General features: G+C 61.9%; 57 protein-coding genes and 1 pseudogene (1 of these 58 only partly in view). 35 read left to right on the top strand and 23 right to left on the bottom strand.

The window, feature by feature from the left end:
• From Q7S58_RS04785 to Q7S58_RS04760, 6 genes are all read left to right on the top strand, one after another.
• Nucleotides 1–407 carry the 3' portion of a molybdenum cofactor biosynthesis protein MoaE gene (locus Q7S58_RS04785; RefSeq protein ID WP_304821384.1) on the top strand. 301 nt of this gene lie to the left of the window's left edge, so the window shows 407 of its 708 coding nt (coding positions 302–708); its start codon lies beyond the left edge, outside the window; it ends in the stop codon at nt 405–407.
• Between the two features lie 57 nt (nt 408–464).
• Nucleotides 465–1406 (top strand): 4-hydroxy-3-methylbut-2-enyl diphosphate reductase, encoded by a 942-nt coding sequence (gene ispH, locus Q7S58_RS04780; protein ID WP_304821382.1) that lies wholly within the window; start codon nt 465–467, stop codon nt 1404–1406.
• A gap of 281 nt (nt 1407–1687) precedes the next feature.
• Entirely contained in the window at nt 1688–2938 is a 1251-nt protein-coding gene (locus tag Q7S58_RS04775) for a hypothetical protein (RefSeq protein ID WP_304821380.1), read from the top strand.
• A 307-nt stretch (nt 2939–3245) separates the two neighbouring features.
• Complete coding sequence (locus Q7S58_RS04770) at nt 3246–4106, top strand: lipopolysaccharide assembly protein LapB (RefSeq protein ID WP_304821379.1); 861 nt, start codon at nt 3246–3248, stop codon at nt 4104–4106.
• Nucleotides 4107–4182: 76 nt separating this feature from the next.
• Nucleotides 4183–4821 (top strand): deoxynucleoside kinase, encoded by a 639-nt coding sequence (locus tag Q7S58_RS04765; RefSeq protein ID WP_304821377.1) that lies wholly within the window; start codon nt 4183–4185, stop codon nt 4819–4821.
• A gap of 96 nt (nt 4822–4917) precedes the next feature.
• On the top strand, nt 4918–5379 hold the full coding sequence (locus tag Q7S58_RS04760; RefSeq protein ID WP_304821375.1) for a pyridoxamine 5'-phosphate oxidase family protein: 462 nt from the start codon (nt 4918–4920) through the stop codon (nt 5377–5379).
• A 435-nt stretch (nt 5380–5814) separates the two neighbouring features.
• Here Q7S58_RS04760 and Q7S58_RS04755 read toward each other — a convergent pair whose 3' ends face one another.
• Nucleotides 5815–7479 carry a DHA2 family efflux MFS transporter permease subunit gene (locus tag Q7S58_RS04755; RefSeq protein WP_304821373.1) on the bottom strand — a complete coding sequence of 555 codons (1665 nt, stop codon included), beginning with the start codon at nt 7477–7479 and terminating at the stop codon, nt 5815–5817.
• A gap of 127 nt (nt 7480–7606) precedes the next feature.
• On the opposite strand from Q7S58_RS04755, the gene Q7S58_RS04750 reads away from it, so the two are divergent.
• The 5 genes from Q7S58_RS04750 to Q7S58_RS04730 are packed head-to-tail and all read left to right on the top strand — an operon-like array spanning nt 7607 to nt 12255.
• A complete protein-coding gene (locus Q7S58_RS04750) occupies nt 7607–9121 on the top strand; it encodes a Ppx/GppA phosphatase family protein (protein WP_304821371.1) in 1515 nt (504 codons plus the stop codon).
• A complete protein-coding gene (locus Q7S58_RS04745; RefSeq protein ID WP_304821369.1) occupies nt 9058–9900 on the top strand; it encodes a thymidylate kinase in 843 nt (280 codons plus the stop codon). Before Q7S58_RS04750 ends, Q7S58_RS04745 begins: the two co-directional genes overlap by 64 nt.
• Nucleotides 9875–10645: a thymidylate kinase gene (locus Q7S58_RS04740; protein ID WP_304821367.1), complete on the top strand. Its 771-nt coding sequence runs from the start codon at nt 9875–9877 to the stop codon at nt 10643–10645. Before Q7S58_RS04745 ends, Q7S58_RS04740 begins: the two co-directional genes overlap by 26 nt.
• Nucleotides 10646–10648: 3 nt before the next feature.
• On the top strand, nt 10649–11755 hold the full coding sequence (locus Q7S58_RS04735; RefSeq protein WP_304821365.1) for a CHAD domain-containing protein: 1107 nt from the start codon (nt 10649–10651) through the stop codon (nt 11753–11755).
• Nucleotides 11755–12255: a histidine phosphatase family protein gene (locus Q7S58_RS04730; protein ID WP_304821363.1), complete on the top strand. Its 501-nt coding sequence runs from the start codon at nt 11755–11757 to the stop codon at nt 12253–12255. The genes Q7S58_RS04735 and Q7S58_RS04730 overlap by 1 nt, the downstream gene beginning before the upstream one ends.
• Nucleotides 12256–12260: 5 nt before the next feature.
• On the opposite strand, the gene Q7S58_RS04725 is transcribed toward Q7S58_RS04730, so the two are convergent.
• Nucleotides 12261–12929: a hypothetical protein gene (locus tag Q7S58_RS04725; protein WP_304821361.1), complete on the bottom strand. Its 669-nt coding sequence runs from the start codon at nt 12927–12929 to the stop codon at nt 12261–12263.
• Nucleotides 12930–13187: 258 nt separating this feature from the next.
• Here Q7S58_RS04725 and Q7S58_RS04720 point away from each other — a divergent pair, with 258 nt between their 5' ends.
• Nucleotides 13188–14813 (top strand): amidohydrolase family protein, encoded by a 1626-nt coding sequence (locus Q7S58_RS04720; RefSeq protein WP_304821359.1) that lies wholly within the window; start codon nt 13188–13190, stop codon nt 14811–14813.
• 197 nt (nt 14814–15010) lie between these two features.
• On the opposite strand, the gene Q7S58_RS04715 is transcribed toward Q7S58_RS04720, so the two are convergent.
• Entirely contained in the window at nt 15011–17071 is a 2061-nt protein-coding gene (locus tag Q7S58_RS04715; RefSeq protein WP_304821357.1) for a transglycosylase SLT domain-containing protein, read from the bottom strand.
• 140 nt (nt 17072–17211) lie between these two features.
• Here Q7S58_RS04715 and Q7S58_RS04710 point away from each other — a divergent pair, with 140 nt between their 5' ends.
• Together Q7S58_RS04710 and Q7S58_RS04705 are read left to right on the top strand one after the other, a co-directional pair.
• A complete protein-coding gene (locus Q7S58_RS04710; RefSeq protein WP_304821355.1) occupies nt 17212–17727 on the top strand; it encodes an alpha-isopropylmalate synthase regulatory domain-containing protein in 516 nt (171 codons plus the stop codon).
• A 2-nt stretch (nt 17728–17729) separates the two neighbouring features.
• Complete coding sequence (locus Q7S58_RS04705; protein ID WP_304821353.1) at nt 17730–18146, top strand: thiol-disulfide oxidoreductase DCC family protein; 417 nt, start codon at nt 17730–17732, stop codon at nt 18144–18146.
• 199 nt (nt 18147–18345) lie between these two features.
• Here Q7S58_RS04705 and Q7S58_RS04700 read toward each other — a convergent pair whose 3' ends face one another.
• Nucleotides 18346–18681 (bottom strand): hypothetical protein, encoded by a 336-nt coding sequence (locus tag Q7S58_RS04700; protein ID WP_304821350.1) that lies wholly within the window; start codon nt 18679–18681, stop codon nt 18346–18348.
• 106 nt (nt 18682–18787) lie between these two features.
• On the opposite strand from Q7S58_RS04700, the gene Q7S58_RS04695 reads away from it, so the two are divergent.
• The 4 genes from Q7S58_RS04695 (at nt 18788) to Q7S58_RS04680 (ending at nt 21596) form a co-directional block, all read left to right on the top strand.
• On the top strand, nt 18788–19138 hold the full coding sequence (locus Q7S58_RS04695) for a helix-turn-helix transcriptional regulator (RefSeq protein WP_304821348.1): 351 nt from the start codon (nt 18788–18790) through the stop codon (nt 19136–19138).
• A 45-nt stretch (nt 19139–19183) separates the two neighbouring features.
• A complete protein-coding gene (locus Q7S58_RS04690) occupies nt 19184–20002 on the top strand; it encodes an arsenite methyltransferase (protein ID WP_304821346.1) in 819 nt (272 codons plus the stop codon).
• Nucleotides 20003–20265: 263 nt separating this feature from the next.
• Complete coding sequence (locus tag Q7S58_RS04685; RefSeq protein ID WP_304821344.1) at nt 20266–20874, top strand: glutathione S-transferase family protein; 609 nt, start codon at nt 20266–20268, stop codon at nt 20872–20874.
• 53 nt (nt 20875–20927) lie between these two features.
• Nucleotides 20928–21596, top strand: a complete 669-nt coding sequence (locus tag Q7S58_RS04680) for a hypothetical protein (RefSeq protein ID WP_304821342.1) — start codon at nt 20928–20930, stop codon at nt 21594–21596.
• A gap of 118 nt (nt 21597–21714) precedes the next feature.
• Here Q7S58_RS04680 and Q7S58_RS04675 read toward each other — a convergent pair whose 3' ends face one another.
• Nucleotides 21715–23193, bottom strand: coding sequence for an APC family permease (locus Q7S58_RS04675; protein WP_304821340.1), 1479 nt, complete (start codon nt 23191–23193; stop codon nt 21715–21717).
• Nucleotides 23194–23921: 728 nt separating this feature from the next.
• On the opposite strand from Q7S58_RS04675, the gene Q7S58_RS04670 reads away from it, so the two are divergent.
• Together Q7S58_RS04670 and Q7S58_RS04665 are read left to right on the top strand one after the other, a co-directional pair.
• On the top strand, nt 23922–24152 hold the full coding sequence (locus Q7S58_RS04670) for a hypothetical protein (protein ID WP_304821338.1): 231 nt from the start codon (nt 23922–23924) through the stop codon (nt 24150–24152).
• A gap of 32 nt (nt 24153–24184) precedes the next feature.
• Nucleotides 24185–24730: a RidA family protein gene (locus Q7S58_RS04665; RefSeq protein ID WP_304821336.1), complete on the top strand. Its 546-nt coding sequence runs from the start codon at nt 24185–24187 to the stop codon at nt 24728–24730.
• A gap of 292 nt (nt 24731–25022) precedes the next feature.
• Here the strand turns inward: Q7S58_RS04665 and Q7S58_RS04660 are convergent, their stop codons facing one another.
• The 7 genes from Q7S58_RS04660 to nuoE are packed head-to-tail and all read right to left on the bottom strand — an operon-like array spanning nt 25023 to nt 32504.
• Nucleotides 25023–26519, bottom strand: coding sequence for an NADH-quinone oxidoreductase subunit N (locus Q7S58_RS04660; RefSeq protein ID WP_304821334.1), 1497 nt, complete (start codon nt 26517–26519; stop codon nt 25023–25025).
• The gene (locus Q7S58_RS04655; RefSeq protein ID WP_304821332.1) at nt 26516–28099 is read right to left on the bottom strand and encodes an NADH-quinone oxidoreductase subunit M; all 1584 of its coding nucleotides are present in this window, start codon (nt 28097–28099) and stop codon (nt 26516–26518) included. The genes Q7S58_RS04660 and Q7S58_RS04655 overlap by 4 nt, the downstream gene beginning before the upstream one ends.
• Nucleotides 28099–30030, bottom strand: coding sequence for an NADH-quinone oxidoreductase subunit L (gene nuoL, locus Q7S58_RS04650; RefSeq protein ID WP_304821330.1), 1932 nt, complete (start codon nt 30028–30030; stop codon nt 28099–28101). Before nuoL ends, Q7S58_RS04655 begins: the two co-directional genes overlap by 1 nt.
• An 18-nt stretch (nt 30031–30048) precedes the next feature.
• Nucleotides 30049–30351 (bottom strand): NADH-quinone oxidoreductase subunit NuoK, encoded by a 303-nt coding sequence (nuoK, locus tag Q7S58_RS04645; protein WP_304821328.1) that lies wholly within the window; start codon nt 30349–30351, stop codon nt 30049–30051.
• On the bottom strand, nt 30348–30902 hold the full coding sequence (locus Q7S58_RS04640; protein ID WP_304821326.1) for an NADH-quinone oxidoreductase subunit J: 555 nt from the start codon (nt 30900–30902) through the stop codon (nt 30348–30350). Before Q7S58_RS04640 ends, nuoK begins: the two co-directional genes overlap by 4 nt.
• Nucleotides 30902–32017 carry a complex I subunit 1 family protein gene (locus tag Q7S58_RS04635; protein WP_304821324.1) on the bottom strand — a complete coding sequence of 372 codons (1116 nt, stop codon included), beginning with the start codon at nt 32015–32017 and terminating at the stop codon, nt 30902–30904. The genes Q7S58_RS04640 and Q7S58_RS04635 overlap by 1 nt, the downstream gene beginning before the upstream one ends.
• Nucleotides 32007–32504 carry an NAD(P)H-dependent oxidoreductase subunit E gene (nuoE, locus tag Q7S58_RS04630; protein ID WP_304821322.1) on the bottom strand — a complete coding sequence of 166 codons (498 nt, stop codon included), beginning with the start codon at nt 32502–32504 and terminating at the stop codon, nt 32007–32009. Before nuoE ends, Q7S58_RS04635 begins: the two co-directional genes overlap by 11 nt.
• Nucleotides 32505–32719: 215 nt before the next feature.
• Here nuoE and rsmD point away from each other — a divergent pair, with 215 nt between their 5' ends.
• From rsmD to Q7S58_RS04590, 8 genes are all read left to right on the top strand, one after another.
• Nucleotides 32720–33304: a 16S rRNA (guanine(966)-N(2))-methyltransferase RsmD gene (gene rsmD / locus Q7S58_RS04625; RefSeq protein WP_304821320.1), complete on the top strand. Its 585-nt coding sequence runs from the start codon at nt 32720–32722 to the stop codon at nt 33302–33304.
• Nucleotides 33305–33317: 13 nt separating this feature from the next.
• Nucleotides 33318–33833, top strand: coding sequence for a pantetheine-phosphate adenylyltransferase (coaD, locus tag Q7S58_RS04620; protein ID WP_304821318.1), 516 nt, complete (start codon nt 33318–33320; stop codon nt 33831–33833).
• A gap of 116 nt (nt 33834–33949) precedes the next feature.
• Complete coding sequence (locus tag Q7S58_RS04615) at nt 33950–35149, top strand: pyridoxal phosphate-dependent aminotransferase (RefSeq protein ID WP_304821316.1); 1200 nt, start codon at nt 33950–33952, stop codon at nt 35147–35149.
• A 36-nt stretch (nt 35150–35185) separates the two neighbouring features.
• Nucleotides 35186–37120 carry an alkaline phosphatase family protein gene (locus tag Q7S58_RS04610; protein WP_304821314.1) on the top strand — a complete coding sequence of 645 codons (1935 nt, stop codon included), beginning with the start codon at nt 35186–35188 and terminating at the stop codon, nt 37118–37120.
• A 27-nt stretch (nt 37121–37147) separates the two neighbouring features.
• Entirely contained in the window at nt 37148–37777 is a 630-nt protein-coding gene (locus Q7S58_RS04605; protein WP_304821312.1) for a glutathione S-transferase family protein, read from the top strand.
• A gap of 124 nt (nt 37778–37901) precedes the next feature.
• Complete coding sequence (gene sppA, locus Q7S58_RS04600; protein ID WP_304821311.1) at nt 37902–39653, top strand: signal peptide peptidase SppA; 1752 nt, start codon at nt 37902–37904, stop codon at nt 39651–39653.
• Between the two features lie 87 nt (nt 39654–39740).
• A complete protein-coding gene (locus tag Q7S58_RS04595) occupies nt 39741–39965 on the top strand; it encodes a zinc ribbon domain-containing protein (RefSeq protein WP_304821309.1) in 225 nt (74 codons plus the stop codon).
• A gap of 91 nt (nt 39966–40056) precedes the next feature.
• Nucleotides 40057–40899 (top strand): alpha/beta fold hydrolase, encoded by an 843-nt coding sequence (locus tag Q7S58_RS04590; RefSeq protein ID WP_304821307.1) that lies wholly within the window; start codon nt 40057–40059, stop codon nt 40897–40899.
• A 23-nt stretch (nt 40900–40922) separates the two neighbouring features.
• Here Q7S58_RS04590 and Q7S58_RS04585 read toward each other — a convergent pair whose 3' ends face one another.
• The 4 genes from Q7S58_RS04585 to Q7S58_RS04570 form a co-directional block, all read right to left on the bottom strand.
• Nucleotides 40923–41186 (bottom strand): hypothetical protein, encoded by a 264-nt coding sequence (locus Q7S58_RS04585; RefSeq protein ID WP_304821306.1) that lies wholly within the window; start codon nt 41184–41186, stop codon nt 40923–40925.
• Between the two features lie 95 nt (nt 41187–41281).
• Entirely contained in the window at nt 41282–42523 is a 1242-nt protein-coding gene (locus tag Q7S58_RS04580; protein ID WP_304821303.1) for a CaiB/BaiF CoA-transferase family protein, read from the bottom strand.
• Nucleotides 42524–42665: 142 nt separating this feature from the next.
• Entirely contained in the window at nt 42666–43145 is a 480-nt protein-coding gene (locus Q7S58_RS04575) for a Fur family transcriptional regulator (RefSeq protein WP_304821301.1), read from the bottom strand.
• Between the two features lie 32 nt (nt 43146–43177).
• Nucleotides 43178–43471: a hypothetical protein gene (locus Q7S58_RS04570; RefSeq protein WP_304821299.1), complete on the bottom strand. Its 294-nt coding sequence runs from the start codon at nt 43469–43471 to the stop codon at nt 43178–43180.
• Nucleotides 43472–43555: 84 nt separating this feature from the next.
• Here Q7S58_RS04570 and Q7S58_RS04565 point away from each other — a divergent pair, with 84 nt between their 5' ends.
• Complete coding sequence (locus Q7S58_RS04565; RefSeq protein WP_304821298.1) at nt 43556–44392, top strand: universal stress protein; 837 nt, start codon at nt 43556–43558, stop codon at nt 44390–44392.
• Nucleotides 44393–44427: 35 nt separating this feature from the next.
• On the opposite strand, the gene Q7S58_RS04560 is transcribed toward Q7S58_RS04565, so the two are convergent.
• Nucleotides 44428–44643: a hypothetical protein gene (locus Q7S58_RS04560; RefSeq protein ID WP_304821296.1), complete on the bottom strand. Its 216-nt coding sequence runs from the start codon at nt 44641–44643 to the stop codon at nt 44428–44430.
• A gap of 133 nt (nt 44644–44776) precedes the next feature.
• Here Q7S58_RS04560 and miaB point away from each other — a divergent pair, with 133 nt between their 5' ends.
• Nucleotides 44777–46117 (top strand): tRNA (N6-isopentenyl adenosine(37)-C2)-methylthiotransferase MiaB, encoded by a 1341-nt coding sequence (miaB, locus tag Q7S58_RS04555; RefSeq protein WP_304821294.1) that lies wholly within the window; start codon nt 44777–44779, stop codon nt 46115–46117.
• On the opposite strand, the gene Q7S58_RS04550 is transcribed toward miaB, so the two are convergent.
• Nucleotides 46114–47313 (bottom strand): acyl-CoA dehydrogenase family protein, encoded by a 1200-nt coding sequence (locus tag Q7S58_RS04550; RefSeq protein WP_304821292.1) that lies wholly within the window; start codon nt 47311–47313, stop codon nt 46114–46116. The genes miaB and Q7S58_RS04550 overlap by 4 nt on opposite strands.
• 181 nt (nt 47314–47494) lie before the next feature.
• Between Q7S58_RS04550 and Q7S58_RS04545 the strand changes: the two genes are divergently transcribed.
• Together Q7S58_RS04545 and Q7S58_RS04540 are read left to right on the top strand one after the other, a co-directional pair.
• On the top strand, nt 47495–48820 hold the full coding sequence (locus Q7S58_RS04545) for an aromatic ring-hydroxylating dioxygenase subunit alpha (protein ID WP_304821290.1): 1326 nt from the start codon (nt 47495–47497) through the stop codon (nt 48818–48820).
• A gap of 21 nt (nt 48821–48841) precedes the next feature.
• Nucleotides 48842–49318 carry an aromatic-ring-hydroxylating dioxygenase subunit beta gene (locus Q7S58_RS04540; protein WP_304821288.1) on the top strand — a complete coding sequence of 159 codons (477 nt, stop codon included), beginning with the start codon at nt 48842–48844 and terminating at the stop codon, nt 49316–49318.
• A 293-nt stretch (nt 49319–49611) separates the two neighbouring features.
• On the opposite strand, the gene Q7S58_RS04535 is transcribed toward Q7S58_RS04540, so the two are convergent.
• The gene (locus tag Q7S58_RS04535) at nt 49612–49908 is read right to left on the bottom strand and encodes a 4a-hydroxytetrahydrobiopterin dehydratase (RefSeq protein WP_304821286.1); all 297 of its coding nucleotides are present in this window, start codon (nt 49906–49908) and stop codon (nt 49612–49614) included.
• Nucleotides 49909–50149: 241 nt separating this feature from the next.
• On the opposite strand from Q7S58_RS04535, the gene Q7S58_RS04530 reads away from it, so the two are divergent.
• From Q7S58_RS04530 to Q7S58_RS04520, 3 genes are read left to right on the top strand one after another with little or no spacing between them, the layout of a single operon-like run.
• On the top strand, nt 50150–50599 hold the full coding sequence (locus Q7S58_RS04530) for a MaoC family dehydratase N-terminal domain-containing protein (RefSeq protein WP_304821283.1): 450 nt from the start codon (nt 50150–50152) through the stop codon (nt 50597–50599).
• Nucleotides 50600–50610: 11 nt separating this feature from the next.
• Nucleotides 50611–51048, top strand: a complete 438-nt coding sequence (locus tag Q7S58_RS04525) for a MaoC/PaaZ C-terminal domain-containing protein (RefSeq protein ID WP_304821281.1) — start codon at nt 50611–50613, stop codon at nt 51046–51048.
• A 24-nt stretch (nt 51049–51072) separates the two neighbouring features.
• Nucleotides 51073–51831 carry a Phenylacetic acid catabolic protein gene (locus Q7S58_RS04520; RefSeq protein ID WP_304821279.1) on the top strand — a complete coding sequence of 253 codons (759 nt, stop codon included), beginning with the start codon at nt 51073–51075 and terminating at the stop codon, nt 51829–51831.
• A 325-nt stretch (nt 51832–52156) separates the two neighbouring features.
• Here the strand turns inward: Q7S58_RS04520 and ispD are convergent, their stop codons facing one another.
• The 4 genes and pseudogenes from ispD to Q7S58_RS22055 all read right to left on the bottom strand — a co-directional run.
• Nucleotides 52157–52843, bottom strand: coding sequence for a 2-C-methyl-D-erythritol 4-phosphate cytidylyltransferase (ispD, locus tag Q7S58_RS04515; protein WP_304821277.1), 687 nt, complete (start codon nt 52841–52843; stop codon nt 52157–52159).
• 155 nt (nt 52844–52998) lie between these two features.
• Entirely contained in the window at nt 52999–53493 is a 495-nt protein-coding gene (locus Q7S58_RS04510; protein ID WP_304821275.1) for a CarD family transcriptional regulator, read from the bottom strand.
• A gap of 173 nt (nt 53494–53666) precedes the next feature.
• Nucleotides 53667–54134, bottom strand: coding sequence for a ribosomal protein S18-alanine N-acetyltransferase (gene rimI / locus Q7S58_RS04505; protein ID WP_304821273.1), 468 nt, complete (start codon nt 54132–54134; stop codon nt 53667–53669).
• 1278 nt (nt 54135–55412) lie between these two features.
• Nucleotides 55413–55694, bottom strand: a pseudogene (locus tag Q7S58_RS22055) (YfhL family 4Fe-4S dicluster ferredoxin); the annotation flags it as partial.
• Nucleotide 55695: the final 1 nt, after the last annotated feature.

Here is a 55695-nt window from a genome sequence, read left to right as displayed (position 1 = left end):
CTATAGATGTAACCGCGCTCGAGCGCGAAGTCGCTGCCCCCAACGCCGGCGCGATCGTCACATTCGCCGGCACCACTCGCTCCGACAATGCCGGCCGCAATGTGCTCCGCCTCGAGTACGAGGCCTACGAACCGATGGCGCTCTCCGAGATGCGCAAGCTCGCGCGCGAGGCGGGCGAGCGCTGGAAAATCGTGCGCATCGCGATCGCCCATCGCGTCGGCGTGGTCGAGATCGGCGAGACCTCGGTCGCGATCGCGGTCTCGGCGGCGCATCGCGGTGAGGCCTTCGACGCCTGCCGTTTCGCGATCGATCGGCTGAAGGAAATCGTGCCGATCTGGAAAAAAGAACACTTCGAGGGCGGCGAGATCTGGATCGGATGCCAAACCTCGCATCCGCCGCACGTCTGACCCATTTTTTTGCCTGAATTATTGACCGCGCGGACAGTAACCGCTTAGATAGTCGCGATGGTATTAGGCGAAACATCCGTCGAAAAGATAATCCTGGCTGAGCCGCGCGGCTTCTGCGCCGGCGTCGATCGCGCGGTCGAGGCCGTTCGCAGCGCGCTCCGCTCGTACGGCCGTCCGCTCTACGTGCGACATCAGATCGTGCACAACCGCTTCGTGCTCGAGGCGCTCGAAAAAGAAGGCGCCATCTTCGTCGACAGCCTCGACGCGGTCCCCGAGGGGCAGCGCGTGATTTTCAGCGCCCACGGCGTTGCGCCCAGCGAATGGGATCGCGCCAAAGGTCGCCAACTGCGCGTGATCGATGCGACCTGCCCGCTCGTCACCAAGGTCCATGACGAAGTCGAACGTTACGACAACGAAGATCGCACCGTCATCCTGATAGGCCACGCGGGCCATGAGGAAGTGAAGGGCACGCTCGGCGTCGCGCCGGGCAAAGTCGTACTGGTCGGCAGCGTGGACGAAGCCCGCACCATCACCGTCGAGAATCCGGATCGGATTGCGGCGGTTACGCAGACCACCCTCAGCGTCGATGATACGCGCGAAATCATGGCTGCGCTGAAAGAGCGCTTCCCCGCGATGATCACGCCCAAGACCGACGACATCTGCTACGCCACCCAGAATCGCCAGAACGCCGTCAAGGAACTCGTCCAGGTGAGCGATGCGGTGCTGGTGGTCGGCTCGAAGCAAAGCTCCAACGCGAATCGGCTGGTCGAAGTCGCGCGGATGCGCGGTGCGCGCGCATTCCTGGTCGATTCTATCGCCGACGTGCTACCCGACATGCTCGAAGGCGTTCGCGCGCTCGGCCTCACCGCAAGTGCGTCGTCACCGGAATGGCTGGTCGAGGAGATTATCGGCGCATTCGCACGCGGCGGCGCCGAGGTCGAGCTGATGAGCGTCGCCAAAGAGCGCGTCCACTTCCCGCTCCCGCTCCCGTCCAACTGACCACTCCACTATCCTGCACGAAATTGTTCGGAAAACTTCACCCGAAACCTCACGCAGGTTTCGGACTTCCCGTGGCGATAAGATGCGCGCTCCGCGCTGTTAGTAGTGGAATCAAAAAGAGTCTCGAATGCGCTAAATCGATCTATCTAAAGCCCTAAGAACGCCGCCTCTTGTCACTCGCATTAAGAATCAGGCATCGCTCGGTTCGAAGAGCAGGCCTACGCCGATTGCACCGAACTAAGACCAAAAGCTAGAAACCATCAGTCAATGCACCAAATCCGATGGCGGTAATGCACATGGGTCTTGCCGATAATTCTCTTTATAGCAACTTGTTTAGATATGTGCCGCGCGAGAAGCGCAGTCCTCTCGAGGATTTCTCGACGGAAGCTCTCGCCGATCTCCTCAATCGTCTGCTCGAAAAAAAAGGACCAACCCGACGGGCAACGGAGGTTTTCCTAACTCAGGTTCTTTGTGATGGTCAGGGAAAGGATCTGGATCAGCGCCTACGCTCGGCGGAGCGGCTGATCTTCGGCACGCAGCGCCGAGTCTTTTTGAAAGGCAACAGACCGAGGAGGCTCGACCTCTGTCTTTATGCGGACAAGGCACTTGCCTTGGTGATAGAGAACAAGGTCAGAGAAACGCGAGGACGCGCGGAATACGTCACTGACGATCCAAGCAAAACGGCTAAACAGCTTGAGGAGTATGCGCAATACCTAAGAGGTGAACGATCCGACGCGGGCTTGGTACTTCTTAGCATTGATGAAGGGCCAGGCGATTTTCTAAGCGACGAGAAGAGATATCCGGCTAGTTTTAGGTCAGTTTGTCGGTGGCCTCAGGTCTGGCTATGGCTTACGAAACTAGCGAGCCGAAACAACCTTGAGCCGGAATTATTGGTATTCATCCGCGAGTTCATTCTCTTCTTGAAGGAAAAAAACATGGACGATATAGATGCGAAGGAATTTCAGCGTTTCGGTAAGTCACTTCCGGTTGTTTGTGACTACCTAGAAACGTTCGACAACAAACTCAGAGAAATTCTTAAAGATGCACGGAAAGTCGCCGAAAAAACGCTTCCTCAGTACAAAAAACAGTTACTCCCCGCATCGCTGCCGGCGAGCAATGTACGGTCGGACGTCGAGAACGCAATCGGCGACTTCGCCTACTGCTATGATAGCGGCACAAAAGATTGGGAGTTAATGAAGCTTAAATGGTACGTCGGATGGGGATTCCAATGCCCAAACGCCAAAGCGGCCAAGGGTGCTAAGGTTCAAGCCTTCGTGTGCATTGAGTCGGATTACGACGGGACACTGATCCCGCTTCCTCCTGCCAAGGAGAAAACCGAGCTGGAAGAGAAAGGGTGGACCGTGTCTCCCAAGATTACTGATGACGAGGGCTCTTACTCACTCTTCCTGAAGGTTTGCGACCCGGAGACTTTTCTGGGCGGTCCCTTCACTAAAGCGTCTAGCGATTGGTTCCGAAGGGGAATCAAAGAGGCTGCTCAGATCCTGAAAACCGCAAAAAAAGCGCTGAAATAATCGTAGGCTCCCTCGTAGCCCTTTCGGAGCGGCCTGTTTCTCAAAACTGATCCAAATTGAGGAAAACACGCGCGCACGTTGATACCCCCATTACCAACAGGCCGGGAGGCCGCATCTTCATCACAGCGGGAAGTCCGAAACCTGCGTGAGGTTTCGGTCCCGCGGCAGGCGATTACGATCAACGTCTTGCGCCGGCAATGTGCCGTGCCCCTGCGGGGGGCGGTGCCTTGACAATTTGGCGCGGATGCTTGCAGACTCATCCGGATTTCCGTCCCCTGCGGACAAACCTTGATGAGGGAATAATCCGATGCGAACTGCGATATCGCGCGCGCTGATCTTGTCGCTATTGATTGCCATCCCGGTCGTCACCGGATGCCAGTCCGAGGGCAAGAAGCATCTCTACAAGGCGGAGGATTTGTTCGAAAAGCGCGATCTCGAAGGCGCGAAAAAGGAACTCGAACTTTCCATCAAGGCCGATCCGAACGACGTCGATGCGCACAAGTCGCTCGCGCATATCGATGAAGCGCTCGGCGATCAGGAAGGCGCCGCGCGCGAATACACGGCTGCCTCGATGCTCGATCCCACCGATCAGAAGCTGATGGACAAGACGCGGCTCTACAAACAACTGCAGGACCTGGCCAACTCGTCCGGCAAGGCGCTCGACGAGATCAAGGCCGGCAAGACCGAAGACGGGCTCCGCCAACTAAAGGACATCCTTTTGCAGACGCGTATCAAGGCGGCGCGCGAAAAGGCTCTGACCGCGCTCAGCGACGCGCTTCCCGAGATCGAAAAGCAAGGCGACCAACAGTTGCAGGAAAAGAAATACGCCGCGGCGATGAACACTTACGATCAGGGCGTGCGGGCCGCGATGCTGCTCGCGCAGGCGCACAAAAATCCGGACCTCGGTCCGCAGGGCAACTCGCTGATGCATAAAATCAACGATGCCGCCAAAGCCGCGGGCACTCCGGACGCGACCTTCAAGCTGCTGAACGACGTGATCGGCGCATATCCGGACGACAAGGCCGCCAACATGGAACTCGCGCAGGTCTATCTGCGCAAGTCGCCGCCCGACTACGACACCGCCGCCGACCTGGAAGAGCGCGCCAACGCGCCCGACGACGAAGTCCGCAAGCTGCGCGACGAAGCGAAGAAGCATCGCAAGAAATGATCGACGCGTCGGCGAATTTCGATCCGAAAATCCGGCACGCGCGATAGTGGCGCCGTAGCGCTACAATCGACCCCCGATGCGCTCGCGCGGCTATATCGCAGTCGAAGGTCCCATCGGAGTCGGCAAGACCAGCCTCGCGCAGGCACTCAGCCGCGAGCTCAAGGCGCGCCTGATTCTCGAGGATGCGGACAACAATCCGTTCCTCGCGCGCTTCTACCAGGATCCCGACAAGTACGCGTTCCCGGCGCAGCTTTATTTCCTGCTGACGCGGCATCATCAGCAGCGCGAACTGCTGCAGCAGGATCTATTCGCGCCCGCAACCGTCGCCGACTATCTCTTTGCCAAGGATCGAATCTTCGCGACCATGAATCTCGCGCCCGACGAGCTGAAGCTCTACGACGGCGTTTACAAATTGCTCGACGCCGAGATGAAAAAGCCGGACCTTGTGGTGTACGTGCGCGCTACGATCGAGGTTCTGGGCGAGCGGCTCCGCAAGCGCAATCGCGATTTCGAGCGGCACATCAGTTTCGAGTATCTCGAGCGCGTCTCGGTGGCGTATCGCGATTTCTTTTTCTACTACGACGAAGCGCCGCTGCTGGTGGTCGATACTTCGGAGATCGATTTCGTCGCGAATCCCGAGGACCTCGCCAGCCTGATCCGCGAGATCGACGATGCTGGCCCCGGCACTCAATACTTCGTCCCGCGCAAGAGCTGAGTTTCGCGGCTTGACATTGACGAACAGATAGCGAAACTAGTTCGTATTCCGCCTGCGCAGTTTTCCCTAAGCGACGAATTCAGGAGGTGTCTCGCGATGGCTACCTGGAGCGATTTCGAAAACGCCGAGCCAGAAATGGCCGAGGCGGGGAAGAAACTGCTGTACCAGTTTGGCGTCGGGCTGGCCTTTCTGGCGACGGTGCGGAAGGATGGCGCGCCGCGATTGCATCCGATTTGTCCGACCGTCGTGAACGGCCGCCTCTATGCGCTGATTGTTGATTCGCACAAGCGCAACGATTTGCGCCGGGACGGCCGCTACGCGCTGCATACGTTTCCACCGGTTGACGTCGATGACGAGTTCCTCGTGATGGGGCGCGCGAAGTTGATCGAAGATCCTGAGGTTGCCGAAATGGTGCGCAAGGACCAGGTCGCGCGCGGGATGACCAGCACCAATGACGAACTTGCATTCGAGTTTGGAATCGAACGCGCGATGCATGCGAAGTATCCGGGCGGTCACGGCACCTGGCCGCCGAAGTACTCGATCTGGAAAGAGCGCTAAGGAAAAATTCCGGGCCGAGATTCTCGGCACCGGCAGCCTGCCTCATTCGAGAGCTTAGGGCTTCACCTCAGAATGACAACCAGGTGAATAACACACGGCAAATCTTCACAAAACTCTGAGCGGAGTGCTTCCGGAGTCGAAGGATCGCGGTTTTTTTCTGTGGCGCGCGATCCCTGCACCCTCACCCGCCTCATCGCGGACGCGCTTCGGCGACCCTTCGACTTCGCTCAAGGCAGGCTCTCTTCGATTGAACAACGGGCGAGGTATCGGACGGCCGCCGCCGCTCAGGCTGATGGAATGGCGCCGGAGCGGAATGAGTACCTCTAACTGTTGGTCAGTAACTCCACAGGCTAAAGCCTGTGCCACTTTGTGCCACGGTGACTGCCCTCAGAAAGACCACGGGCTGACGCCTGTGACATAGGGAGTCGCGGACGCTTAGTGGGCGGTGGAGGAGGCGCCGGACTGAGGCTTGCGCAGGAACAAGAAAACCGGAATCAGCAGCATCATGACGATCGCGAGGGCGCGATAGATGTCGTTGAAGGAAAGCATCGCGGCCTGGCGCTGGATCATTCCATAGACGATCCCCAAGCCTTGCTTTTGACCGCCGATAATCTGCGCCGAGTAGTCAAATCCGTGACTGCCGGGAGCGAACCGCGCGGCGTTGCTCATCTTCCACGCGTCGAACACCGAAAAATGTTCGGCGAGGTATGACTGATGGGTCTGTTCGTGATTCACCAGCACGGTCGTCATGTAGGAGATGCCGATCGCGGCGCCCGTATTGCGCATCATGTTGTAGAGGCTGGCGGCATAACCGACGCGCTCGCGGCTCACGCATGAGAGAGTGGTCGCCGAGAGTGTTGGAAAGATCATGCCCATGCCGACGCCCATCACGAGGCTTGGCCAGGTGACGGTCCAGGTGCTGACCTGGGTGTTCCAGCCGGACATCGTCCACAAGGAAACCGCCATCAGAAGGAAGCCGACGCCGATCAGTGGGCGGGTGTCATAGCGAAAACGCGCGAGTTGTCCGACCATCAGCATGGCGGCCATCGTGCCAATTCCGCGCGGAGCGAGGACTAAACCAGCTCGCCAAGCGGTATAACCCATCAACTCTTGCAAAAAAATCGGATTTAGCAGGCCGGTGCCGTACAGTGCGAAGCTCATTGCGACCATCAACAGCACGGACATCGTAAAGACCGGAATTCCGAGGATCGACAAATCGAGAATCGGCTCGGGAAAATGCAATTCGTTGATGGTCAAGCCGATCAGGCAAATCGCGGCGAAGACGGCGCCCCACAGGATCCACGGCGAGTTGAACCAATCGGCGCGCTGGCCGCGATCGAGGACGAGTTGCGCCACGCCGAGTCCGACGACGAGCAGGATGATGCCGGTGTAGTCGGTCTTGCCGCCTTTGGCGCGGCGCTTCTGCAAGTAGGCGGGATCGTGAACGAAGGTGGTGACCATCAGGAAGGCGGCGGCGCCGATCGGGAGGTTGATGAAAAAATTCCAGCGCCAATTCCAGTTGTCGGTGATCCATCCGCCGAGCGTGGGGCCCATGATCGGCGCGACCATCAGGCCCATCCCCCAGGTCGCCATCGCCATCTGTTGCTCGTTGGGCGGGAAGGTTTCGATCAGGATTGCCTGCGACGACGGAACCATCGCGGCGCCGGCCGCGCCCTGGATCAGGCGGAAGAGCACCATCTGATCGAGCGAACGCGCCGCGCCGCAGAAGCCCGAGGCGACCACGAACACGGCGACCGAGGTGAGGAAGTATCGCTTGCGGCCGAAGCGCGAGGAGATCCATCCGGTCATCGGAATCATGATGCCGTTGGCGACGAGATAGCTCGTCAGCACCCACGCGATTTCATCGACGCTGGCGGAGAAGCTGCCCTGCATGTGCGGCAGCGCGACGTTGACGATCGAGGTGTCGAGCACTTCGAGCGTCGTGCCGAGCATCACGGCGAGCGCGATCAGCCACTTATGGCGGGAGGTGCCGTATTCGACGGTTTCAATCGTGGTTGGAGCTGCGGCAGCCAAGGGGAGATACCAGTACCAGGCGCGATTCGGCGCGCCGATACGATCATCATACGCGAATGGTTTCATCACGCGACTTGATCGTCGCAGCGTAACATTCATTTCACGCCGAGCGCCGCGGCGATCGCCGAATTTTTCGCGATGCGCGATCGATCGAGATGACATCGCCTGATCGGACGGCTAACCTTTGCATGCGATGCGTCTTGCTGCGATCGACGTCGGTTCAAATTCGGTTCATATGCTGGTCGCCGAGGTGTCGCGCGAAGGGCATATCGAAGTCGTCGATCGGGTGAAGGAGATGGTGCGGCTGGGGCGGCGCTCATTCACCACGGGGCGGCTGACGCCGGAAGCGATGGATCTGGCGGTGCGCGCGCTGGTGAACTTCAAGCGGCTCGCGCGCATGCGCAAGGTGGATCGGCTGCGGGCGGTGGCGACCAGCGCAGTGCGCGAGGCGCGCAATCGCGCGGATTTTATCGCGCGCATCAAGCGCGAGACCGGACTGACGGTCGAGATCATTTCGGGACTCGACGAAGCGCGGCTGATTTTTCAGGCGGCGCATCATGCGCTCGGGCTCGACGGCGGGCCGCATCTGCTGGTCGATGTGGGCGGCGGCAGCGTGGAGTTGGTGCTGGTGCGCGACGGGCGCCCGCTGTGGATGCGCAGCGTGAAGCTGGGGGTGGCGCGGCTCGCGGAGCGATTCTTCGGCGACGATCCGCCAACTCGCGCACAACTCGCGCGGCTGGAAGCGCATCTCGAGCGCGAGATCGGCACGCTGATGCGCGCGACGCGCAAGGCCGGCGTGGTGCGCGCGGTGGGAACGTCGGGGACGATCAACACGCTGGTCGCGATGGCGCGTGCGGCGCGCGGCGAGGAGCTCGGACGGCTGCATGGCGCGAGCGCGTCGGCGGGCGAGATCGCGGAGCTGAAGCGCGACCTGGTCGAGGCGAATGCCGCGATGCGCGTCGAGTTGCCGGGGATGGATGCGAAGCGCGCGGACCTGATGCCGGCGGCGGCGACGCTGGTGAACTACGTGATGCGGAAATCGGGGGCGCCGGAGCTGGTGGCGTGCACATGGGCGCTGCGCGAGGGGGTGCTGCTGGGACTCGCGCGCGGGATCGATTCGCACTCGGCGAGCGATTCGCGGCGGAGATCGGTGAATGCATTGTCGTCGCGATTCGCGGGCGCCAACAAGCACGGCAAGCAAGTCGCGAAGCTGGCGCTGACGCTGTTCGACGCGACCGCGCCGGTGCTGGGATTGCCGAAAGCCTCGCGGGAACTACTCGAATTTGCGGCGCTTTTGCACGATATCGGGCATGCCATTGATCACGATCGGCACAATCGCCATTCTTACTACTTGATCCGCAACGCGGAATTATTCGGCTTCGATCCGGACGAAATCGAAGTGATCGCGCAAGCCGCGCGGGGTCATCGCAAGCAAGCGCCGAAGCTCGATTCGCCCGACTTGAAGGCGCTGAATCCCGCGCGACGCCGCGTGGTGCGAGGTCTGGCCGCGATTCTTCGAGTCGCCGACGCGCTGGATCGGACGCACTTCGGCGTGGTTAAGGATATTGGGGTGAGCTACTCGCCCGGGCGCGTGATTATCGGAGTCGATTCGGGAAACGAAAAGGCGGACCTCGAGCTATGGACATGCGAGAGAAGGACCGACCTGTTATCGAGACTGCTGGACCGGCAGGTGGTGCTGCAGCGATAGCGGCGATCGAGCCGTCGGCCAACGGTCACCCGAGCGCGCCCGCAGCCGAGGCCAAGCCCGCGGCGAAGAGCCTGCTCGACACGCCGCATCCGTATCCCGGGCGGCTGATCGCGGTCGAGGGAATCGACGGCTCGGGCAAATCGACGCAACTGCTGCTGCTCGAACGATGGCTCCGGTCGCGCGGCTATCCGGTGCATTTTACGGAGTGGAATTCGTCGCGGCTGGTGCGCCACTCGATGCAGCGCGGCAAGAAAAAGAACCTGCTGACGCCGACCACGTTCAGCCTGCTGCACGCGGTGGATTTCGCGGATCGATTTACCTACCAGATTTTGCCGCCGCTCAAGGCCGGCATGATCGTGCTCGCGGATCGATACGTGTACACGGCGTTTGCGCGCGACGTGGCGCGCGGGGTGCATCCCGACTGGGTGCGGGCGGTGTACAGCGGCGCGCTGCGACCCGATCTCACGTTGTACTTCAGGGTGCCGATCGACGTGTCGCTGGAGCGATTGCTCTCGGGCCGCGCCAAGCTGAAGTATCACGAGGCCGGGATGGACGTGGGACTGTCCACCGATCCGGTCGAGAGTTTCCGGCTGTTTCAAAGCCGGGTGCTAACGATCTACGATCAGCTTACGTTTGAATTTGGCATGCGTTCGATCGACGCGACTGCGGAAATTCCGGCGCAGCAAAAAATCGTGCGCACGATGGTGCAGGAAATTCTGCGCGACTACGATCGGCAACGCGCCCGCGGCAATCATGGAATCGCGCCCGCCACAAGCTAAGAACTGGTACGGCCACGGCCTGCCGTACATCGCGAAGAAGCGCCTGCCGGGGCATCTGATCGCGATCGAGGGCACCGACGGCGTCGGACGCTCGACACAAATCCAGTTGCTGCGGCCGTGGCTCGAACTCGAGGGCTACGCGGTCAGCAACACCGGATGGACGCGGTCGCCGCTGCTCTCCGAGACGATCAACGAAGCGAAGGCGGGTCATCAATTGACGGTGACGACTTTCAGCCTGCTCTATGCGGCGGATTTTGCCGATCGCCTCGAGCACGAGATTCTGCCTGCGCTGCAAGCGGGGTTTATCGTGATCGCGGATCGCTACATGTACACCGCGTTTGCGCGCAACACGGTGATGGGCGCGAATCCCGCGTGGACGCGCGACGTGTTCGGCATGGCGCTGGTGCCCGACCTGGTGCTCTACCTCGATATCGACGTCGAGACGCTGATCCCGCGCGTGATCATGGGCAAGGGCATGGACTACTGGGAATCGGGGATGCATCTCGCGCTCGGCAGCGATCTGTTCGACTCATTCGAGCGCTACCAGAGCCGGCTGATCGAAGAGTATCGGCGGCTGGCAGACGAGTTCGGCTTCATCACGGTTGATGCGCGCGCGCCAGCCGACGAGGTTCAGGCGGAACTGCGCCGGCATATCGCGGAATACCTGCGCGGCGCAGCGGTCGGGCCAGCGGCGGAGCCAGCCACGGCTGAGAGCGCGAATGGTCCATCGACGCGCAAGGAATAGCTGATGGCCGAGGCGGGCATCGACGATTCGCGTCCGCGAAAAGTGACGCTGGCGCCGGCTGAAAAGGCGGGCGAATGCGCGCGCAAGGCAATCGCGGCGGGGCTCGTGGTGCTGCGGAGCAATCAGCCGGCGGCGATCGAGGGCGAAGCCGAGGCGATGCATCAGTTGCGGGTGTCGTCGCGGCGGCTGCGCGCTTCACTGCAGGTGTTCGAAAAAGTTTTGTACGCCGCGCAGGTGCGAATCTTTACGCGCGAAATTAAATGGATCGCCGGACTGGGGGGCGCGGTGCGCGATTGCGACATCAAGGCGATGCTGGTGCAGGAGCGCGCGCAGAAGATCGATCCGGAGCTCGCCAAATCGATCGAGCCAATCGTGTCGGCGCTCGCCAATCAGAGAAGCATCGAGCATGCTGCGCTGTGCGCGGCGCTGACATCGAAGCGATATCGCGCACTGATCGAAAAACTCGCGGCGCCGTCGTTCAAGAAAGCGTGGGCCGAGCGCAAGCTCGGGATAATCGCGGACGAAGTGCTCGATCCGATCGTCGAAGACGCGCAGAAGCGCGGCCGCAAGCTCAACGTCGAATCGCCGCCGCGCGGCTTTCACAAGTTGCGCGTGAGACTGAAGCGGCTTCGCTATGCGCTCGAGATGCTGTCCGCGCTGGGCGCGAAGAATCACAAGAAAACGCTCGCGCGGCTCGAAGAATTGCAAGATCTGCTCGGCGAGTATAACGACGCCAACGTTACCGGCGCGTGGCTGATGTCGTTCGCGGACAACCTCGAGATGCCGGCGCGGACGGTGCTGGCGGCGGGCGCGCTGATCCATTCGCTCGGCAGCCGCGCGAAAAATCTGCGCCGTCAATCGATCAAGGAGTGGCGGAAATTCCAAACCTCCGGCGTGCTCGATGACGCACTCGACGAGATTCGGCGCGCCGGGCAACTCGCGCCGGTGGAGGCGAACCTGATCGCGCCGGAAGCCACGGGTGTCGAGGCGATCGCGGCGGCAGAGTCGCGCGGCGCGGAGGCAAACGCGCAATCGCCGGACGATAATTCCATTGTCGAACCGGCGCCCGAGTTCAGCCCGGAAGCGGCGGCCGAGACAGGTACCCACTGATGATGCTCTACATTTTGCGCCACGCGACTGCCGAAGAAACATCGTCGAGCGGCGACGACGGCGCGCGGCAGCTCACGCAAAAATCGAAGGAAAAAATGGTTGGAGCGGCGGCCGGGTTCCGCGAAATGCAACTCAAGTTCGACGTGATCTTGACCAGCCCGCTCGCGCGCGCAACGGAGACTGCGGAACTTGTCGCGGCGGCTTACGACAACACGCCGTCGCCGCAAGTGTTGCCCGCGCTGGCGACCGGAGTGCCGCCGTCGGACGCGGTCGCGGCGCTGCGCGCGTTCGCCAAGAACGATCACGTGATGATCGTCGGACACGAGCCGCAACTGTCGGCGATCGCGTCGATCGTGCTGACCGGCGCCGGCGACGTGATCCAGGCGAAGCTGAAGACCGGCGGATGCATCGCGATCGATCTGCCGGCGCGCTTCGATCGCGGCGGCGGCGAACTGCGCTGGATGCTGACGCATCGGCAATTGCGTCAAATGCGCAAGTAGCGGCGTCACTCCCAGATTGTTTTGATCGGTAACGTCTCGCCGGTGACCCGGCGCGCGCCGCTGGCCGGATTGGCGATCGCGCTTTCGGCGAAGCGCTCGGCGGTCCAGATTTTTCCGGGAGTGATAGTTGTGATGACGCCCATCCGCCGGATTTGATCGCGGATGTGAATCGCGCATGACCATCGCGCCGGCTCCCCGTTCACGGCGACCAGCGTTCCCGTCATCGCGACGCAACTCGAACCGTCGGCGAGCTTGATTATCCACGGCTGCGGCGAAACAGATGGCGGCGGGACGTCGGTCGGGAGCGGCTTGGTCAATTTGAGGACAAAGCCATCTTGTTTGAGGATCGGATTCGCGCCGCAGACCAGTTTGTCGCGATTCGGCGGTACTGCAAAGCATGGGTCCTCGATGCTGTTGCCGACCATGCATCGATAGGCGCCGGGCCGCGTCACTGCGATCGAGGTCGTCCAGCAACTGCCTTCGCGCGCGCTGCCCGTCGGGAGTGGTGGCGCGAATGTGATGACCTCGGTCTTCGTCACGGCGGCGATCGGTTGGGCAAGCGACGGGGTGATCGCGATCGGCAGGATCGAAAAGATCGATGCAACGATCAGTAGAACTCCAATGACATTGCGAAAGGTGCGAATCGCGTCGTGCATGGCGCCGAATTGTAGCATCGCGGGAAGCAAAACAAAGATGTAAGAGCGGCGAGGAGAGATAGTTGGGACGTTGAGCTGCACCCTCACCCGCCTTGTCGCTGCGCGCTTCGGCGACCTCTCCCGCAACCAAGCGGGCGAGGTAAAGGACGGCAGCCTTCGGGTCAGGATGACCAAGTGGTGGATCACGCACCCAGAAAGAGATGACTCGAGACTGGCGGGGTTGTCGAAAGGAGAGAAGGGTTTGCGCTCGGAGGACGCGGACAGAATAATCGGCGGATGGACTACGACCTGGTCATTCGAAACGGCACGGTAGTCGATGGCAGCGGCGCGCCGCGCGTGCGCGCCGACGTCGCGATCGCCGGGCGCAGGATCGCGGAAGTCGCGGCCCCGCCGGATACGTCGAGCATCGCCGCGGCGCGCGAGATCGATGCGACCGGCCTGGTGATCGCGCCGGGCTTTATCGATCTGCATTCGCATTCGGACTGGGTCGTGCCGACGCCCGAGCACGGCGAAATCCTGAAGCCGTTCCTGATGCAGGGCGTTACCACATTCGTCGGCGGCAACTGCGGATTTTCGACGGCGCCGATAAAACCCGAGCGGCAGCGGATGCTCGATGAATCGGGACGGCTGTGCGCGGAGCGCAAGTTCGATTGGAGCTGGGACACGGTCGCGGGCTTCGCCGGTGCGCTCAGGCGGCAGGGGCTCGCGCTCAACGTCGCGCACCTCGCCGGTCACGGCAGTATCAGGCTCAGCGTGATGGGCGCCGACGCGGGCGAGCCGTCGGCCGAGCAGTTGCGCGAGATGCAGGCGATGGTCGAGCGCGCGATGGCGGACGGCGCAGTCGGGCTTTCGACGGGGCTTGGATATTTTCCCGGGATGATCGCGAAGCCGGCGGAGCTTGCGAGTCTCGCGCGGGTCGCGGCGGCGGCGGGCGGAGTGCTGACGTCTCATCTGCGCGCATACTCGGTGCGATCGCTATTTTTCGACAGCCGCGTTCCGCACAACATCCTGGCGGTGCGCGAGATGGCGAATGTCGCGCGCGAGGCGGGCGTGCCACTGCAGGTGTCGCATCTGATTTTCGTCGGGCGCCGCACGTGGGAGACCGTCGACGAGACGCTGGGCGAAATCGAACGGCATCGGAATGACGGCGTGGATATCGCGTTCGATACCTTCCCCTACACCTGCGGCAATACGACGATTCGGATCATTTTTCCGGCGTGGTCGCAGACCGGGCTGGAGGCGCTGCTCGACAGCAAGGACGGATGGGCGAGGCTGAAGGAGGGATTTCGTCCGCTGGGCGAGTTTATCGCGGAATCGATCCAGTTGATGTGGGCGGTGAAGCCGGAGCTCAAATATCTCGAGGGCAAATTTTTCGGAGAGATCGCGGACGAGCTGAAAGTCGATCCGATCGAGGCGTACCTGACGATCGCGCGCGAGAGCGAAACGCGCGGGCGCGTGCTGATACATCTATATAGCGGCGATGACGCCGACGAGCACGCGCTGCGGGCCGCGATGAGCCATCCGCTGAATCTGTTCGAGATGGACACGATCCTGACTTCGCATGGGCATCATAATCCGGCGAGCTTCGGCGCCTATCCGCGCATCATGGGGCACTACGTGCGCCAGTTGAAACTGCTCACGCTGGAGGACGCGGTGCACAAGGCGACGGGCATGGCCGCGAAGCGGATGCGGCTTGCGGGGCGCGGCATTGTGCGTCGTGGATACGCGGCGGATTTGGTGCTGTTCAATCCTGATACGATCGCGAGCGGCGCTGACGCGACCGCGCCGGCGATCGAGCCGATCGGAATCGAGCACGTGCTGGTGAATGGGACGTCGGTGGTCGCGGAGGGGAAGTGGTGCGGCGACGGCGTCCGCGCGGGCGAGTGGATCGCGCGCGGCTGATCGTCGCCCTGCTGAGGAAGGAAGATAGCAAAACTTTCGAAACCCCTCACGGGTTTCGCGCTTCCTGCCACGCCGCGAAGAGGACTTCGCGTCGCGGAGCATTGTCACACTGAGGTGCGAAGCCGACTTCCGGCCGTAAGGCCGAATCGCATCGAGATTAAGATGCGCGCTACGCGCTGTTAGAAGGATAGTGAAAATCAGGTGCCCCAGTGGGCGGCGCAGGCGAGGATATCGATCGGCTCGCCGTGCTTCACGGCGCGGAACTTCTCCCAGAACGATTCGTCGATTTTGCGAAGCGGCGGGAGTTCGTCGGAGCGCCATCGATTGCAGGCGTTGGGGCCGCCGTTGTAGGCGGCGTAGGTGGAGCGCGAGAGATGATCGGCGACCGGCGCGGGATCGTTCGCCGGATGCGCCAGCGCATACATCATCATGCGGGTCAGGATTTCGCTGCCGGCGCCGGCGTTGTAGAGCACGTCCCATTTCAGGCGTTCGACACTGTAGAAGCCGCGCCAGACGTGCTTGTTCACCTGCATCAGGCCGATATCGCCGGTGGCGGACTCGAGCCACTTGATGCGCGAGTTGGCGACGATGAATTGCCGCCAGCAGCTTTCCTGCCATGCGACGCTCTGCACGAGCAGCGGGTACATCGTGCGGAAGCGCCGGTCCACGCCGCCCTCGGCGATTTGCTGATCGGCGCTTAGCTCGAGCAGTCGTTTCATGTCATCGCGATAGCGTTCGAAATTTTCTTCGGTGACGACGACGCGACGAAGTTTTTTGGCGACGCTTTCGAGGCGCGGCAACAACTCTCCTTCGGCGGCGAAGGCGGCGCGCGGCGACAGGACCGAGAAGGATGCGGGAATCATCGAGATCGGCGCCGGCGTCGGCGTTGGAGCAGCGGAAGGTGCAGGACTCGGTTCGGGCAAAAGTGGCGATGTAGGAGTGGCGAGCGCGGATGGCGACGCGGTGGGCGTCGCGACGATTTCCTCCGAAGTGTCGAGCGGGCCGCTGCTTTCGGCGGGTTCGGGAACGTCGAAGAGTTTTTTGAGATCGGCGTCCTCGTCGAAATTGAACTTGAGCGGATCGCCGGCGGCCTGCGGCGCCATCAGATGGGCGAGTCGGCGCAGATCGGCGGCCGAGATGCGCATCCCGAGTGCGGGCGCCGCTTGATCGAGGGCGAATAGCGCGTCGCCAGCCGAGATGAAAGAGAGGAACTCGAGCGCGCGCGCACCGAGCATCCCGCGCGCGGCGGCGGCTTTCACCGCGTCGTGCAGTTGGCGCCATTCATCGAGAAAAATCTCGCGCACCGGATCGGGGCCGGCGCTCGCGGCCGGATCGCGCAGCGCCTGGACGAGTCGATAGCGGCTATCGAGCAGGATTTTCAGCAACTCGCCGCGGAACTGCTGGTCGCCGACGCTGCTGCCGAGTTGCTTCACCGCGAAGACGAGGAACGCGTCCCATTGATCGAGCAGCGTCTGGAAGGCGGCGATTTCGGCGGGCGTCAGCGGCGCGGGCGTCGGCGCGATTCCCTCGGCGGGCGTCGGCGCCGGGAGATCGGGCACGTTGATCAGCAGCGTCACGCGGACGCCGTCGTCGAGCGCGACGATTTGCGGATCGGCGGTGAGCGACGCCATCGCGGCATGGATGCGCGCGGCGACCGCGGGCGTCCCGGCGTCTTCGGCCATCGAGCCGAGTTGCTGAATCGCGGGATTGAGGTCGTACGAGAACAGTTCGAGGCGTGGGATTAGGTACTGCTTGATGAGGTCGAAGCCCTTGCTGACGAGCATCGATTTTTCGTGGTTCGACTTGTAGAGGTTCAAATCGGCGAAATGAAATTTGAGCTGGAGACCGCTTGCGATGTAAGGCTTGCCGATCGCTTCGACGATTCCGTCCCACGCGATCGGACTGATGCATCGGCCGCCGAGGCTGACGCCCATCCCGAGGCTGGCGGCGGTCTCGAGTTTGACGTCGGCGGACGCGCGCATGAAGTTGGGATTTTCGGCGAAGAGAAACTGGCATTCGTCGGCGCCGTTCCAGAGCGGGGCGCGATTGCCGGGCGCGGTGTAGAGCGTGTGCTGCAGCGCTTCGCGGAGTGCGAGGTAATCGATCGTGAGCGGAACTTTTATTTGCGCGGCGCGGACGGGACGCGGCGTCGCGGCGGAAATAACGATCGCGGCGACGATCATCCACAGGACGAGCCGGCGCGATGCGCGGCGTGCGTTGCGCGCGATACGAATCGGGGCGACTCCGTCAATTGTCATGAAAATACCGGCCTGGTAGCTTGCCACAAAATCAAAATGGTTGCGCGTGCGTCGTCGGGTCACGAGTCAACCCGCAATGCAAATGGAATCGTTCTTGAAACAGCGAGGCGCGCTTACGATAATCATCGTGGTGACGATCGATGAGTGTAGAACGGCAGGTTGATTTCTACGATGCGGAGCCGCCCCAGGCTTCGCGCGAGCTAGCCATATTAAGAGCTTCCCGCGACTACGTGGCGCCCTTCGAGATCGTGCGGCGGCGCGTGATCGACGACGTTCACGAAGGCAAAATGACGGTCGATGCGACGATCGTGATACGAATCGGCAACGTCGAAGAGACCGAAGCGGCGTCGGGCGTCGGCGTGGTTCACGCGCTCGACGTGGCGCTCCGGAAGGCGCTGCTCAAGTATTTTCCGTACCTCGATTCGGTGATCGTCGCCGAGACTTACACGCACGCGACGGGCGCGTCGACCGAAGCCGATGTGGTGTCGGTGAAGAAGTTCACTGACGGCCAATTGCAATGGACGACGCTCGCGAAATCGGCGAACACGGTCGAGGCGGGATGGGTCTCGCTGCTCGACGGCTACGAGTGGCGAATCTACACCGAGAATATGAAGCAGCGCCGGAGCGGCGCGAATCCGCGGCTCTCGCAGCGGTAGCGATGAGCGCCAGGCCGACAACGTCGAGCGGCAAAGCGGCGCCGGGGAAACTCGCGATCCTGTTCGACGGGTCGTGCGAGATGTGCCGCAGCGGCGCCGAGGGTTTTGAGAAGTTCGACAACTCGGGAACGATCGAGCCGCTCGATCTCAACGATCCGAACGCACGCGCAAAATTCCCCGACCTGAAGCTCGAAAATCTAATCGAGGAACTGCACGCGGTGGACGATCGCGGGCGCGTGTATCGCGGCGCGCGCGCGATCAATGAAATCCTGCGGCGGCAGCGCGGGCTTAAGGGCCTGCTCGCCTATCTTTGGTACGTCCCGCCCTTCGCGTGGCTCGCGGATCGGCAGTACAAGCGAATCGCGGCGACGAGATATCAGCGCAACGCGAGCGGCCGGATGAAGACGCCGGCGGTTTAGGCAAAGCGCAACACAAGGAAAAGAGCAGAGTTCCGAAACCCCTTACGGGTTTCGGGCTTCCTGTCGCGATGCGAAGCGGACTTCGCCTCGCGAAACTAATCGCATTGAGACGCGGAGCCGTCTTCGGGCAGCAGTACTGAGTCGCAAAAGTTAAACATGCGCGCTACGCGCTGTTAGTAGCAGGACGAAGAAAAGAAATTCAGGGGCCGAGCGGGCCTGTGCCGCGAAGAAACGGATTCTGCTTCTCGTTGCCCCATTGCGAGCCCGGTAGCGTCGGCAAGGGAGCAGCGCTCGGCGCGTCGGGCCCGTCGACGTGGATTTCACCACCGCCCGGAATCGGAATCGTCACGCTGTTCGGATTGCTCATATCGTCGGGCGCGGGCATCGCGAGAGCGGTCGGCGCTTGGAGCGCGGTGGGCCCCCCGCCGTACGACGGATCGGGGAGCGGCAGCGCGCCTTCCTGAGCGAACGCGCTGGATGCGGCGAGCATCGCGGCGACTAGTGCGATCGTGGAGATGGCGCGCAGACTCGGCATATCGATCAATTTTTACATCGATAGACGCGCAATTACACGCTCGCCGCATTAACGATTCGTAAGGCTCTTGCCCGATTAACATTTCGATGATACTAGAATTATCGTAATGGAACCGTACGTATCGCAGCTCGGGGCGCTCGGACAGTCGGGGCGGCTCGAGATCTTCCGCCTGCTGGTTCGCGACGGACCGCAGGGACGCTGCGTCGATGAAATCAAGCGGCGGGTCGAGATGCCGGGCTCGACGCTGTCTCATCATCTGGACGCGCTGACGCGATGCGGTCTTTTGGCGGCGCGGCGCTCGGGCCGATTTATTTACTACTCGGTGAACTGGGCCAAGACCGCAAAGTTGATTCGCTTCCTGACCGAGGACTGCTGCGCCGACCTGCATAAGGCGTTCGACGTGGCTGGAAGCGACGCGGCGTCATCGAAGCGGAAGCGTCGAGATGGCAAAAACTGAATTGCAAAAAACTTGCCGGCGATTCACGCAGGCACGGAGGCCACGATGAGCAACGAATCAATAAGAGAGAAAGTCAGAGAGGAGTACGCGCAGGCGGCGCTGAGGGTTGCGAACAAGGGCGGCGGCGCCTGTTGCGGTTCGGCTGCGCCGGCGGGAAATCCGATCACGTCGAATCTCTATGCCGACGCCGACAGCGCGACGGTGCCTGCGGAGGCGATGGCGGCCTCGCTCGGATGCGGCAATCCGACGGCGTTGGCTGCGCTGAAGCCCGGTGAAACCGTGCTCGACTTGGGCTCGGGCGGCGGAATCGACGTGTTGCTCTCGGCGCGTCGCGTCGGCCCGGCTGGAAAGGCGTATGGACTCGACATGACCGACGAAATGCTGGCGCTCGCGCGCGAGAATCAGCGCAAGGCGGGCGTCGAGAACGTCGAGTTTCTGAAGGGCGAGATCGAGCATATTCCGCTGCCCGACAATTCCGTCGATGTGATCATCTCGAACTGCGTGATCAACCTTTCGAGCGACAAGGATCGCGTACTGAGCGAAGCGTTTCGCGTGCTGAAGCCGGGCGGACGATTCGCGGTGTCGGATGTCGTGGTGCGCGGCGAGGTGCCGGCGGAAATACGGCGCAGCGTCGAGTCGTGGATCGGATGTATCGCGGGCGCATTGGAGGAATCCGAGTATCGCGCGAAACTGGCGGCATCCGGCTTCAGCTCGATCGAGGTTGAACCGACGCGAGTCTATGCGGCCGCCGACGCGGCGGAGTTTTTGCGGAGCGCGAACCTCGATCCCGAGAAAGTGGCGCCGCTGATCGACGGCAAGTTCATGAGCGCTTTCGTGCGCGCGCAGAAGCCCACTCTTCAGTAGTGAGGCAGGATTGTGAAGTCGATCACGGGCGCCGGATTGGCAGAGGTCACTTACGGGTTCCGCTTTCTCGGCGCGATGTCGCGTGCCGGGAAGATCATGCAGGCTCGCTTCGTCGCGCACCGCGAATAGTCGTTCGCGGTTTCACAAAAAACGTCCGCGATGCACGCGGCTCGCGCGCGTGCTAGAAAATCGTGTCGAGGATCGGAATCGCCAGCGAGATTCTGCCGCGCGAACCGATCCCATGAAAAGCGGAGGAATGAGCAATGATCAAACTTTACGGAACCTCGATGTCGCGGGCGGCGCGATGCCTCTGGGCGCTCGAGGAAGCCGGCCTACAGTATGAGCACATCCCCACCAGTTTCGACGGCGGAACGCGCACGCCCGAGCATCTCAAGATAAATCCCAACGGGCATGTGCCGGCGCTCGATGACAACGGATTGATTCTGTGGGAATCGATGGCGATCAATCTCTACCTCGCCGAAAAATACGGCAAGAATGGTTTGTGGCCGGCGAGCGTGGCCGATCGCGGCGCCACCTATCAGTGGAGTTTCTGGGCGATGACCGAAGTCGAGCCGCATCTGATCACGATGCTGATCAACCGGTTGTTCGCGCCGCCCGACCAGCGCGACGAGAAAGCGGTCGCCAACGCGGAAGCGGCGCTTCGCCCGCCGTTCAAGGTGCTCGACGACTACCTGAAGGGCCGCGAGTATATCCTCGGCAATCAGTTTACGATCGCAGACCTCAACGTCGCATCGGTGCTGAGTCTCGCAAACCTGGTCAAGCTGGATATTTCGGCGACGCCGACTGCGAGCGCGTACCTGCAGAAGTGTCACGGGCGCCCCGCAAATCAAAAGGCCGCTGCGATGAAATGACGGCGCTCGATGCGGGTGGTTTTTGAAGTCGTGGAAGGGACGAGGGTGACCTGATGCCTGCTTGCAGGCAATGCGGCAAAGAGAATCCCGCCGGCACGACTGTTTGTAGTTATTGCGCGACTCCGATTTCAGCCGACTCGAAAGGGGCGGCTCAGCAGGAGACGCCGCCGCAAGTTCATAAGGTCGTATTCACGCCGCCGGCCGCGGCGAAGCCGATCAAGCGGGCGACGCCGATTCAGGCCGGGCGCGCGGCGAAATCGAGCGGCGGAATCGAATGGATTCCGTGGAGCGAGATGTCCGCCGGACAAAAGGCCGGGCGTGCGACCGCGATCCTGCTCGCGCTGTTGATGATTCTTTTTTTGTTGCGGATGTTCCTCGGCGGGGCAAAGTCGTCGATCAAGACAATGATTTCGGCGAGTCCTCAACCGTCGGAGAGCCCGCTCACGGACGCGGATCGCGCGGACGGACTCGTCTCGATTTGTCAGACGGTGAAAATTTACGGAATCCCGAAGGACGACAATGAGGCGGCCGACGTAGCGCGCCACTCCGAGGATTTGTTCAAGCTGCCGGGCAATCGAAACTTCGAGCGCAGCATTTTCATTTTGACGACACTGGCGCGCGAGTTTCAAAGCGGAGCGCTCACGATGTCCGCATGCCCGCAGCAATCGACGCCGGGCGCGAACCAGACGCCGGCGGCGGCCATCCCGACGCCGCGGAGTTGAAGCGCGCGGCGCGAGCTATGCGCGGCATCTTCATCTAATGCGATTCGGCCCTGCGGCCCGAAGTCGGCTTCGCGTTCTAATGCGATTCGGCCCTGCGGCCCGAAGTCGGCTTCGCGTTCTATTGCGATTCGGCCCTGCGGCCCGAAGTCGGCTTCGCGGTCGCGAAGTAGATCGGCACGCCGCTCAGCGCGATCAACAGTCCTGGCCAGGTGAAGCGCGGCTTAAGAATCAGCAGATCGATCATCAGCGCGGAAGCAGCAATCACGTAGAGCGCAGGGACAATCGGATAACCCCACGCGCGATACGGCCGCGCTGCGCCGGGGAGGCGGCGGCGCAAGACGAACACCGCGGACACGGTGAGGACGTAGAACATCAACTGCGCGAAGATCACGTAATCCAGCAGTTCGGAGTAAGTGCCCGAGAGCGTCAGCACGCACGCCCAGATGCCTTGCAGGATGAGCGCGATCGCGGGGACGCTGTTGCGATTCAGGCGGCCGGCAGCGGCAAAAAATACGCCGTCGTGCGCCATCGCATAGATGACGCGCGCGCCAGTCAGGATGAGTCCGTTGGCGCATCCGAAGCCCGAGATCATCACGAGTACGGCAGTCAGTCTGGCGCCGGCGCCGCCCCATACCATTTCCATCGCGGCGGCGGCCACGCGATCGCTGGTCGCGTGCGCGATGCCGCGCGCAAAGACCGTCGATGCGCCGGCGGTTCCGGCGGCGGGCAGTTCACACAGGTACGCCACATTAGTGAGGATGTAGAGTGCGATCACGACGCCGGTGCCGATCGCGAGCGCGAGCGGCAAGTCGCGCTTGGGGTTTTTGATTTCGGCCGCGGCGAAGGTGACGCTGGCCCACGCGTCGGCGGAGAACAGCGCACCGACCATCGCGGCGCCGAAGACGCCCGCGGTTGCGATCGAGAAGCCGCCGCCGACACCGGTAAACGCGGCGGCGCTGCCGAAATTGGCGCGGATCGCGGCGGCGTTCGGCGCGATCAGGCAGCCCAGCACCACGATCAACAGCAGCGAGAGAATCTTTGCGCTGGTGAACGAATTCTGCAGCCATTTGCCGAGATCGAGCCCGCGCAGATTCGCGGCAGTGAGTAGCGCGATCACCGCGATCGCGCCGATTCGCTCGCCGGATAGTCCGGCGCCGCCGCTGCCAACGAACAAGTTCGAACCGAGCGCAGGCCAGATCACGCCGGCGAATCTTGCGAACGCCACTGCGACCGCGGCGATCGTGCCGGTCTGGATCACCAGCAGCAGCGTCCAGCCGAACATGAACGCCCACATCCCGCCGTACGCCTCGCGCAGATAGACGTATTGGCCGCCTGCCTCGGGCATCATCGCGGCCAGTTCGCCGTAGGCCAGTGCGCCCGCGATCGTCATCACGCCCGCCACCAGCCATACGAGCAGCAATGCCGCGGGAGTGCCGACCTGGCGCGTGATATCGGCCGAGACGATAAAGATGCCGGAGCCGATCATCGAGCCGGCCACCAGCGTGGTCGAATCGAACAGCGAGAGGCCCGGCTTGAGCTTCTGCGGCGATCGAGTAGTTCGCGGCGCGGCGGTTGTCATCGCGACCGATGGTAGCATCCGGAGCGCGCGCGAGCGCGCATTAGGCGCGCGATTGATCGGAGGCCGGAATCAATAGTTATCGAGGCTGCACGACGAGTTCAGCGTCGAGGGCCATGGGGTTGCCCGCGTGAGAGACTGAACGACTCAGGATCGATCGCTAGCAGGGCGATCGGAGATCGGCGTGCCGATTCAGCGCTGAGCGGCGTGGATTGGAGATCCGGCGATCAGGCTGCCTCGACGCCTGATCGAAGGCGAGCCGAGCGCTCTGCGATCACAGTCCGCGAGTGCCGCAGCGAGTGTCCCGCACGCCGACGGCTCTGGACGGCGCGCGGGAACTCGCTTCGAGAATGTAGATTACGGCGCGGCCGGACTGGGAGCCTCAGCAGGACTTGCCATCGCGGCAGGAGCCTCGGGCGAGGCTGCCGCGTCCGGAGCTGCGGGTGCGGTCTCCTCAGACTTGCTGCAAGCAGCGGCTGCGAAGAACATCGAAACTAGTACCAGAAGCAGGACTTTGCGCATCGCTTCCTCCTTGATTGATCGGTGCACACGTGGCGCGCAAGAACTCGAAACGCGCCAAGAATACGATAGGCGCTGAACAACTTCAAGCTTGCGTTCGCACGGATAGTATACGACATGACGCGCGAGTTCGACTACCTCCAGAAAATATTTTGACTATTTCGCAATCATCTGTATGATCCGATCGTCAAAGTTTCTCTGCCTGATGAACGTGCGAAGTGGAGGGTGCGGTGGAAGTGCGGCGGGCATTGTTGGCTGGCGGCGGACCGGCCTCGCGTCACGATTATCGAATCATTGAACACGAACTCGACATGGTGAGACGCACCGAGCGGCCTCCCGTTGTCGCCAACCGGATTTCAAGAATTCTCAACTGGCTGATGCCAACCAGCGGGTCGGTGGGACCGCCGATGCGATCGGTCGCGCGCGAACTGGAAGAGGCGTTTCCGGCGAGCGATCACTAGCGCGGCGATCTGCCGGGCTCAGCAAGGGGGCGATGATGAGCGCGATCACGCGGATCTCGAGCAATGCGCCGTGGGAGCCGATCGCGGGCTATTCGCGACTGGTGAGAGCGGGCGATATCGTCGCGGTGTCGGGCACCACGGCCACCGACGAGCGCGGACTTATCGTCGGCGCGGGCCAGATGTACGTGCAGGCGCGCCAGGCGATCGGCAATATCCGCGCGGCGCTGGAACGCGCGGGGCTCTTGCTGGAGAACGTGATCCGCACGCGGATGTTCGTCACGGATATCGGCCGGTTCGCGGAAGCGGCGCGCGCGCACAAGGAATTCTTCGGGGACTTTCCGCCGGCGAGCACGATGGTCGAAGTGCGGCGGCTGGTCAATCCAGACATGCTGATCGAGATCGAAGCGGATGCATACGCGGGCGCCGCGGAGAAGGAGCGATCCGATCAGGCACCGTCGAGTAGCGTACCGGTCGAGAGCAAGAAGGCTGCGCCGGCGGCTAAATCGAAAGGCATCGCAGCCGCGAAAAAATCGGCGAAGAAAAAGCCTGCGCCGAAAAAATCCATCCGAAAAAAATAGCGCAGAGAAAGATCCGGGATTCCTCGCGGCGAAGACTTCGCTCGGAATGACGTGAGTGAGGATGCGCGCGTTTGTGCTGTGACGGCGAGGATGGAACCCGAGGTATAGGACGCAGCCTTCGCCTCGGGATGACAAAAATCGAGAGAGCACGCATAGACGAAAAATTCACAGACTTCCAAGAAACTCCACAGGCTAAAGCCTGTTCCCACAGTGAAACGGCCGCAGGCAGCCCACTCAGGCTGATGAAAAGAAAGAACTGGGTGAGTCGGAATGCGAGCGCGTGAACTGAGAATCAGGGTTCCAGCGAGGCGGAGTGGATTCCTTCGGCGCCGCTGGCGGAATGAAACGCGTTCGACGCGATCGCGATATACGGCTGCGGATAGACACCGATCAGCACGGTCGCGATTGCGGCGAGCCCGATTGCCGCGACCAGCGCGGGGCGCGCGCTCATCCGCGATACCTCGACGCCGCCCTCCTGCATGTACATCGCGACCAGCACCGAAAAATAGTAGTAGGCCGAGATGACGCTGTTCAGCACCGCGATCACGACCAGGCCGACGTATCCTTGATGCAGCGCGGCGTAAAATAGATAGAACTTGCCGACGAAGCCGGCCATCGGCGGGACGCCGGTGAGCGAGAGCAGGAACACCGCCATCGCGGCGGCGAGCATCGGATGCGCCGTCGCGAGGCCGCGATAGTCGGCGATTCGATTGCCGACGGCGCCGGTTCGTTCGAGCGCGATCACGACGGCGAAGGCGCCCAGATTGGTGAACGCGTACGCGACCAGGTAGTAGAGAATCGCGCCGCCAGCGCTCGCGCCGGCGGTCATGCCGAGCAGCAGGTAGCCTGCGTGGGCGATCGCGGAGTACGCGAGCATCCGCTTGATGTTGGTTTGCGAGATTGCGATCAGGTTGCCGGCGGTCATCGTGAGCGCGGTAATCACCCACAGCACTGACGACCACTGCGCAGTCAGCGGCGTCAGATCGACCAGGAAGACGCGGATGAAAGCGGCGAACGCCGCGAGCTTCACGCCCACCGCCATGAAGGCCGTCACTGGCGTCGGCGCGCCTTCGTAAACGTCGGGGGTCCACATGTGGAACGGCACCGCCGCGACCTTGAAGCCGAATCCGATCAGCATCATGCCGATGCCGAGCAGCAGCATCGAGTTGGAGGCCATCGCGCCCGACGCGAGCGCATTGTGGATGGGACCGAGCTTGATCGTGCCGGTCGCGCCATATACCAGCGCGATTCCATAGAGCAAGAAGCCGGTCGAGAACGCGCCGAGCAGAAAATATTTGATTGCGGCTTCGTTCGACCTGGGATCGCGCCGCGCGATGCCCGCGAGCACGTACACCGAGAGCGACATCGTTTCGAGGCCGAGAAAAATGATGATCAAATCGCCGGCGGTCGCCATCAGCATCATGCCGAGGACGGAGAAGAGCAGCAGCGAATAATACTCGGCGCCGGGAAGATGATGCTCGCCGGCGTAGTCCAGCGACATCAGGACTGTGAACATCGCGGCGATTAGAATCGCGAGTTCAAAGTACGCGGCGAAGCTGTCGATCGAGATCGCGCCGGCAAATGCGACGCCGCTTTGCCCGACGATTCCGAACGTCAGAACGGTCGCGGCGAAAAGCGCCGCGAGCGTCAGCCAGCCGAGGCCCTCGCTGTCGTCTTCATTCATGCGAATGCCGACGAGCAGGACGACCATCGCGGCGACGGCGACGACGATCATCGGGATGATCGGCAGCCAGACAATGTTGATGGCGGAGACGTTAAATGGCGTCATCGTGCGGCCGCCGTTACTCGGGCTACGCGATCATTCAGGGGAGAAAGCGGTGCGACGCTCGCGAGCCGAGGCGTATCGGTACGCCGATCGATGCGGGCCTGCGCGACATGGACGCGCGCGAGCATCAGATTTACCGACGGCTCCATCCGGCTGATCAGCGGGCGCGGATAAAGGCCCATGAAAAACATGAGTGCGATTATGGGGACCATCACGGCGATTTCGCGGGTCGTGAGGTCGGCGATTTTTTCATTGATGGCTTTGGTGATCGGCCCGAACATCACGCGCTCGTAGGTCCACAGCATGTAGAGCGCGCCGAGGATTACGCCGACGACGGCGAACACGGTCGCGAGGCGAATCCGCAAAAAGCCGCCGAGCATGATCAGAAATTCGCCGACGAAGCCGTTGAGGCCGGGCAGTCCGATCGACGAGAGCATCACGAGCATGAAAATCGCGGCGTACACGGGCACGCGATGCCACAATCCGCCGAACTCGGAAATTTCGCGCGTGTGACGCCGCATATAGAGCATCCCGACCAGCAGGAACAAGCCGCCGGTCGAAATGCCGTGATTCAGCATTTGATAGATCGCACCTTCGATGCCTTGCGGATTGAGCGCGAAGATTCCGAGCATCACGAAACCCAAGTGGCTCACCGACGAATATGCGATGAGCCGTTTCAGGTCGGGCTGCATCATCGCGACCAGCGCGCCGTAGATGATTCCGATTACCGCGAGCGCCATGAAAAGCGGAATCGCTTCGATCGCAACGTCGGGGAACAGCGGAATCGCGAAGCGGAGAAATCCGTAGGTGCCCATCTTGAGCATCACGCCCGCGAGGATCACGGAGCCGGCGGTGGGCGCGTTGGTATGCGCGTCGGGCAGCCACGTATGCACCGGCCACATCGGGACTTTGATCGCGAAGGCGAGCGCGAAAGCCGCGAACAGCCAGCGCGCTTCGGTCATCGTGAGCGGTACCTGGTAGAGCTGCGGCAAATCGAAGGTGAGGCGGCCGATATGCTCGCGGGCGGCGAAGACGAGATACAGAATCGCGACGAGCATCAGCAGCGAGCCAACCATCGTGAACAGCACGAACTTGATCGCGGCGTAAATCCGCTCGCCGTGGCCCCAGATGCCGATCATGAAGTACATCGGAATCAGCATCACTTCCCAGAAAATGTAGAAAAGGAAGAGATCGACCGCGAGCAGAGCGCCGAGCAAGCCAGTTTCAAGCACGAGCACGAAGAAGCAGAACTCGCGCGCGCGTTCCTCGATGTCGCCGCCGCCGGAATAAAGAATCGAGAGCGAGATGAGGATGGTCGTCAGCAGGACGAGGAACAGGCTGATGCCGTCAACGCCGAGGTGATACGAGATGCCGAACGCGGGTATCCACGGATACTCCTCGACGAACTGGTAATCGGCGCGGCGACCGTCGAACACGATGAACAAATAAATGCTGAGCGCGAGCGGGATCAGCGAGAAGACAAACGCGGAATTCCAGATCGTGCGTTCGTCGCTCTGCATCAGGACGAACAGCGCGCCGAGCAGCGGCAGAAAAATGAGAGCGGTGAGCAATCCCGGGCCCATCAGCGCGCCACCAGGTAGAGGTAATAGCCGACGACGCCGAGCGCGCCGAGCAGATAGACGAAGGCATAATGCTGCACGTTGCCGGTTTCGGCGCGGCGCGCGATTTGCCCGGAGGTCGCGACCGAGAGTCCCGCGCCGTTGGCGGCGCCATCGATCGCGTAGGTATCGATGCCGCGATTGAGGACATTCTGGGATCCCCAAAACAGCGGACGCGTCACGACGAAATTGTACAGTTCGTCGATGTAGTACTTGTTGAGCAGCAAGTTGAAGACATCCTTCAGACGCCACGCCAGCAGCATCGGAATTCCCGGCAGGCGCAGGTAGAACACATAAGCCAGCAGGATTCCGACGGCGGACGCGATGCTCGCGACCATCGACAATGAAGCGGCGCTCGCCTCCAACGCGGGTCTGAAAGTGCCGACGACCGGCCCCAAGAATCGCGCGAAGGCGTTGCCCCACAAGAGTCCATCGGGCAGCCCGACCCATCCGCCGACGGTCGCGAGGATCGCGAGCACGATCAGCGGAATCGTCATCGAGGAAGGCGATTCGTGGATGTGATGATCTTTGTCGGGATCGACGCGCGATTCGCCGAAGAACGTCATGAAGATGAGGCGGAACATATAGAAGGAGGTCAGCCCGGCGGTGATGACGCCGAGAATCCAGAGCCAGAAATGTCCCGAGGTGTAGGCGGCCTCGAGAATCAGGTCCTTGGAGAAATAACCGGAGAAGGGTGGCACCGCGGTGATCGCGAGCGTAGCGATGAACATCGTCCCGAACGTGATCGGCAGGCGCGACCGCAGCGCGCCCATCTTGGTCATGTCCTGCTCGCCACCGAGCGCGTGAATCACGGAGCCGGCGCACAGAAACAGCAGTCCTTTGAAGAATGCGTGCGTCATGAGGTGAAAGATGCCCGATGCGAACGCGCCCGAGCCAACGCCGAGGAACATGTAGCCGAGTTGGCTGATGGTCGAGTAGGCGAGCACTTTCTTGATGTCGGGCTGCACGATCGCGATGGTCGCGGCGAAGAGCGCGGTCAAGGCGCCGATCGCGGCGACGAGGTCGAGCGCATTGGGCGCCAGCACGAACAGGAAATTGAGGCGAGCGATCATGTACACGCCGGCGGTGACCATCGTGGCGGCGTGGATCAGCGCGCTGACCGGCGTGGGACCGACCATCGCGTCGGGCAGCCATACGTAGAGCGGAATCTGCGCGGATTTGCCGGTCGCGCCGATGAACAGCAGGATGCCGATCGCTGTCGCGGCGGCGCCGCCGAGCATCGGGGCGTTGTCGCGCAACGCGGTGAAATCGAGCGTCCAGACTCCTTGCGCGCCGAGCGTAGCGACGATCGTGAAGATCGCGAGCAAAAAGCCCGCATCGCCGATTCGATTGACGACGAACGCCTTGCGCCCGTTATACGCGTATTGCGGATTGGTGTACCAGAACGCGATCAGCAGGTACGAGCAGAGGCCGACGCCTTCCCATCCGACGAACATCAGCAGCAAGTTGTTCGCGAGCACGAGGATGAGCATCGAGAGCGCGAACAGGTTCATGTAAGTGAAGAAGCGCGCAACGTCTTCGTCGTGCGCCATGTAGCCGACGGAATAAAGATGAATCAGCGCGCCGACGCCGGTGACGATCATCACCATCACGCCGGAGAGCGCGTCGAGCCGAAGCGCGAAATCGGTGTGGAACTTGCCCGCCTCGATCCATCGCCAGAGATGAGCTGAAAGCGCGCCGCCCGCGGGCATCGAGTAGAGCGTCAAAAACGCCCACGTCGCGACGCCGAACGCGGCAAACATCACGCCGGGGCCGACCAGGTTGACTGCAGTGCGGCCCATCCGCGGGCCGGCGAACATATTGAATACGACGCCGAGCGCGGGGAAGAGCAAAATCAGTGCAAGGGCTGGAAACTCGACTGTCACTATTGCCATCTCGTCAAAGTCATTTGGTCACCATCTCATCAGGGTCATTTCGTCGGCGTGGATGGTTCCGCGACTGCGGAAAATCGAAAGTATGATGCCGAGGCCGACAGCGGCTTCGGCCGCCGCGACGGTCATCACGAAGAACACGATCACCTGCCCGTCCATCGAGCCAAGCCGGCTGCCGAGCGAGATGAACGCGAGGTTGACTGCATTGAGCATCAACTCGATCGACATGAACATCACGAGGATGTTGCGGCGGATGATCACGCCGGCGACGCCGATCGAAAATAGGATCGCGCTGAGCGACATCATGTAGGTCAGCGGAATCATCGCATCTGCTCCATCGCGGGAACTGACTCGGCAGCGGAGACTGCGTCGGCGGCCGGTGCGGGAAGGCGGCGCGCGAGCGCAACCGCGCCGACGATCGCGGCGAGCAGCAGGAATGACGTCACCTCGAAGGCGACCAGGTAATCGGTGAAGAGCTTCTGCGCGAGGCTCTCCATCGATCCGTAGCCCGCAGGTGCGCCCGCGAACTGCACCTGCAGATGCGGCGGCGCGAGGATGAAAAATAGTTCGGTCGCGAGCGCGGCCGCGCCGAGCCATCCGATGAATTTCAAAAACAGATGGCCGGTCGGTCTCGATTCGGTTTGCAGATTCAGGAGCCAGATGACGAACAGAAACAGCACCATGATAGCGCCTGCGTACACGATGATTTGCAGCAGGCCGACAACGACCGCATCTTCGGCGATGAAGAGCAGCGCGACTGTCAGCAGCGTGCCGATCAGTGACAATAGCGAATGGATCGGGTTGCGCTGGATAACGACGCCGAGCGCCGACACGATCGCGAGCGCACCGAGGAATATGTAGAGAAACGGTGGCATCACTGGACGCTCCCGGTCGCGACGATCACGAATGCGGTGACCAGCACGTTGAGCAACCCGAGCGGGACGAGGCCCTTCCAGCCGAGGCGCATCAGTTGGTCGTAGCGGAAGCGCGGCAGGGTCCATCGCACCATGCCGAGAAAGATGCAGAGCGCGACGACTTTGACCATGAACGCGAGCACGCCGAGGATCGAGACGAGCAGCGCCGGGACCGCGAGGAGTGCGCCGCCGGGCAGATGAAAGCCGTCGGGCATCAGCCACGGCACCTGCCATCCGCCGAGAAAAAACGTCGTCAGCAGCATCGCGACCAGCGCCTGCTCGGCGAGATCGGTGAGCATGAAGACGGCCTGCTTGCCGCCGGAATATTCGGTGAAGTAGCCGAGGATGAGTTCCGATTCGCTTTCGGGCAAATCGAACGGCACGCGCTTGGATTCCGCGACGCCCGCGACCAGAAAAATTATGAACGCGAGCGGCTGCGTGAAGAGGCCCCATCGCGGGATGATGCCGAACCAACTGCCGCCCTGTCCGCGCACGATTTCCTGCAGATTCAGCGTGCCGAAGGTCATGATCACCGAGACGATCGCGAGACCCATCGCGAGTTCATACGAGATCATCTGCGCCGTGGCGCGAATACCGCCGAGCAGCGACCATCGATTGTTCGACGACCATCCGGCGAGCACGACGCCGTACACGCCAAGTCCGATCGTCGCGAGCAGATAGAGCGCGCCAGAATCGAGATTGGCGGCCTCGAGACCGACGCGATGCCCCGCGATTGTGATCGAGTCGCCGAACGGAATCACGACGAACGTGATCATCACCGGGAACAACGCGAGGAATGGCGCGAGCGTGTGCAGAAATTTGTCGGCGCCGGCGGGCACGAAATCTTCCTTGGTGAACAGCTTCAGCGGATCGGCGACGAGCGTATTGATGATGCCGAGATTGGGCATCCCGAGGCGCTTGCCGATGCCGGTGACGGTCACGCGATTCGATCCGATGCGATTCTGGATCAGGGCGCTGCCCTTGCGCTCGAAATAGAGCAGGAAAATAGACAGGTTCAACCCGATGAGGATCATCAGGACTGCCTTGATAGCTGAGGCAATCAGGTCAAACGTCACGGGAAGCCAGCTCGTCGATGAGTTTCAGGGTGCTCGCCTCGGTGAGATTCTCGTAGAACTCGGCCTGGTTAAGCTGGAGCATCGGCGCGGTGCCGCAGGACGCGAGGCATTCGACCGACGCCAGCGTGAATTTTCCGTCGGGAGTGGTCTCGCCGAGGCGAACGCCCAGCTTGCGGCTGAGGCAATCGACGATCTGGTCGGCGCCCCGCAGCCGGCACGACAGATTGGTGCATACGTCGAGGAGAAAGCGGCCGACGGGCTTGCGATGGAACATCGTATAGAATGATACGACGGCGCGGACGTGCGCCGGCGGCAATTCCATCAGCGAGGCGACGTAATCCTGCACAGCGTCGGGGAGCCATCCGAATTCACGCTGCGCAATCCATAGCGTCGGCAGCAGGGCCGCCTGGCGAGTCGGATAATGGCCGAGAATGTCGCGATACTCCTGCAGTGCGGCGTCGGAGAACTTGAATTCAGGAGACGACATGGCGAATTATTACCCGACCTTACAGCGAGATTTTGTGCAACCCCTAAATTTTACGAGTTCGAGAATCCAATGTTAGGTAGCCGAAATTCCGCGACTCCGCCAGAGCCCCGCAGACTCGCCGGAATTTCGACAGTGAACTTGCGGGTCCAGTCAGAACGGGTTATCTATCGTCCGCGACCTTGAGGCAAGAGGGCGCGCGAAAAATTCGGCTGGCGATGAGGGTAATTGCGGGAAATGCGCACGGACGGCGGCTCAAGGCGCCGCGCGGTTTGCGAACGCGGCCGACCTCGGCGCGCGCACGCGAATCGATCTTCTCGCGGCTGGCAGTCCGGATGGATTTTGCGGGCGCGCGTGTGCTCGATATTTTCGCGGGCAGCGGCTCGCTCGGTATCGAGGCGATTTCGCGCGGCGCGGCGCATGCGACTTTCGTCGATTCTTCGCGCGACTCTGCGGCGGTGATTCGCGACAACCTCGCGCAGTTGGAGATCGCCGATCGTGCGCGATTGATGACGACCGACGTTCATCGCGCGCTCGCGGAACTCGACGCCGCGCACAATGCGTTCGATCTGGTGTTCGTCGATGCGCCGTTCAAGGACGACATGAGCAACGACGTGATGCGGATGCTCGCGCAGTTCGACCTGGTCGCGCCGGGCGGAATGGTAGTGGTGGAGCAATCGAAGCGCGCACCAGAAGCGCCGCCCGCGCCGGCCGGCCATGAGCGCATCTACGTGGCAACTATCGGCGACCATCGGATCGCCTTGTATCGACGAAACGCGACAATGCCGATAAATAATGGGTGACGGTCTGAACGTTATGGCGAACAGAACAAAAGAGCGCGCGCCGTTGATTGCGGTCTATCCCGGCAGCTTCGATCCGATTCACAACGGGCATATCGACGTGATTCGGCGCAGCGTGCTGGTGTTCGACGAGGTGATCGTCGCCGTCACCTACAATCCGCACAAGGATACGGCGCTGTTCTCGGCCGACGAACGCGTCGAGATAATTCGCGAAGTGATCCACGACCTCGAGCCGCGCGCGCGGGTGGACAAATTCAGCGGACTCTCGGTCGATTATGCGGAGCGAATCGGCGCGAAGGTGCTGCTGCGTTCGCTGCGCTCGGTGACCGACTTCGATTACGAAATGGAAATGACTCAGATGAACAAGAAGATGGCGCCGAATATCGAGACCGTCTTCATGTTCTCCGATCCCAAGCTGTTCTTCACCGCGTCGCGGCTGATCAAGGAAGTCGCGAGCTACGGCAAACGGGTGCCGGAACTGGTGCCCGAGCTGGTGATGACCCGGCTGCGCTCGAAACTAAAGCTGAGTTGAGCGGCGGCGCTTCGCGCGCATTCGAGGGTGCGGTGTTTTCAGCTCCGCGCTAACGGTACAATCTCGGCGAGCGACGCGCCATTCGCGGCGCGCGCACTCTCAATCGAGAATAAAGGATGCTCAAGTTGAACCGGAGAATTGCCGCGATAAAAACCTCGGCCACGATGGCGGCGGATGCGCGCGCCACCGAAATGAGGCTCGCGGGAATCGACGTCGTCCCGCTCGCGGCGGGCGAGCCGGACTTCGACACGCCTGAGCGAATCAAGGATGCGGCGCGCAAAGCAATCGCGGGCGGCCAGACCAAGTACACGCCGGTCGGCGGCACCTCCGCGCTGAAAAAAGCGATCCAGCAGAAGCTGAAGCGCGACAATCAACTCGACTACGAGCTGAACGAAATAATCGCGTCGGCCGGCGCGAAGCAGTCCGAGGCCAACGTGATCGCGGCGCTGTTCGACGAAGGCGACGAGGTCATCATCCCGACGCCCGCGTGGGTCAGCTTCGCCGCGATGGTTTCGCTGTCGGGCGCCGAGCCGAAGTTCCTGCCGTGCTCCGAGGAATCGGGCTTCATCCTCGAGCCCGACGCGCTGCGGCGCGCGATCACGCCGCGCACGCGCGGAATCATGCTCAACTCGCCGTCGAATCCAACCGGCGCGGTGTACGGCGCGGAGCAACTCTCGGCGATCGCGAAGGTGCTGCTCGATGCTGACATCTGGGTGATGTCGGACGACGTTTACGAGCACATCGTGTATGAGGGAACGATACCGCATCTTTTTGATATCGAGCCGCAACTGAAGCCGCGCGGAATCGTGTTCAACTCGCTGTCGAAAACCTACGCGATGACCGGATGGCGAATCGGATTCGCGGCGGGCCCGCAGGAAGTTATCGCGGCGGCGGGACGCTTGCAGAGCCAGAACAGCGGCAATCCGAGTTCAGTGACGCAGGCCGCGGCGATCGAGGCGCTGACCGGTCCGCAGGACGAGCTCGCGCCGATGCTCGAGGCGTTTCGCGCGCGCAATGCGCTGGTCGTCGAGCGCGTCCGGCGAATCCCGGGGTTCGCGCTGCCGACCGTGCCGCAGGGCGCGTTCTATGTTTTTCCCAACGTATCGGGCCTGCTCGGCACGTCGCACAACGGCGCGAAAATCACCGACGGCGATTCGCTGGCGGCCTATCTGCTCGACCAGGCGCACGTCTCGCTGGTCGGCGGTAACGATTTTGGCGCGCCCGATCACGTGAGGATTTCGTATGCGACCTCGATCGAAAATCTGAACGAGGGGTTCGATCGAATCGAGCGCGCGGTCGCGAAACTCTCGAGTTAGCCCGAAATTAGCTGGGCTGTGATTGAGCGCGAGTAGATGAAATTCGGCGGCATTATCGATTCTCGCCGCGCCTGCGCCGAAAAACCGCCGATGAAATTCATCCGCAGAATCGCGATTGTGATCGTGGCGCTGGCGATGTTCGCGCCGCCGGCGTCGCGAGCGGAGGATCGTCTTCATCCAGCCGCGAACGTTCATGGACGCGGACGAATCGTCATCCTGATGGTGTTGGACGGCCTGCGGCCCGACCTCGTCACGCAGCGCGATACGCCGAATCTTTACCGCATGATGCGCGAGGGCGTGCGTTTCGATCGCCATCATTCGCTGTTTCCGACGCTCACGATGGTCAACGGGGCCGCGCTCGCGACTGGCGCGTCGCCCGGCGTCAACGGTCTCGCCGGCAACGTGGTTTTTCTGAAGCCGCCGGCCGGCGTGCAGGGCACGACTTCGCCGGCGATCGCGACCGATCCGGCCGGCCGCATGGTGTTCGTCGAGAATACCAAGACGCTCATCGATTTGAACGAGCCGACCGGGTTCGCGGGACGGCTGCTCGGACTGGATACCGGCGCGCAGGAGGTCGAGCGCGAGGGCGGCTATCTCGCGATCATCGGCAAGCAGGGTCCGACGATCTTGTTCGACGATCGCGTTCATGGCGTCGCCAACGGCAAGGATTCGCTCGGGCAGGCGCACGCGGACTACCTGTTCGTCTCGGACGACGTGGTCGAGCCGGCCGCCGAGGCGGAGAAGATTCAGGCTGCGATGCCGGCGCGTTCGAGGGCCGGCGTCCTTGACGATCAGCGCGATTTGTATTTCACGCGGCTGGTGGTCGAGAAGGCGATTCCCGCGGCCAGGCGCGCGGCCGAGGCGGGCCGTCCCGCGCTGATCGTTTTGTGGCAGCACAATCCCGATGTAACGCAGCACGCCGCTGGCCTCGGGACGTTGCCGGCGGAGGAGGCGCTCAACCTCGCCGACAGCAATCTGCTGAAGATTCGCACCGCGATAGATTCCGGCGGCATCGCGGATAAAACCGATCTGATCGTCGTGTCGGATCACGGCTTCGCGACCGTCAAATATCGATTGGTGCTGTCCGAGCTGCTGGTATCTGCGGGCGTCAAGAGAGCGCTCGACAGTCCCGAGATTACCGTCGCGCCGAATGGCGGCGCCGACCTCATCTATCTCTCGCCCAGCGAGTTTCCGACGCGTGAGCAGCGCCGCGCGATCCTGCAGAAAATCGTGAACTTCGCTGAAGCGCAGGAATGGTGCGGTCCGATCTTCTCGCGCGACCTCGCGCAACCCGCCGCCGATACTCCGCGCAAGCGGCGCGCCCGCAATCCCGCGCGGCCGTTCCTCGGCTGGATCGATGGCACGTTCAGCCAGTCAATCATCGGCCTTTACAATTCGGAGCGCTCGCCCGATCTGGTGATCTCGTTCGGCGAGCTGCCCGATATCGACAATCGCGACTACACCGGCCCGGCACATCCGGGCTTCGCGCTCGGCAAATCCGGCCAGATGTCGTCGCCGAACCGTTCTAAGGAACTGATTCATCCGGTTAAGGGCCTGATGTACGCCGACGTCGGCGACAACGACAAATTCACCACGGGCATGGGCATGCACGGTTCTGCGGGCGAGCGCGAGATTCACAATTTTTGCGCGGCGACCGGACCGGACTTCCGCCGCGGCTACGTGGACTTGAATCCGACTTCGAATATCGACGTCGCGCCGACGATCACGCGGATACTCGGCACGCTGCCGAACGTCGGTCCGGGCGGCGTGATTCCCACCGGGCGCGTGATGACCGAGGCGCTGGTGGACGGGCAGCGTTCCGCGGGCGGCGCGCATACACAGACGATGACGACCAGCCTCGAACTGCAGGGCGTCAAGGCCGTCGCGAGCATCCGCGTGACCTGGATCGGCGACGAACCGTATCTTGATAGCTCGTCGGTCGCGCGCGTGCCGCTCGGCAGCTCGCCGTAGTGTGCACATGAACCGGAGGTAGCTTGCATGATCAAGTTGTATGGCACCTCGATGTCGCGTGCGGCGCGATGCCTGTGGGCGCTGGAGGAATTGAATCTCAAGTACGAGCATATCCCGGTTTCATTTCCGGGATATCCGGTCACGCCCGCCAGTCCGACTCGTCAGCCCGACTTTCTGAAAATTAATCCCAACGGACACATCCCGGCGCTCGACGACGACGGCCAGATTTTTTCGGAATCGATGGCGATCAATCTCTATCTCGCAGAGAAGTACGGACAGGGATCGCGGTGGCCTAAGTCGATCGAGGATCGCGCGGCGACCTACCAGTGGAGTTTCTGGGGGATGTGCGAAGTCGAGCCGCATCTGGGCACGCTCTTGATGCATCGGATTTTCTTCGCGCCCGAGTTGCGCGACGAAAACGCCGCGATTGCGGCTGCCGAGGCATTGAAGGCGCCGTTCAAGGTGCTCGACGATCATCTGCAGGGACGCGAATACATCCTCGGCAATGACTTTACGATCGCCGATCTCAACGTCGCATCGATCCTGAATCTCGCGATGCTCATGAGCGTCGGGCTGGCATCGACGCCGGCGCTGCGGCGCTGGCTGGAAAAATGTCTCGCGCGCGACGCGAATCAGAAGACTCGCAACATGAGATAAGCTGCGCCGACGCGCTGATCGCAGGTCGCCGAGCACTGGTTACATCCGATCGGGTATAGTTGGCTGGCTATTGTTAGCCGCGACGCCCGCGCGCGCGAAAATCGATCGCCAAAGGGAGCCCCGAATGCTGAGAAGATTCTTCAGATGGATTTTACGAACAGCGCTCATCCTGTTCGCATTTTTTCTGGTCGTCGTGATCTCCGAGTACATCGCGCATCGCGTGCAGCCCGGCTCCGTGCTTTTGGTCAGCATGAGGGGACCGGTGGTCGAGCGCGGCGACGGCGGACTGCTCGGCCTGATGAACCCGCATCAGACTCCGCTCAACGAACTGCGCAGCGCGATCGATCACGCCGCCAAGGACGAGCGCATCGTGGGCATCGCGATCGAGGTGATCGATCCCGAGATGGAACTCGCGCAGGCGCAGGAGATCGTGCAGCTAATCAAGGGCTTCAAGGCGAACAACAAATGGACAAGCGCGTATATCGAGACGGCGGGCGAAGCCGACCCGGGCAATTTGCCGTACATGGTCGCGAGCACCGCCGACGAAGTCTCGCTGATGCCGCAGGGCGAGCTCAATCTGATCGGCGTAGGCGTGCGCGAGTTGTTCGCGCGCGGCACGCTCGACTGGCTCGGAATCGTGCCGAACTTCTCCGCCTTCGGGCAATACAAGTCGGCGGCCAACATGTTCCTCAACAAGGATTTCACTGCCGAGCAGAAACTCGAGGATGAGGCGCTGGTCGGCAGCATGTTCGATCAGATCGTCGCGGCGACGGTCGCGCAGCGCAAACTCACATCCGAGAATGTGAAGTCGCTGATCGATCAGGCGCCTCTCAATGCGCAAGCTTCGCTGAAGGCGCATCTGGTCGATCGAATCGAGTACCACGATCAATTCACCGAGCGCGTGAAGCATCATGGCGGCGGCGCCGAGCACAAGATCGTCGAGTACGCGAACTACCGGCGGCCGGGGATGTTCTCCAGGCTTAAGGGCCCGGGCGACGAGATCGCGGTGATCTATGGCGAAGGCGATATCCAGCGCGGCGATAGCGGGATCAATCCGCTCTCCGGTCCGGGCGCGCCCGCGATGACCTCCGACGATCTCACCGAGGCGTTCAAGACCGCGCGCGAGGACGACAACGTCCGCGCCGTGCTGTTCCGGGTGGACTCGCCGGGCGGCTCGGTGATCGCCTCCGAACTGATTCGGCGCGAAGTCGAGTTGACCGCCAAATCCAAGCCGGTGGTCGTCAGTATGTCGAGTTTCGCCGCATCCGGCGGTTACTGGGTGTCGGCGCCGGCCGCGAAGATTTTCGCCGAGCCCGGCACGATCACCGGCTCGATCGGCGTGGTCGGCGGAAAATTCAACGTCTCGCCCGCGGTGCAGAAGCTGTACGCCAACACTGGCGCCGTGACCCGCGGCGCCAACGTCGAGATGTTCAGCATGTGGACCGATTTCACCCCCGGACAGGCGAAACTGTTCCACGACCAGATGCTCGGCGATACCTACCGGGATTTTCTGAAGATCGTCGCGGACGGACGGCACATGAAGACCGAAGAAGTCGATGCGGTAGCCCAAGGGCGGGTCTGGACCGGCGAGCAGGCGCTCAAGATCAAGCTGGTCGATTCGCTCGGCGGCTTCGACGACGCGATGACGGCGGCAAAATCGATGGCGCGGCTGTCGGTCGATCAGCCAGTCGGTATCATCGAACTGCCGGAGCGTCCGGGACTGCTGCAATCGCTGTTGAGCGGCAAGATTGGCGCGTCACTCGGCGCGGGCGCGACCAATCGATTTGCGGATCCGCTGATCCAGTTGATTCGCGCGGCGCTCAGCGGGCGCAGTGTGTTCCGGGCGGTCTATTGCCCGATAATTCCGGTGCTCTAGACTTCGCCGCGGGAGGCGCGAATTTGTTAGATTCAACCTCGAGACGAGCGCGATGAATCCGCATATCGAAACGTTCCGGTAAGGCTCATGAAAGAGACGATCGTCGGCCTCGTGATGGTCGGGGTGACCGCGGCCTATTTTTATTGGGTCGCGCGGCATCGCTACAAATGTCCAATCTGCGGGCGTTACGTAAAATACGACGATGTCAACTGCCCGCACTGTGGCAACGACATGATGTTCAAGCATCGCGCCGGACCAGAGCCTGTTCCGCGCGCCGCCTCCGACTTGCGCCGCCCTAAACGCCGACACTAGAAGTAATCGCACAGCTATGCCACAGGCTAAAGCCTGTGCCACCCAGACGGTGATCGATCGCGGCCGGACTTGCGGTCGTCAAAGGAGTCCGATGTTTGTAAACATCAATGGCACTCGCATCCACTACTTGGCCGAAGGCAACGGACTGCCGTGCGTGATTCCGACGCTGGCGGGATCGCCGATCTATGAGCGCACGTTCTCGAAGAAATTGCGGGAGCATCTGCAACTGATATTCGTCGAGTTGCGGGCGAATCGATCCGACGTCGGCGACGTGAACGCGCTCACGCTCGACTCGATCGTGGACGACCTCGATCGCTTCCGCGCCGCGCTGAATCTCGAGCGAATCGCGGTGCTGGGGCATTCGGGGCACGGCTTCCTTGCCTTGCAGTACGCGGTGCGGCATCCGGAGCGCATCTCGCACGCGATCATGGTCGCCACCGCCCCGATGTTCGGTCCCGCGCTCGAGGCGGAGCAGGCGCGAAGCTGGGATACGCTCGCCTCGCAGAGACGCAAGGACATCCTGGCGCGCAATCACGAACGCGTCGGCGACCTGATGCGCAACGCGGCGACCGACGAAGCGATGATCGCCGGCTACGTCGCGAACGGTCCGCTCTTCTGGTACGACGCCGAGTTCGATTGCACCGAACTATGGGGCGGGCAAAGGCCAAGCGCGAAAATTTTCGAGCGCTTCTGGGGACCCGGCGGCGAGTTCAGCAAGTTCGATCCAAAAACGGCATTGCCCAAGATCAAATGTCCGGTTTTCATCGCGTCGGGGAATTTCGATTTCGCTACCGTCTCGACCGCATGGCACAAGACCAAGGATCTGATCTCGAATCATACGTTTCGCGCGTTCGAAAAAAGCGGGCATTATCCGCATTTCGAGGAGCAGGAGTTGTTCGACGCGACGTTGCTCGAGTGGCTCAAAACTCACTGATTGGCTACTCAGCGGCGCCGGGATTAGCTACTTGGTATCGCGGCCGCGCGGCGGACCTGCCGGATGAACTCATCGATCTCGCGGCGATTGTTGACCGGCATCCGCTCGAATTCGACGCCGACTTTCAGATCGGCGAAGAATCCCGCCGGATCTTCGTGAAAGTGCAGGAAGCCGACCGAGCCGCGATAGAACGTGCCGCGCTTCTTTTCCTTCAAGCCCGCGAGCTTCCGAATCTCCGCAATGATCGGCTCGAGACTACCGAGCGCCGTTGGCCCCGCGTGCTTCACTGAGTAATCTCTGGATAGCTACTGCAATAGCTACATCGATAGTTAGTCGCTTCCAGGTGTTCGTTTCCGTCGCTACTCACATCACGCCGGTTTATCTACGCGGGCTTATCCTGGCTGACCGGAGCCCGCGCGGCGATCAGTACCTTATCTTCATATAGCACCGCGATCTCGGCCGGCGTCAGCCCGAGCACTTCGTTCAGAATCGCATCGTTGTCGCCGCCGACCGCCGACGCCTTCAGGTCGGTGCGATCCGGCCAGGTCGAGAATTTCACCGGCAATCCCGGAATGTCGAACTCGCCCATCGTGCCGTATTTCACGCGGCGTACGGTTTTGCGCTGGCGCATATGCGGCTGCGCGATCGTTTCTTCGACCTTGTAAACCGGCGCGCATGGCACGCGCTCCGCATCCAGCACCTTGAGTGCCGCGTCGCGATCGGGAAACGTCGCGAGCCATTCCTCGAAGATGCGCTTGAACTCGAGGTTGTTCTTCAACCGATCGCGATTGGTCTTGAAGCGCGCGTCCTCGGCGAGGTCCGGACGCTTCATCGCGCGCCACAGTCGTGCGATTTCGTGCTGCTGCATGATCAGAAAAATGTAGCCGCCCGGTGCCTGATAGGCGCCGCACGGGCTACCGGTCGGATGCAATGATCCGCCACGCTTCGGCGACCACTTGCCGGGCCGCAGCGATACCACCGGCACCGACGCGTCGTGCATGTGGAAGTAGGTGTCGAGTAATGACGCATCGAGGTATTGACCCTCGCCGCTGCGCTCGCGATTGAGCAGCGCGAAGCCCACCGCCATCGCGGATGCGACGCCGGTCGAGACATCTCCGATCGCCATCGCGGGCACCGACGGCGCGCGATCGGGCTCGCCGATCTGATCGAGCACGCCGGCGAGCGACGCGCCCAGGAAGTCGTAGCCCGGCTTGTAGCTTAGCGGCCCGGTCTGCCCCGCGACCGAGATCGAACACATGATGATGCGCGGATTGATCCTGCGGACCGCCGCGTAGCCGAAGCCCATCTCCGCGATCACTCCGGGCGCGAAGTTCTCCACCACCACGTCGATTTTCGGAATCATCGCGAGAATCAGTTCGCGCGCGCGCGGGTTGCGCAGATCGAGCGCGAGGCTGCGCTTCGAATGATTGTGCTGAAAATAGTAAGTGCTGAGTCCGTCGCGAACGAGGCCGAGCTTTCGCACGTGATCGCCGCTTAGGCTGCGCTCGACCTTGATCACGTCCGCGCCCATCTCGGCGAGAATCCGGGTGCAGGTCGGACCCGCGACAAAATGCGTGAAATCCAGCACGCGATAGCCTTCGAGCATCCGGGGTTTCTGGTCCATGCCGGAATATCTCTCAATCAGGTCCGGCGCCGTCAAGCCAAAATGGCAACGAGGAATGCGCGTCGCCGGTTTTCGTGAAAGCAGAGCTGTAATTGATCTGAACTGAAGGAGGTCGAGGCAACAGAGAAAAAAAAATGCGCGCTTACAGTCCGCGCCGGGATTTGCAATCAGGGCAGGTGCCGTAAAGTTCCATCTTGTGCCGGGTGAGCGTCACGCCGAGATCGCGCGCGATGACATTTTGGATGCGCTCGATCGCCACATTCTCGAACTCGATGATGCGGCCGCATTGCTCGCAGATAAAATGATCGTGATGCCGCTCGCCGACCGCCTCGTAGCGCGCCTGGCCTTCGTCGAAGTGCCGTTCGTACAGCAGCGCGCATTCTTTCAGCAGGCGCAGCGTCCGGTAGATCGTCGCGTAGCCGACGTGCGGATTGACCTTCTTGACTTCGGCGTACAGTTCTTCCGCGCTGATATGATGCGGCAGCTCGAAGAACACGCGCGCGATATCGTCGCGCTGGCCGGTCGATTTAAGCCCCCGCTCCTTGAGGCGCGCGTGGAAGGTTTCCATCCGCGCATCCGCGCTGACCGCCGGCTTGCGATCGACGACAGTATGGCCGGCCACCGCTGTTTCGCCCGGTCGCGGCATCTCGCCTCTTAAGATTGCGGTTCTCCTGCGTGAACGATTCGGCGCGCCGCCGGCGAGAGATACATCGCCTCGAGATCGCGCGAGCGCAACGCCTCCGCCAATACCTCGAGCTGCTCGGCCGCCGGCTGATCGCGATCGATGATCACCAAATCCTGGTCGCGCAGGCGGCACGCGCCGCCCCGCGTGCGATATCCGATCTCGCGCATGATTTTCTCGCGCCGCACCTGCAGGCCGGCGCGCTCGGCGGCGCCCGCGAGCTCGTCCACGATTTTCATGATGCGCGCTTCGCTGAGTTCGCTCATTCCGATTTACTCCCCGTCCGCATCCGCTCTTGAGACAGAACCGCGCCGCGTGTTATCGCGATAGTTGAGGCTGAGGTCAGGCCCTTGATCAAAAAAATCCTGGTCGGCATCGACACTTCGGAGCATTCGCGCAACGCGCAGGCGTATGCATTTCATTTCGCCCGGATCTTCGGCGCGTCGCTGACTGGTCTGCATGTGGTCGATATCGTGTCGATCGAAGGCTCGTTTTTCCATGATATATCAGGTTCGCTGGGGCTGGAACCATATCTGGATTTCTCGTCGAAGATGCGCGAGGTGCTGACCAATCGCGGGCGCGGCGTGCTCGATACTTTCGCGGAATCGGCGCATCGCGAGGGCCTCAGCGCCGAGACCGCGCTCGACATGGGCATCGTCGCGAACCAGATTTGCGAGCGCGCCCGCAGCGCCGACCTCGTGATGATCGGTCATCGCGGCGTTAACGAGCGTTTTTCGACCGGGCTGCTCGGCTCGACCGCGGAAAGTGTCGCGCGCAAGTGCCCGCGCCCGCTCTTCATCTCGCCGATGCGATTCCGCGAAATCAGGCGGCCAGTGCTCGCTTACGACGGCAGCGAGCGGGCATCACAAGCGATGCGCGCGGCGGCGGAATTCGCCAACGGCATCGGCGCGCCGCTGACGGTCGTCACGGTCGCGCGCGATCCCAAACTTGGCGAGCGCACGCTCGAGGAGGCTCGCGCGTATTTTCAATCCTACACGCCCAAAGCCGAATTCAAGTTGCTGCCGGGCCACGCCAACGAAGAGATCGTGAAATTTTTGAAGGAGTACGACGCCGACCTGCTATTCATCGGCGCCTACGGCCACAGCAGGATCATCGAGATGGTGCTCGGCTCGACCACCGAGTACGTGCTGCGCAACTCACCCTGTCCGGTGTTCCTGTCGCGCTGAACACCGCGTCTAGCGTCGCAAGCGTGACGGCTGCTCTACCGCAGATTCGATCGCGGCGGCGGGATTGGCGCCGGCGTTTCGATCGTATCGCCGCAGACCGAGCCGCATTGCGGACATAGATATTCGTACTTGTCGCCTTCGGGCAGGACAATCAGCAGCCGTTTACGAGGCTTGACCGCGCGTTTACATTTCGGACACGCGAGCAGGCTCGCCTCCATCTTGTCGAACCACGGTTTGCGGTCCTCACTCATAGGCTCTGACGAAAGATAGTATCGACGTGACACTCCCGCAACGTCCATATTTCGTGGCACGTTCGCGGATTGTCGCGGCGGAGGCGCTGCATTGTGCCGCGCGCCCGCGACGGCCTAAGATTCTTGCTCGCCCATGATTCACGATCGCACTACCTCGACGCGGCCGCCGCGGGTTTATCTCGAAACCTACGGATGCCAGATGAATGTCGCCGATTCGCAGACGATCACCGCGATTCTGCGGCGCGCCGGCTACGAGAGCGTCGATCGCCCCGACGCCGCCGACGTGATTCTCCTCAATACCTGCGCGATTCGCGAGCATGCCGAAGAGCGCGTGCTCGGTCGCCTGACGGCGCTCGCGCGCATCAAGCAGTCGCGGCCCGGGGTGAAGCTAGGCCTGCTCGGATGCATGGCGCAGCACTACCGCGCCGCGCTGATCGAGAAGGCCGCGTGCCTCGACGTGGTCGCCGGTCCCGACGCTTATCGCCGCCTGCCCGAGATGCTCGGCGAGATCGGCAACGCGGCTTTCGATCCAATGATAGACGTGCGCCTCGATCGCGCCGAGACCTATGCCGACATTTCTCCGGAGTTCGGCGGCGGCGTGCGCGCCTACGTCACCGCGATGCGCGGATGCGACAAATTCTGCGCGTTTTGCGTCGTGCCGTATGTGCGCGGACGCGAGCGCTCGATCGCTCCAGCCGATCTGCTGCGCGAGATTCGCGGGCTCGCCGCGCGCGGCGTCAAGGAAGTCGTGCTGCTGGGGCAGACCGTCAACGCGTATCGGCACAACGACACTGACTTCGGCGCACTGCTCAAGATGATCGCGCGCATCGACGGCATCGAGCGCATCCGCTTCACCTCGCCGCATCCGAGTGACGTCAGCGACTCGATGATCGACGCGATGGCGACCGAGCCCAAAGTCCAGCCGCATCTTCATCTGCCGATTCAGTCGGGCTCCGATCGAGTGCTCGCAGCGATGGAACGCGGCTACACCGTCGCGCAGTATCTGAATCTCGTCGAGCGGGTTCGCGCCGCAATTCCAGATGTCGCGCTCTCGACCGACATCATCGTCGGCTTTCACGGCGAGACCGAGTCCGATTTCGATGCGACCGCAAACGTGATGTGCGCGGTCGGCTACGACTCGTCATTCATGTTCAAGTACTCGGTGCGCGAGCATACGCGCGCTTTCAAGCTGGGTGACTCGGTTCCCGAAGAGGACAAGCAACGCCGGCTGACCGCGCTGATCGCGCTGCAGGAAGAGATGTCGCTAACGCGTTACCGCGCGCTCATCGGCAGGACGTTCCCGGTATTGGTCGAAGGTCCGGCGCGCCGTGGCGAGGGCCGGCTCGCGGGCAAGACGCCGCAATTCAAAACCGCGATTTTTTCAGGCAACAGCACCGTCCACATCGGCGACACCGTCACGATGCGCGTCGATTCGGCCACTGGCCACTCACTCCTCGGGACGCCGATTCTTTAGAACATCGGGTCGCCGGCTTCGAGCCCAAGCAGCATCCGTCCCGCGGGCCGATACATCTTGGGATGCACAATTCCGTGCTGGCACGCAGTCAGGATGTCTCGCATCAGGCGGTCCAGCGGATTGCTGCGATAGATGGCGCTGGTCGCGGCGAGATCGTACATCGTGGCGGTCACTGTTTTGGCCACCCGATGCACGTACACCAGCATGATTCGATAGAGCGCGCGCTGGCGCGATGACAGCCGCTCGCCGCGCTCGAGCGTCTGCCAAAGCTCCTCGATGCTGGAGTAGGCGAAGCTGCGAGCCGCCGCCAATTCGCCTTCGGCAATCGCGAGCGCTTCATGAGTGCGCGAGTCATCACCCAGCTTGCGGCTGCCGAAGAGCTTGTGCGGATCCGGCATCAGCTCTTTGCGGCTCGCCAGTTCCATGACTGCGTCGATTGCTGCGCGCGCAATTCCGAGCGGCACTCCGGCGTGCGACACCAAGAAGAGCGGAGCGAATCGGTAGAGCGCGGTCGCGCATCGCGGACGCTCGGCGAAGTTCCAACTCTCTTCGAACGGCACGAATGCATTCTCGACCACGTAGTCGTTGCTGCCGGTGCCAACGAGGCCGGTCGTATACCAGGTATCGAGAATCGTGCACGATCCGGGCGGAAATATCATCACGCGAATTTCCGGCCGTCCATTCACCAGGCGCGGATTGCCGCCCTCGAAGACCACGCATCCGCCGACGATCATCGACGCGTGATGGCATCCGCTGCCGAATCGGTAGCGGCCGCTGACGCGATAGCCGCCATCGACCAGTTCGGCGCGTCCGACCGGCACCACCTGGCCGGCGAGTGAGAATCCCACGTCGCCGCAAAGTCGTTGCGCGACCGCCGGTGCGAGAAACGCGCTCGCGAAACTGCCGGCCGACGAGATCATTGAGCACCATCCGACCGAGCCGTCGATCCGCGAGAGTTCCTCGACCACTCTGACCTGCATCATCGGATCGAGCTCGAGCCCGCCGTAGGCGCGCGGAATTGCCATCCGGAAAGCGCCAAGCTCTCTGAGCGCATCGACGAGGTTGGCGGGCAACCGCCGCTCCGCATCCATCGCGGGGACGGATTCGCGGATGAGCGGCGCCAATGCTTGCGTCGCTGCGAGAATAGTCGATGCTAAAATATCTTGCGATGCGCGAGAATCGTGCTGTGTCGCCATAAACAAATCTCCGTATCAAGCGCGCGAACCAATCGGGAATCACTCGGCCCAAGCACTTGCACAATTGAGATGTCCTTGCATAGATCGACGCGCTTTTCGATGCGTCGTCGCGGTTGACGCGAGGTAGTCGCCGAATCGAGAATAGCCGCGATGTCGCGAGCGGCCAGCAGGAGATGCGTCAATGCCGTCACATTTGAATCTCGAAGAACTGGTGCAGGATTCCAGGGTCCATCGGAGGATCTATCTCGAACAGGAGATCTTCGACCTGGAAATGGAGCACATCTTCGAAGCCAATTGGGTCTTCGTCGGGCACGAGAGCGAGGTCGCGGCGGCCGGCGACTACAAGACCGTGCCGATCGGCACCCAGCCCGCGATCATGACGCGCGACGAGAACGGCGATATCCACCTGCTGATGAATCGATGCATGCATCGCGGCTCGACGATTTGCCAGGAGCATCGCGGCAATGCGAGCACCTTCCGATGCTGGTATCACGGCTGGACTTACAGCAACAAAGGCGACCTGATCGGCGTGCCGTATGCCGACGGTTACGGCGCCAGCTTCGATCGGCGCAGGTTCAGTTTGATCAAGGCGGCGCGGGTCGAGAAATATCGCGGGCTGGTCTTCGCGAGCCTCAATCCCGAGGTCGCGCCACTCACCGATTACCTCGCGAACGCGCGGCACTATATCGATCTGTTCATGGAACTGTCCCCGGACGGCGAAGTCGAGGCGCGCGCCGGCGTGCACAAGTACGGCTACGACGGCAACTGGAAATTCCAGATGGAGAACGGCGTCGATGGCTACCATCCGAATTTCGTTCATCAGGCGTTCTTCGAAGCCCAGGGCAAGGGATTCGGCCGCAAGGTGATGCAACTCTTCACCGGCAATTCCGAGTTCGAAAGCAAGGATCTCGGCAACGGCCACTCGATTCTCGACATGGCGCCGCGGCATCGCTCCGCCAAGGGGCCGGTGTCCAACCTACTGCGCGGAGCAACATCGCAGGCGAGCAGCGACGCCTACTCTAGCAGCATGATTCGCCGCTACGGCGAGGCGCGGACCGAAGAGATTTTCGCCGCCTCGAACGTCAATCTCGCGATTTTCCCGAATCTGCTGATAATCGGCGTCCAGTTGCGCATGACCATACCGGTGAGCGCGAAGCGCACCGACGTTCACCTGCTGCCGACTACGCTGAAAGGCGTGCCCGATGAAATCAACGTCGCGAGATTGCGTGCGCATGAGAGTTTCTATGGTTCCGCGGGCGGCGGCGCGCCCGACGACGTCGAGATGTTCAATCGATGCAGCGACGGGCTCCGCGTGAAAGGCGCCGAATGGCTCGAGCTCTCGCGCGGAATTGAGCGCGAGCGCACCGGCGGCGACGGCGTAGTGGTCGGGCACATCACCGATGAAACGCCGCAGCGCGCCTTCTATCGCCGATGGAAATCGCTGATGTGCAATGTCGTCGCAGAGTCGCAGCAGCCGAAAACATTGCGCATCGCGCGTACGATCTGAGCGCCAGGGCGGAGTGCCGCGATGCCCACGCTCAGCCGTTCCCAGGCGGAAGACATTCTCTATCAGGAGGCGAGCCTGCTGGACGATCGGCGCTACAGCGAATGGACATCGATGCTCACCGAAGACGCCATTTACTGGATTCCATGCAACGGCGATGGCGGCGATCCGAAGCAAACGATCTCGCTGGTTTACGATGACGTGCCGAAGCTTCGTGATCGAATCGCACGGCTCGCGTCGGGAATCGCGCACGCGCAAAGTCCGCCGTCAATCACCAAGCGGCTGATCTCGAACGTTCAGATCGAGGATTCCGCTGAAAGCATCGCGGCGGTTTGTTCGGCGTTTATCATGTATGAACTCAGGCGCGGCAGGGAGCGCGTGTTCGCCGGCCGCTACGAGCATCGGATGCGCTTCGAGGACGGGCGCTGGAAAATCGCCGCGAAAAAAGCGGTGCTGGCGAACAACGACGAAGTCATCGACAACCTGACCTTCATCGTCTAGCCGCCGCGCGCGATGCCGTCGCGAGGATCGGGATCTTTCGACTCCGGCAGCCTCCGCTCAAGATGACAGGAGGGACGAATCGCGAATTGGGCCGCTCTCTCCGTGTCATCCCGAGCGAGCGAAGCGACGAGGGAACCCGGATCCCGGATTTCTCGCTACGCTCGAAATGACACGGAGGGGCTCGACAAGATAGCACTTGGGTCAGCGGTGGTGTGTTGAGTCGCGGAAAGTCACGACAGCCTCATCCGTCATCCTGACCGGGGTTGCAGGACTCGAGGAATCCGGATCCTGTCTCACCCTTGGCGATCGGTGTACGCGATCTCGATATTCTCGGCCAGCTTGAAATCCTTGTCGGTCACGCCGCCGGAATCGTGAGTCGTGCACGAAAACGTCACGCGCTTATAGTTGATCGCGATGTCGGGGTGATGGTCCGCGCCTTCCGCGATTTCCGCGACCTTCTGCACGAACTCGATCCCCGAAAGAAATTCCTCGAAGCGGAATATCTTGGTGATGGCATTGTCCTTGTACTCCCATCCGGGAAGCGCCTTTAGCTTGTCCGCGATTTGCTCCGCGCTGAGTTTAGCCGCCATCTCGGGATTCCTCCGCTGGTTTGATCGATGATGCGTACCCATTGTAGGCCCGCGTCTCGCCGCAACCCAAGCCGCAGCGGGGTTATACGCATCGTGGCTCGCTGTGATAAAAGATCGGCGATACACGCGTTGCACCCGCGAAGCCGACCTCGGGCCGCAGGGCCGAGTCGCTGGAAGCGCGAAGCCGATCTCGGGCCGCAGGGCCGAGTCGCTATAAAGTTAGTCAGCGGAGAGCATCACGATGGCGAACAAATACGTTACCGACGAAGCCCGCAAGCAAATCGGCAAGGTCACCGAATCGCGTACGCATGAAGTCGAGCGCGGCGCGATCCGCCGCTTCGCCGAGGCGATCGGCGACTCCAATCCGCTCTTCAACAGCGACCACGACGCCCGCAAAAGCCGCTTCGGCGGCATGATCGCGCCGCCGACCTTCTGCCGCTCGCTCGGGATGGCGATTCCCGACATCAAGCTCGATATGCCGACTGCGCGCGGCTTGGACGGCGGCTCCGATTGGGAATACCTGGTGCCGATTCGCCCCGGCGATCGCATCAGCGTGCAATCCAAGCTGGTCGATTTGCGCGAAGCCGCCGGCCGCCTCGGACCGATGGTCTTCACCACGGTCGAAACCACCTACACCAATCAGTTCGGCGAAGTCTGCGTGATTCAGCGCTCGACCGGAATCCGCTACTAGGAGGCGCTCCGATGGCAAAGCAGAATTATTTCGAAGACGTCGAAGTCGGCACCGAGATCGGTCCACTCGAGAAAAATCCAACCACGCAGCAACTCGTCAAGTATGCGGGCGCGTCGGGCGACTTTTATCAAATTCATTACGACAAGGATTTTGCGCTGAACAACAACTTGCCCGGCGTGATTCTGCATGGCGCGCTGAAGAACGCATTTCTGGGGCATCTGATGACCGACTTCGCCGGCGAGCACGGATGGCTGCGCAAGCTCGGCGTGCAGTATCGCGGGATGGATCAGCCGGGCGCCAAAGTCGTCGCGCGCGGCAAGGTCATCAAGAAGTACACCGACAACGGACATCACCTGGTCGATTGCGAAATCTGGCTCGAGAATGCCAAGGGCGAAAAAACCACGCCCGGCACGGCCACCGTTATTTTGCCCTCGCGCAGTGCCAAGTGAGCACGTGAGGTCGGGGTAGTCACGATGCCGATCCGGCGCGAAATTTCGCCGCGATCGATCAACGCCGCAGCGATCAACGCGGGCCGCGTCGATCCGCACTACACCAAAATCCTGATGCGCCTGATGGCGGCGCATGCGCTCGCGGAAAAACTCACCGCGCTCGGCTATCAGCGCGCGCTCGAGACGATCGACAATCCGGCGCTGACGCCGACGATTCAGAAAAATCTGGCCGAGGAACGAAAACATGCGCGCCTGATTTACCGGGCGCTCGAAGAAATCGGGATGAACCAGCAGGCCGCCGACCGCTCGATGATCGCCGTGCTCAAGGCGCCGTCCTTCGACGCGCCCAGCTACTTCGCCGGCCACGCGAGCGGCGAGCTCGATCTGCTGATGGCGTCGATCAGCCTCGACACCACCGGCCTCATCATGATCGGCGTCAATTACAAGGACTCAAGCTACGCGCCGCACGCCGCCGCCGCCGAGATCATTCTCGAAGAAGAAGCGGACCACGAAATTTTCGCGTCGCGGCAACTAGGCGAAGCGGTCGAAAAGTTCGGCGTCGAGGCAGTCAATGACGCGTTCCGCAAATGGATTCCGCGCGCGGTGAATTTCTTCGGCCCGCCGGGCACCGGCTTTACTTACGATTGCATCCGTTACGGTCTCAAAACCCGCGACAACGAGGAACTGGCCGAGCTTTTCACCACGATGCTCTCGCGGCGATGCGAACAGCTCGGCCTCGAGTTTCCCGCACTGACGCCCGACTATCCGCACACGCTGGCGTGAGCGAAGGCGCATTTTCCCCGGTGTCCTGAGAAGGCGCCTCTATCCGTCATCCCGAGCGAAGGCTGCCGGAGTCGAGGGATCTCGATCGAGCAACGCGAAACGTCGACCTCGCGAACCCGAGTAAGCCGTCTCGGCATCTCACTCCTGTCATTCAGAGCGCAGCGAAGAATCCCGGATCTTTTACTTTGCTCCGCATCCCTCCGGGATTCTTCGCTCCGGCAGCCTCCGCTCTGAATGACAGAAAGCTATGCTCGCCCCGAGGAAGAATTCCTCGAAAATTCACCAACTCCGTGCAAGTTGCCGATCTCCGGCGGTGAGCGCGCCGCTACGCGCGCGACGTCACGAGCGCTTCGGCGAGCGCGAGATCCGCGAGCGTCGTAATTTTCAGATTCCGCGACGAAGCCGGGACCACCTCGACTCGCGCGCCGCTCCGCTCGACTAGGTCGGCGTCGTCGGTCGCGGCGATTTTTTGCTCGAACGCGCGATCGTGCGCGGACACCAGCAACTCGCGGCGAAAGGCTTGCGGCGTCTGCGCCTGCCATAGCCCCGCGCGTGCGACCGTCTCGACGATCGCGCGATCGCCATCGACGCGCTTCAGCGTATCCGCGACCGGTACCGCCGCGATTGCAGCGCCGACTCGCGATGCTGCGTCGAGACATCGGCGGAAAATATCCGCGTCCGCGAACGGCCGCGCCGCATCGTGGACGATCACCAACTCGCTCTCCGCCGACGTCAGCGCGAGCGCGATTCGCACCGAGTCCTGCCGCTCGACGCCGCCCACGGTGATCTTCACTGGAATCCCGATCCCTACCGAGCTCACTTCAGCGCGCGCAATCGATTCGAATCCCGCCGGCACCGTAATTACGACTTCGCCGATCTCGTCGAGTTCGGCGATCACTGCGAGCGAGTACGACAGGATCGTGCGACCGCCGATCTTCACGAAAGCCTTCGGTTCCTGCTTGCCCAGGCGCACGCCACTGCCCGCCGCGACAATGATCGCCGACGCTTTCATTTCATCGCGGGTTCGCCGTCAATCGACATCAAAAATGTAGCCGGCAGCATCACGAGGTCATCGCTGGCAGAGTCGCACACCGAATTCGCAGCTTCAACAAAAAAAGGGCCGGGAGCGATCCCCGGCCCTCGAAACATCCTCGAACAGAGCTACGGCTAGTTCGCGAAAATCGTCTTCAACTCTTCCATGATTTTCTCTTCGGTGTTGGCTTTCGCGATCGAAAGTTCCTTCACCAGCAGGCTCCGCGCCGTATCGAGCATCTTGCGCTCGCCGAACGACAATTCCTTGTCGCCTTTCAGCACCAGCAGATCGCGCAGCACCTTCGCGATCTCGAGCGGCGAGCCCGTTTTGATCTTTTCGGTGTATTCGCGATAGCGCCGATTCCACGTCTGCGTATCGACTTCGACTTTCCGCTGGCGCAGGATGCGGTAGATCTTTTCGACCATGTCCTTGCCGATCACGCGCCGCAGTCCGACCGATTCGACGTTTTCGGTGGGGATCATGATCGTCATCTTTTCGGTGCCGAGGATTCGCAGCATATAGAAACGCCGCTCGGTCCCCGAGATGACGCGCATCTGGATGTCCTCGATCACCGCTACGCCGTGAGCAGGGTAGACCACCTTCTCGCCCTTTTTGAACGGCAGATTCATGCTATTTTCGTACCTAATCGCAAGCCTTGGATTTCGAGGCGGCAAGTTTACCGGTCCGATCGGCCTGGAATGTGCTTACCAGTATGCCATAATTCTTGCTGGCTTGTAACCCCACGATGAATATATTGCGGTGATCAGGGTCCCAAATAGAACAAAGTCACTGACCGACGCGCTCAGTCAAATCGCAGTTCCATGATTATCGCGTCCTCGCCGGGACCGTAGTAGTTCTTTTTCAAACGTCGTTCTTCAAATCCGAACTTGCGATAGAGCTGTCGCGCCGCCAGATTCGAGCGACGAACTTCGAGCGTCACCAGCTCCGCTCTCTCGGCCTGAGCCTCTCTGATCGCTTCAATCATCAGCATCGCGCCGACGCCCAGCCGCCGCGCGTCCGGATGAACCGCAATATTTAGGATGTGGCATTCGTCGGCGATCAGCCATCGGCATAGGAAGCCCAGAATCGGCGATGTGGCACCCCGATTCGGAGTATAATCCTCCGAAATCGCCACGATCACGCGCGAAAATGGCAGCGTGAGCTCTCTTTTGAACGATGCGAGCGTCCACGGCGAAGGGAACGACAGGCGCTCGATTTCAAGGATATGCGGCAGGTCGCGACTCGTGGCGTCCCGGATTTGGATCGCCATCTGACCTAACCTCGACCTTGAAGGAGTCCCTGGTTCGCGCTCCGTGAACGCGGCGTCACGCTCGCGGAGCGCTCGTCACCGGAAGCAGGGCTGCCGACGACTCTCCAAACAGTGTTATCAAGCAGCGCTCTGCAGCTCGCCTGCCTCACCTTTGAGCACGATCACTTCGAGGATCTTCGCGCGCATCCGATGCTTGAACGCGGTCACCGGCTTGCCGAACTCGATGCGGGTCGAAAAGTCCGCCGGGAACGACGACGACACATACGACAATTTCCTGAGCGCCTCGCCCCGCGCGCTCCCGCTGATCGCGAGCACCGAGTCGCCGAGCGCGACCGTGTAGTCGTAATCGGGCATCTCGTCGGGGAGATTCCACAGCCGCTTCAATGACGATTGGGGCAATTTGCGCGGCATCTCGAGCCGGACCAGATACGCATTCGAATACTCCGCGACCTTATAAACCGTACCGTAGCGGCGATCGCGCTCGAGCTTGTCGTCGTGCATCGTGCTCTCAAAACCGTCGAACGCCACCTTGCGATTCGTGGGACGTGCCTTGCCACCCGGTTTCGCGAGGATCGAACCCACCGGCGCGAGCGCGAGCCCGTACCAGCATCCGCGATAGGTCAGCTCGGACGCCGGCCTGGCGTGCACGATACCCTCGCGGAGACGCCACGCCGCTTCGCCCGAGGCAAGCGCGAGGCCGAGCATGATCCATCCGCCGGTTTGCTGCGAAAACAGCGGATCGCCGAGCACTACGACCGCGAAGGCAATCAGCGCCGCCGGATACGCGATCAGATTCAGGATCATGTTCAGCGCGGTCGCGCGGATTCGCGAGAATCCCGAGGTGCTGCCCACCGCGCTTTCGAGCTGAAGCTTGGTTTCATCGGGCATCGCGCCGAGAATCGGCTCGGCGAGTCTGAGTGCAACGCGAACCGCGCCGGGCGCTGAGCTAGTCGGCTTGTCCTCGACCGTCGCGAGCACCGCGTCGAAATCCGCTTCGAGTTCGCCGGGAAAATGTTTTTCGGCGAGCGGACCGGGCAGAGCGCCGATATCCTTGGGAAGATTCAGCATCGCGATCGGCGCGGCGATCGCCGGCGCAGTCGCGACCGGTGCAGGCGGCGGCGCTGCCGGTGCTGCCGCTTTAGCGGGAGCCGGGGCCGCGACGTTGGCCGCTGCTGGCGCCGCAGGCTTGGCTTCCGCGCCATCGCCGGCCGGTGCGGGCGCACCGCCTTCCTTGCGAAAGCGCGACGGCGCGTCGTCGGGAATCGTCAATTCGGGATGCAATACGCGCGCGCGCTCGAGCAGCACCGATTCAGTTTCCGGAATATTGGGATCAGGCACGCAGCAATCGACCGGGCATACCGCGGCGCACGCTTCGTGATCGTGAAAGCCGACGCATTCGGTGCACTTCGACGGCACGATGTAATAGATATCCTGCGCGATCGCCGGACTGGTCGCGCCATTCAATTCCCATGTCACACCGCCGCCATAAATCGCGGTGTTGGGGCATTCGGGCTCGCACGCCCCGCAATTGATGCACTCGCTCGTGATGACCGTCGCCATT

Origin of the sequence: Candidatus Binatus sp. (assembly GCF_030646925.1) — a bacterium.
GTDB lineage: Bacteria > Desulfobacterota > Binatia > Binatales > Binataceae > Binatus.
Note: the sequence above shows the minus strand (reverse complement) of the source record. Positions and strands in the feature narration are given on the sequence as shown.

Bases quoted from the DNA above. Each gene is read 5' to 3' on its own strand.
- ispH (WP_304821382.1), top strand. From the start codon at position 465: ATGGTATTAGGCGAAACATCCGTCGAAAAGATAATCCTGGCTGAGCCG.
- Q7S58_RS04775 (WP_304821380.1), top strand. From the start codon at position 1,688: ATGGCGGTAATGCACATGGGTCTTGCCGATAATTCTCTTTATAGCAAC.
- Q7S58_RS04770 (WP_304821379.1), top strand. From the start codon at position 3,246: ATGCGAACTGCGATATCGCGCGCGCTGATCTTGTCGCTATTGATTGCC.
- Q7S58_RS04765 (WP_304821377.1), top strand. From the start codon at position 4,183: ATGCGCTCGCGCGGCTATATCGCAGTCGAAGGTCCCATCGGAGTCGGC.
- Q7S58_RS04760 (WP_304821375.1), top strand. From the start codon at position 4,918: ATGGCTACCTGGAGCGATTTCGAAAACGCCGAGCCAGAAATGGCCGAG.
- Q7S58_RS04755 (WP_304821373.1), bottom strand. From the start codon at position 7,479: ATGAAACCATTCGCGTATGATGATCGTATCGGCGCGCCGAATCGCGCC.
- Q7S58_RS04750 (WP_304821371.1), top strand. From the start codon at position 7,607: ATGCGTCTTGCTGCGATCGACGTCGGTTCAAATTCGGTTCATATGCTG.
- Q7S58_RS04745 (WP_304821369.1), top strand. From the start codon at position 9,058: ATGCGAGAGAAGGACCGACCTGTTATCGAGACTGCTGGACCGGCAGGT.
- Q7S58_RS04740 (WP_304821367.1), top strand. From the start codon at position 9,875: ATGGAATCGCGCCCGCCACAAGCTAAGAACTGGTACGGCCACGGCCTG.
- Q7S58_RS04735 (WP_304821365.1), top strand. From the start codon at position 10,649: ATGGCCGAGGCGGGCATCGACGATTCGCGTCCGCGAAAAGTGACGCTG.
- Q7S58_RS04730 (WP_304821363.1), top strand. From the start codon at position 11,755: ATGATGCTCTACATTTTGCGCCACGCGACTGCCGAAGAAACATCGTCG.
- Q7S58_RS04725 (WP_304821361.1), bottom strand. From the start codon at position 12,929: ATGCTACAATTCGGCGCCATGCACGACGCGATTCGCACCTTTCGCAAT.
- Q7S58_RS04720 (WP_304821359.1), top strand. From the start codon at position 13,188: ATGGACTACGACCTGGTCATTCGAAACGGCACGGTAGTCGATGGCAGC.
- Q7S58_RS04715 (WP_304821357.1), bottom strand. From the start codon at position 17,071: ATGACAATTGACGGAGTCGCCCCGATTCGTATCGCGCGCAACGCACGC.
- Q7S58_RS04710 (WP_304821355.1), top strand. From the start codon at position 17,212: ATGAGTGTAGAACGGCAGGTTGATTTCTACGATGCGGAGCCGCCCCAG.
- Q7S58_RS04705 (WP_304821353.1), top strand. From the start codon at position 17,730: ATGAGCGCCAGGCCGACAACGTCGAGCGGCAAAGCGGCGCCGGGGAAA.
- Q7S58_RS04700 (WP_304821350.1), bottom strand. From the start codon at position 18,681: ATGCCGAGTCTGCGCGCCATCTCCACGATCGCACTAGTCGCCGCGATG.
- Q7S58_RS04695 (WP_304821348.1), top strand. From the start codon at position 18,788: ATGGAACCGTACGTATCGCAGCTCGGGGCGCTCGGACAGTCGGGGCGG.
- Q7S58_RS04690 (WP_304821346.1), top strand. From the start codon at position 19,184: ATGAGCAACGAATCAATAAGAGAGAAAGTCAGAGAGGAGTACGCGCAG.
- Q7S58_RS04685 (WP_304821344.1), top strand. From the start codon at position 20,266: ATGATCAAACTTTACGGAACCTCGATGTCGCGGGCGGCGCGATGCCTC.
- Q7S58_RS04680 (WP_304821342.1), top strand. From the start codon at position 20,928: ATGCCTGCTTGCAGGCAATGCGGCAAAGAGAATCCCGCCGGCACGACT.
- Q7S58_RS04675 (WP_304821340.1), bottom strand. From the start codon at position 23,193: ATGCTACCATCGGTCGCGATGACAACCGCCGCGCCGCGAACTACTCGA.
- Q7S58_RS04665 (WP_304821336.1), top strand. From the start codon at position 24,185: ATGATGAGCGCGATCACGCGGATCTCGAGCAATGCGCCGTGGGAGCCG.
- Q7S58_RS04660 (WP_304821334.1), bottom strand. From the start codon at position 26,519: ATGACGCCATTTAACGTCTCCGCCATCAACATTGTCTGGCTGCCGATC.
- Q7S58_RS04655 (WP_304821332.1), bottom strand. From the start codon at position 28,099: ATGGGCCCGGGATTGCTCACCGCTCTCATTTTTCTGCCGCTGCTCGGC.
- nuoL (WP_304821330.1), bottom strand. From the start codon at position 30,030: ATGGCAATAGTGACAGTCGAGTTTCCAGCCCTTGCACTGATTTTGCTC.
- nuoK (WP_304821328.1), bottom strand. From the start codon at position 30,351: ATGATTCCGCTGACCTACATGATGTCGCTCAGCGCGATCCTATTTTCG.
- Q7S58_RS04640 (WP_304821326.1), bottom strand. From the start codon at position 30,902: ATGCCACCGTTTCTCTACATATTCCTCGGTGCGCTCGCGATCGTGTCG.
- nuoE (WP_304821322.1), bottom strand. From the start codon at position 32,504: ATGTCGTCTCCTGAATTCAAGTTCTCCGACGCCGCACTGCAGGAGTAT.
- rsmD (WP_304821320.1), top strand. From the start codon at position 32,720: ATGAGGGTAATTGCGGGAAATGCGCACGGACGGCGGCTCAAGGCGCCG.
- coaD (WP_304821318.1), top strand. From the start codon at position 33,318: ATGGCGAACAGAACAAAAGAGCGCGCGCCGTTGATTGCGGTCTATCCC.
- Q7S58_RS04615 (WP_304821316.1), top strand. From the start codon at position 33,950: ATGCTCAAGTTGAACCGGAGAATTGCCGCGATAAAAACCTCGGCCACG.
- Q7S58_RS04610 (WP_304821314.1), top strand. From the start codon at position 35,186: ATGAAATTCGGCGGCATTATCGATTCTCGCCGCGCCTGCGCCGAAAAA.
- Q7S58_RS04605 (WP_304821312.1), top strand. From the start codon at position 37,148: ATGATCAAGTTGTATGGCACCTCGATGTCGCGTGCGGCGCGATGCCTG.
- sppA (WP_304821311.1), top strand. From the start codon at position 37,902: ATGCTGAGAAGATTCTTCAGATGGATTTTACGAACAGCGCTCATCCTG.
- Q7S58_RS04595 (WP_304821309.1), top strand. From the start codon at position 39,741: ATGAAAGAGACGATCGTCGGCCTCGTGATGGTCGGGGTGACCGCGGCC.
- Q7S58_RS04590 (WP_304821307.1), top strand. From the start codon at position 40,057: ATGTTTGTAAACATCAATGGCACTCGCATCCACTACTTGGCCGAAGGC.
- Q7S58_RS04580 (WP_304821303.1), bottom strand. From the start codon at position 42,523: ATGGACCAGAAACCCCGGATGCTCGAAGGCTATCGCGTGCTGGATTTC.
- Q7S58_RS04570 (WP_304821299.1), bottom strand. From the start codon at position 43,471: ATGAGCGAACTCAGCGAAGCGCGCATCATGAAAATCGTGGACGAGCTC.
- Q7S58_RS04560 (WP_304821296.1), bottom strand. From the start codon at position 44,643: ATGAGTGAGGACCGCAAACCGTGGTTCGACAAGATGGAGGCGAGCCTG.
- miaB (WP_304821294.1), top strand. From the start codon at position 44,777: ATGATTCACGATCGCACTACCTCGACGCGGCCGCCGCGGGTTTATCTC.
- Q7S58_RS04550 (WP_304821292.1), bottom strand. From the start codon at position 47,313: ATGGCGACACAGCACGATTCTCGCGCATCGCAAGATATTTTAGCATCG.
- Q7S58_RS04545 (WP_304821290.1), top strand. From the start codon at position 47,495: ATGCCGTCACATTTGAATCTCGAAGAACTGGTGCAGGATTCCAGGGTC.
- Q7S58_RS04540 (WP_304821288.1), top strand. From the start codon at position 48,842: ATGCCCACGCTCAGCCGTTCCCAGGCGGAAGACATTCTCTATCAGGAG.
- Q7S58_RS04535 (WP_304821286.1), bottom strand. From the start codon at position 49,908: ATGGCGGCTAAACTCAGCGCGGAGCAAATCGCGGACAAGCTAAAGGCG.
- Q7S58_RS04530 (WP_304821283.1), top strand. From the start codon at position 50,150: ATGGCGAACAAATACGTTACCGACGAAGCCCGCAAGCAAATCGGCAAG.
- Q7S58_RS04525 (WP_304821281.1), top strand. From the start codon at position 50,611: ATGGCAAAGCAGAATTATTTCGAAGACGTCGAAGTCGGCACCGAGATC.
- Q7S58_RS04520 (WP_304821279.1), top strand. From the start codon at position 51,073: ATGCCGATCCGGCGCGAAATTTCGCCGCGATCGATCAACGCCGCAGCG.
- ispD (WP_304821277.1), bottom strand. From the start codon at position 52,843: ATGAAAGCGTCGGCGATCATTGTCGCGGCGGGCAGTGGCGTGCGCCTG.
- Q7S58_RS04510 (WP_304821275.1), bottom strand. From the start codon at position 53,493: ATGAATCTGCCGTTCAAAAAGGGCGAGAAGGTGGTCTACCCTGCTCAC.
- rimI (WP_304821273.1), bottom strand. From the start codon at position 54,134: ATGGCGATCCAAATCCGGGACGCCACGAGTCGCGACCTGCCGCATATC.